Annotated in this window: 44 protein-coding genes and 2 tRNA genes (2 of these 46 cut by a window edge); 18 read left to right on the top strand and 28 right to left on the bottom strand. The window is 62.4% G+C overall.

Going from position 1 to position 57671, the window contains the following annotated elements; all coding sequences use genetic code 11:
* Positions 1–1745 carry the 5' portion of a DNA topoisomerase IV subunit A gene (gene parC / locus NKJ40_RS07270; RefSeq protein WP_352465507.1) on the bottom strand. It extends 508 nt beyond the left edge of the window, so 1745 of the gene's 2253 nt are visible here — the first part of the coding sequence; its start codon is at positions 1743–1745; the stop codon falls past the left edge of the window.
* Between the two features lie 368 nt (positions 1746–2113).
* Here parC and NKJ40_RS07265 point away from each other — a divergent pair, with 368 nt between their 5' ends.
* Positions 2114–3307, top strand: coding sequence for an aq_1923 C-terminal domain (locus NKJ40_RS07265; RefSeq protein WP_352465506.1), 1194 nt, complete (start codon positions 2114–2116; stop codon positions 3305–3307).
* Positions 3308–3379: 72 nt separating this feature from the next.
* Here NKJ40_RS07265 and aspS read toward each other — a convergent pair whose 3' ends face one another.
* From aspS to NKJ40_RS07245, 4 genes are all read right to left on the bottom strand, one after another.
* Positions 3380–5170 (bottom strand): aspartate--tRNA ligase, encoded by a 1791-nt coding sequence (gene aspS / locus NKJ40_RS07260; RefSeq protein ID WP_292656234.1) that lies wholly within the window; start codon positions 5168–5170, stop codon positions 3380–3382.
* A gap of 215 nt (positions 5171–5385) precedes the next feature.
* Positions 5386–6210, bottom strand: a complete 825-nt coding sequence (locus NKJ40_RS07255) for a carbohydrate ABC transporter permease (protein WP_352465505.1) — start codon at positions 6208–6210, stop codon at positions 5386–5388.
* Positions 6211–6212: 2 nt separating this feature from the next.
* Positions 6213–7085, bottom strand: coding sequence for a carbohydrate ABC transporter permease (locus NKJ40_RS07250; RefSeq protein ID WP_352465594.1), 873 nt, complete (start codon positions 7083–7085; stop codon positions 6213–6215).
* Positions 7086–7153: 68 nt separating this feature from the next.
* Complete coding sequence (locus tag NKJ40_RS07245) at positions 7154–8422, bottom strand: ABC transporter substrate-binding protein (RefSeq protein ID WP_352465504.1); 1269 nt, start codon at positions 8420–8422, stop codon at positions 7154–7156.
* A 257-nt stretch (positions 8423–8679) separates the two neighbouring features.
* On the opposite strand from NKJ40_RS07245, the gene NKJ40_RS07240 reads away from it, so the two are divergent.
* A complete protein-coding gene (locus tag NKJ40_RS07240) occupies positions 8680–9927 on the top strand; it encodes an MFS transporter (protein WP_352465593.1) in 1248 nt (415 codons plus the stop codon).
* 74 nt (positions 9928–10001) lie between these two features.
* Positions 10002–11159 (top strand): ribonuclease D, encoded by a 1158-nt coding sequence (gene rnd, locus NKJ40_RS07235; RefSeq protein ID WP_352465503.1) that lies wholly within the window; start codon positions 10002–10004, stop codon positions 11157–11159.
* A gap of 5 nt (positions 11160–11164) precedes the next feature.
* On the opposite strand, the gene NKJ40_RS07230 is transcribed toward rnd, so the two are convergent.
* From NKJ40_RS07230 to guaB, 3 genes are read right to left on the bottom strand one after another with little or no spacing between them, the layout of a single operon-like run.
* Positions 11165–11584: an MAPEG family protein gene (locus tag NKJ40_RS07230; protein ID WP_352465502.1), complete on the bottom strand. Its 420-nt coding sequence runs from the start codon at positions 11582–11584 to the stop codon at positions 11165–11167.
* A 28-nt stretch (positions 11585–11612) separates the two neighbouring features.
* Entirely contained in the window at positions 11613–12152 is a 540-nt protein-coding gene (locus NKJ40_RS07225) for a hypothetical protein (RefSeq protein ID WP_352465501.1), read from the bottom strand.
* 31 nt (positions 12153–12183) lie between these two features.
* A complete protein-coding gene (guaB, locus tag NKJ40_RS07220) occupies positions 12184–13686 on the bottom strand; it encodes an IMP dehydrogenase (protein WP_352465500.1) in 1503 nt (500 codons plus the stop codon).
* A gap of 294 nt (positions 13687–13980) precedes the next feature.
* Between guaB and NKJ40_RS07215 the strand changes: the two genes are divergently transcribed.
* Complete coding sequence (locus tag NKJ40_RS07215) at positions 13981–15402, top strand: MFS transporter (RefSeq protein WP_352465499.1); 1422 nt, start codon at positions 13981–13983, stop codon at positions 15400–15402.
* Positions 15403–15618: 216 nt separating this feature from the next.
* Here the strand turns inward: NKJ40_RS07215 and NKJ40_RS07210 are convergent, their stop codons facing one another.
* Positions 15619–16329, bottom strand: a complete 711-nt coding sequence (locus NKJ40_RS07210) for an RlmE family RNA methyltransferase (RefSeq protein WP_352465498.1) — start codon at positions 16327–16329, stop codon at positions 15619–15621.
* Complete coding sequence (locus NKJ40_RS07205; RefSeq protein WP_352465497.1) at positions 16326–17717, bottom strand: Ppx/GppA phosphatase family protein; 1392 nt, start codon at positions 17715–17717, stop codon at positions 16326–16328. The genes NKJ40_RS07210 and NKJ40_RS07205 overlap by 4 nt, the downstream gene beginning before the upstream one ends.
* Positions 17718–18204: 487 nt before the next feature.
* On the opposite strand from NKJ40_RS07205, the gene NKJ40_RS07200 reads away from it, so the two are divergent.
* Both NKJ40_RS07200 and NKJ40_RS07195 read left to right on the top strand, forming a co-directional pair.
* On the top strand, positions 18205–19137 hold the full coding sequence (locus NKJ40_RS07200) for a lysylphosphatidylglycerol synthase domain-containing protein (protein WP_352465496.1): 933 nt from the start codon (positions 18205–18207) through the stop codon (positions 19135–19137).
* 110 nt (positions 19138–19247) lie between these two features.
* Positions 19248–19321: transfer RNA gene (locus NKJ40_RS07195), tRNA-Gln, on the top strand.
* A gap of 149 nt (positions 19322–19470) precedes the next feature.
* On the opposite strand, the gene NKJ40_RS07190 is transcribed toward NKJ40_RS07195, so the two are convergent.
* Positions 19471–20523: a DUF4062 domain-containing protein gene (locus NKJ40_RS07190; protein WP_352465495.1), complete on the bottom strand. Its 1053-nt coding sequence runs from the start codon at positions 20521–20523 to the stop codon at positions 19471–19473.
* Between the two features lie 446 nt (positions 20524–20969).
* A complete protein-coding gene (locus tag NKJ40_RS07185; protein ID WP_352465494.1) occupies positions 20970–21401 on the bottom strand; it encodes a YybH family protein in 432 nt (143 codons plus the stop codon).
* Positions 21402–21849: 448 nt separating this feature from the next.
* Here NKJ40_RS07185 and NKJ40_RS07180 point away from each other — a divergent pair.
* A tRNA-Gln gene (locus NKJ40_RS07180) sits at positions 21850–21923 on the top strand.
* Positions 21924–22341: 418 nt separating this feature from the next.
* On the opposite strand, the gene NKJ40_RS07175 is transcribed toward NKJ40_RS07180, so the two are convergent.
* The 6 genes from NKJ40_RS07175 to NKJ40_RS07150 form a co-directional block, all read right to left on the bottom strand.
* Complete coding sequence (locus NKJ40_RS07175; protein ID WP_352465493.1) at positions 22342–23601, bottom strand: hypothetical protein; 1260 nt, start codon at positions 23599–23601, stop codon at positions 22342–22344.
* Entirely contained in the window at positions 23598–24140 is a 543-nt protein-coding gene (locus tag NKJ40_RS07170) for a hypothetical protein (RefSeq protein ID WP_352465492.1), read from the bottom strand. The genes NKJ40_RS07175 and NKJ40_RS07170 overlap by 4 nt, the downstream gene beginning before the upstream one ends.
* 110 nt (positions 24141–24250) lie before the next feature.
* Positions 24251–25717, bottom strand: coding sequence for a DUF2272 domain-containing protein (locus NKJ40_RS07165; protein WP_352465491.1), 1467 nt, complete (start codon positions 25715–25717; stop codon positions 24251–24253).
* 17 nt (positions 25718–25734) lie between these two features.
* Positions 25735–26367 carry a hypothetical protein gene (locus NKJ40_RS07160; RefSeq protein ID WP_352465490.1) on the bottom strand — a complete coding sequence of 211 codons (633 nt, stop codon included), beginning with the start codon at positions 26365–26367 and terminating at the stop codon, positions 25735–25737.
* Positions 26368–26729: 362 nt separating this feature from the next.
* A complete protein-coding gene (locus tag NKJ40_RS07155; protein ID WP_352465489.1) occupies positions 26730–27386 on the bottom strand; it encodes an acyl-homoserine-lactone synthase in 657 nt (218 codons plus the stop codon).
* 83 nt (positions 27387–27469) lie between these two features.
* The gene (locus tag NKJ40_RS07150) at positions 27470–28192 is read right to left on the bottom strand and encodes a helix-turn-helix transcriptional regulator (protein ID WP_352465488.1); all 723 of its coding nucleotides are present in this window, start codon (positions 28190–28192) and stop codon (positions 27470–27472) included.
* A 150-nt stretch (positions 28193–28342) separates the two neighbouring features.
* Between NKJ40_RS07150 and NKJ40_RS07145 the strand changes: the two genes are divergently transcribed.
* Genes NKJ40_RS07145 through NKJ40_RS07135 form a run of 3 tightly spaced genes read left to right on the top strand, consistent with a single transcriptional unit; the run spans position 28343 to position 31076 of the window.
* The gene (locus tag NKJ40_RS07145) at positions 28343–28990 is read left to right on the top strand and encodes a cysteine hydrolase family protein (RefSeq protein ID WP_352465487.1); all 648 of its coding nucleotides are present in this window, start codon (positions 28343–28345) and stop codon (positions 28988–28990) included.
* Entirely contained in the window at positions 28987–30300 is a 1314-nt protein-coding gene (locus NKJ40_RS07140) for a type I glutamate--ammonia ligase (RefSeq protein ID WP_352465486.1), read from the top strand. The genes NKJ40_RS07145 and NKJ40_RS07140 overlap by 4 nt, the downstream gene beginning before the upstream one ends.
* Positions 30300–31076 (top strand): N-formylglutamate amidohydrolase, encoded by a 777-nt coding sequence (locus NKJ40_RS07135; RefSeq protein WP_352465485.1) that lies wholly within the window; start codon positions 30300–30302, stop codon positions 31074–31076. Before NKJ40_RS07140 ends, NKJ40_RS07135 begins: the two co-directional genes overlap by 1 nt.
* A gap of 62 nt (positions 31077–31138) precedes the next feature.
* Here the strand turns inward: NKJ40_RS07135 and NKJ40_RS07130 are convergent, their stop codons facing one another.
* Positions 31139–31903: a hypothetical protein gene (locus tag NKJ40_RS07130; RefSeq protein WP_352465484.1), complete on the bottom strand. Its 765-nt coding sequence runs from the start codon at positions 31901–31903 to the stop codon at positions 31139–31141.
* Between the two features lie 142 nt (positions 31904–32045).
* Here NKJ40_RS07130 and NKJ40_RS07125 point away from each other — a divergent pair, with 142 nt between their 5' ends.
* The 7 genes from NKJ40_RS07125 to NKJ40_RS07095 are packed head-to-tail and all read left to right on the top strand — an operon-like array spanning position 32046 to position 38298.
* A complete protein-coding gene (locus NKJ40_RS07125) occupies positions 32046–32678 on the top strand; it encodes a DUF4129 domain-containing protein (protein WP_352465483.1) in 633 nt (210 codons plus the stop codon).
* The gene (locus NKJ40_RS07120; protein ID WP_352465482.1) at positions 32675–33874 is read left to right on the top strand and encodes a DUF4350 domain-containing protein; all 1200 of its coding nucleotides are present in this window, start codon (positions 32675–32677) and stop codon (positions 33872–33874) included. Before NKJ40_RS07125 ends, NKJ40_RS07120 begins: the two co-directional genes overlap by 4 nt.
* Complete coding sequence (locus NKJ40_RS07115; RefSeq protein ID WP_292661489.1) at positions 33861–34817, top strand: AAA family ATPase; 957 nt, start codon at positions 33861–33863, stop codon at positions 34815–34817. The genes NKJ40_RS07120 and NKJ40_RS07115 overlap by 14 nt, the downstream gene beginning before the upstream one ends.
* A complete protein-coding gene (locus tag NKJ40_RS07110; RefSeq protein WP_352465481.1) occupies positions 34814–36121 on the top strand; it encodes a DUF58 domain-containing protein in 1308 nt (435 codons plus the stop codon). The genes NKJ40_RS07115 and NKJ40_RS07110 overlap by 4 nt, the downstream gene beginning before the upstream one ends.
* Positions 36118–37149, top strand: coding sequence for a stage II sporulation protein M (locus NKJ40_RS07105; protein ID WP_352465480.1), 1032 nt, complete (start codon positions 36118–36120; stop codon positions 37147–37149). Before NKJ40_RS07110 ends, NKJ40_RS07105 begins: the two co-directional genes overlap by 4 nt.
* A complete protein-coding gene (locus NKJ40_RS07100; protein ID WP_352465479.1) occupies positions 37136–38002 on the top strand; it encodes an RDD family protein in 867 nt (288 codons plus the stop codon). Before NKJ40_RS07105 ends, NKJ40_RS07100 begins: the two co-directional genes overlap by 14 nt.
* Before the next feature lie 20 nt (positions 38003–38022).
* The gene (locus tag NKJ40_RS07095; protein ID WP_352449242.1) at positions 38023–38298 is read left to right on the top strand and encodes a hypothetical protein; all 276 of its coding nucleotides are present in this window, start codon (positions 38023–38025) and stop codon (positions 38296–38298) included.
* Positions 38299–38339: 41 nt separating this feature from the next.
* On the opposite strand, the gene NKJ40_RS07090 is transcribed toward NKJ40_RS07095, so the two are convergent.
* Entirely contained in the window at positions 38340–39026 is a 687-nt protein-coding gene (locus NKJ40_RS07090) for a D-lyxose/D-mannose family sugar isomerase (RefSeq protein WP_352465478.1), read from the bottom strand.
* Between the two features lie 248 nt (positions 39027–39274).
* Between NKJ40_RS07090 and NKJ40_RS07085 the strand changes: the two genes are divergently transcribed.
* Positions 39275–40333 (top strand): D-TA family PLP-dependent enzyme, encoded by a 1059-nt coding sequence (locus tag NKJ40_RS07085; RefSeq protein ID WP_352465477.1) that lies wholly within the window; start codon positions 39275–39277, stop codon positions 40331–40333.
* Positions 40334–40567: 234 nt separating this feature from the next.
* Here the strand turns inward: NKJ40_RS07085 and NKJ40_RS07080 are convergent, their stop codons facing one another.
* The 8 genes from NKJ40_RS07080 to hutI all read right to left on the bottom strand — a co-directional run.
* Entirely contained in the window at positions 40568–41320 is a 753-nt protein-coding gene (locus NKJ40_RS07080; protein WP_352465476.1) for a heme ABC transporter permease, read from the bottom strand.
* A gap of 258 nt (positions 41321–41578) precedes the next feature.
* Positions 41579–43348: a glucan ABC transporter ATP-binding protein/ permease gene (locus tag NKJ40_RS07075; RefSeq protein ID WP_352465475.1), complete on the bottom strand. Its 1770-nt coding sequence runs from the start codon at positions 43346–43348 to the stop codon at positions 41579–41581.
* A gap of 363 nt (positions 43349–43711) precedes the next feature.
* Positions 43712–52282, bottom strand: coding sequence for a glycoside hydrolase family 94 protein (locus NKJ40_RS07070; RefSeq protein ID WP_352465474.1), 8571 nt, complete (start codon positions 52280–52282; stop codon positions 43712–43714).
* A 267-nt stretch (positions 52283–52549) separates the two neighbouring features.
* Positions 52550–53137, bottom strand: a complete 588-nt coding sequence (locus NKJ40_RS07065) for a HutD/Ves family protein (RefSeq protein WP_352465473.1) — start codon at positions 53135–53137, stop codon at positions 52550–52552.
* 8 nt (positions 53138–53145) lie between these two features.
* Positions 53146–54816: a urocanate hydratase gene (hutU, locus tag NKJ40_RS07060; protein WP_352465472.1), complete on the bottom strand. Its 1671-nt coding sequence runs from the start codon at positions 54814–54816 to the stop codon at positions 53146–53148.
* A 32-nt stretch (positions 54817–54848) separates the two neighbouring features.
* Positions 54849–55667 (bottom strand): N-formylglutamate deformylase, encoded by an 819-nt coding sequence (gene hutG, locus NKJ40_RS07055; RefSeq protein WP_352465471.1) that lies wholly within the window; start codon positions 55665–55667, stop codon positions 54849–54851.
* 421 nt (positions 55668–56088) lie between these two features.
* Positions 56089–57624: a histidine ammonia-lyase gene (gene hutH / locus NKJ40_RS07050; protein ID WP_352465470.1), complete on the bottom strand. Its 1536-nt coding sequence runs from the start codon at positions 57622–57624 to the stop codon at positions 56089–56091.
* A protein-coding gene (gene hutI, locus NKJ40_RS07045) for an imidazolonepropionase (RefSeq protein ID WP_352465469.1) crosses the window boundary here: on the bottom strand, positions 57621–57671 show its 3' portion. The gene runs 1185 nt beyond the window's last position; the window shows 51 of its 1236 coding nt (coding positions 1186–1236); its start codon lies beyond the right edge, outside the window — the gene reads right to left on this strand; the stop codon is at positions 57621–57623. Before hutI ends, hutH begins: the two co-directional genes overlap by 4 nt.

The raw sequence follows: 57671 nt of genomic DNA, 5'->3' as shown, positions 1-57671 counted from the left end.
CCACCCGGAAGCCGGTCGGCGCCGATCGTGTAGAACTTGCCGCCGGTGGTGAACACCAACACCTTGTCGGTCGTCTGGGCGTGGAAGGCGAGCTTGAGGCTGTCGCCTTCCTTGAAGGTCAGGGCCGAGTGGTCGGTCAGATGACCTTTCATGGCCCTCAGCCAGCCCTTTTCCGACACGACGACGGTGACCGGCTCGCGCTCGATCATGGCGTGGGCGATATCGGTCAGGTCATGCTCGGGTGCGTCGGCGAACTCGGTGCGGCGCTTGCCGATCTCGGTCTCGGGCCCGTATTTCTGGCGAACGTTGGCGACTTCCCACTTGATCGTCGCCCATTGCTTGGCGTCGGACGCAAGCAGTGCCTCGATCTGCTTCTTCTCGCCGGTCAGGCCATTGAATTCCTCGCGGATTTCGAATTCCTCGAGCTTGCGCAGCGCTCTCAGCCGCATGTTGAGGATGGCTTCAGCCTGGGTGTCGGTGAGTGACCAGCGCGCCATCATCACTTGCTTGGGCTCGTCCTCCTCGCGGATGATCCTGATCACCTCGTCGATGTTGAGGTAGGCGATCAAATAGCCGGCGAGGATCTCCAGCCGCCTTTCGATCTCGCCGAGACGGTGCTTGGAGCGGCGGATCAGGACGTCGCGGCGGTGCTCCAGCCATTCCTTGAGCACGCCTTTCAGCGACAGCACGTTCGGCACCTTGCCGCGCGACAACACGTTCATGTTGAGCGGAAAGCGGCTTTCGAGCTCGGTCAGCTTGAACAGCGATTCCATCATGATGCCGGGATCGACCGAGCGGCTCTTCGGCACCAGCACAACGCGGATGTCCTCGGCGCTCTCGTCGCGGATATCCTCGAGCAGCGGCAGCTTGCGCGCCATCAAGAGCTCGGCGATCTTTTCGATCAGCCTGGCTTTCTGGACGCCGTAGGGGATTTCGGTGACGACTATGTTCCAGGTGCCCCTGCCCTGGTCCTCCTGGCTCCATTTCGCCCTGACGCGGAAACCACCGCGGCCGCTCTCATAGGCTTCGAGGATCGAGGCGCGGCTGTCGACGATGATGCCGCCGGTCGGAAAGTCCGGCCCCTGGACGAAATCCATCAGCTTGGTGACGGGCGCATCCGGGTGATCGATCAGGTGAAGCGCGGCGTCGCAGAGCTCGGCCGCATTGTGCGGCGGGATCGAGGTCGCCATGCCGACGGCGATGCCGGACGAGCCGTTGGCGAGCAGGTTCGGGAAGGCGCCGGGCAGCACCGCCGGCTCCTCGTCTTCCTCGTTGTAGGTCGGGCGGAAATCGACCGCGTCCTCGGTGATGCCTTCCAAAAGCAGCGTCGACACTTCGGTCATGCGCGCTTCGGTGTAGCGCATGGCGGCGGCGTTATCGCCGTCGATATTGCCGAAATTGCCCTGCCCGTCGACCAGCGGGTAACGCATCGAAAAATCCTGCGCCAACCGCACCAATGCGTCGTAGATCGACTGGTCGCCATGTGGATGGAACTTGCCCATCACCTCGCCGACGATGCGGGCGCATTTGGCAAAGCCCTGGTCGGGGTTAAGCCGCAGCAGGCGCATGGCATGCATGATGCGACGATGCACCGGCTTCAGCCCGTCGCGCACGTCCGGCAGTGCCCGGTGCATGATGGTCGACAGCGCGTAAGCGAGATAGCGCTCTTCCAGCGCCTTCTTCAGATCGACCGGCTCGATATTGTCGCCGCCGCCACTCTCGGGCGGCAAAAGCCTTTTTCCCATGGGCTGGCACTAGCCGAGCGGGTGATTCGCGGCAAGAGGCACCGGTATGCGTCCTCCTAAAGCGCGTCGCGTTCGACCGGCCTCATGCGACGCTTTAGGTTTGTTTTGATGCATGTCGTTATCGCAAAACTGCTGCACATTTTTGCGCGACATCCATTATGAAACAGGAATTGGAAGCGTCACGACGCCGGCCAACATCAACCCGTTACATCCTGCTTCTATCGCAAGCCTGATGGATCGGGTTTGCCTTTGGCCGCGATTTTCGATCATTGTGCCGAGGCCCGCCTTTTTCCGGTCCAGTTCGTCACCGAATGGTGACGACGCGACGATTTGAAAAGAATTTCAGGACACTCTCAGGGGAGCTCTCGATGACGATCAGACACTCGACACTTATTAAGAGACTGGCTTTTTCGACCTTTTTGCTGACGCTGCCACTGAATGCGGCATTCGCGCAGGATACCGCGGTCGCCGACCGGCTGAAGGCTGCCCTCGCCGCCCAAGGCGTCGACCTCTCCTGGACCGGAGTAACCGGCGATACTTCCAGCATGGTTCTGCAAGGCGTAGCGGTCAAACCGGCGGCCGAAAAGGAGGCGCTGAAGATCGGCGACGTCAAGCTCGAAGGTGTGACCGAAGCCAACGGCGGCTATCAAATCGCGACCGTATCGACGTCGCCGTTCGAACACAGCGAGGATGGCGTCACGCTCAATCTCAGCCCCTTCGTCATTCACGACATGACGGTTCCGGCCGAAGGCGCAACCGGTCCGCTGGGCTCGCTGATGATGTACAAATCGGCCGAGCTCGACAACATGACAGTCAAGGTCGCCGACAAGACTGCCTTCTCGATGGACGGGCTTGCCATCGCAATCACGCCGCCGGCCGACGGCAAGGCCATGGCGTTTTCCGGCACCACGGAAAAATTCGCTGCCGACCTGACACTGGTCGAAGATCCGAAGTCCAAGGAAGTCATCAACGCGCTCGGCTACCAGAACATATCAGGCAATCTTGAGATGGAAGGCACCTGGCAGCCTACCGACGGCAGGATGGACTTGTCGAAATACGAAATATCCGTCGACAATGCCGGCACGCTCGGCATGACCTTCGATCTCGGCGGCTACACGCTGGATGTCATCAAATCGATGCAGGAGATGCAGAAGAAGATGGCGTCGCAGCCGGAAGGCGCCGACAATTCGGCGCAAGGCATGGCCATGCTCGGGCTGCTGCAGCAGCTTTCGTTCAACGGCGCCTCGATCCGCTTCGACGACGATTCGCTGACCAAAAAGGTGCTCGATTATGCCGGCAAGCAGCAAGGCATGTCCGGCAAGGACATCGCCAACCAGGCCAAGGCGATCGTGCCATTCGGCATGGCGCAGCTCAACAATCCGGAACTGACGGCGCAGGTTTCGGCGGCGGTCAACAAGTTCCTCGACGATCCGCAAAGCATCGAGGTCTCGGCCGAGCCGTCGGCAGCGGTGCCGTTCGCGCTGATCATGGCGGGCGCTATGTCCAACCCGCTCGACCTGCCGAAAACGCTCGGCGTGACGGTTACGGCGAACGAAGACTGATAGAGCTTCCAAGCAAAAGCCCGGCAGCGATGCCGGGCTTTTTTATGAATCAACATCGGTTCGGAGTGTTTCCTAAACCTCTTTCTTCGTTGCCACGACGCGCAGCGACAATTCGCGAAGCTGCTGCGGGCTGGCTTCCGACGGCGCGTTCATCAATAGGTCGTAGGCCTGCTGGTTCATCGGAAACATGGTCACTTCGCGCAGGTTCCTTGCGCCGACCAGAAGCATGACGACACGGTCGATGCCGGCCGCCATGCCGCCATGCGGCGGGGCGCCATACTGGAAGGCGCGGTAAAGGCCGCCGAAGCGCTCCTCGACCGTTGCGCGGTCCAGCCCGACGGTTTCGAACGCCTTGACCATGGTTTCGGGCAGATGGTTGCGGATGCCGCCTGAGGCGATCTCGAAACCATTGCAGACCATGTCGTACTGGAACGCCTTGATGCCGAGCAGATCCTCGCCGTTAAGCGCATCGATGCCACCTTGCGGCATCGAGAACGGATTGTGCGCGAAGTCGATCTTCTTCTCCTCCTCGTTCCATTCGAAGAACGGGAAGTCGACGATCCAGCACAATTCGAAGCGGTCGCGGTCGACAAGATTGAGCTCCTCGCCGGCGCGGCTGCGCGCCGCTCCCGCGAAGGAGACGAATTTCTTCGGATCGCCGGCGACGAAGAAAGCGGCATCGCCATCGGCAAGGCCGAGTTGTTGGCGGATCGCCTCGGTGCGCTCCTCGCCGATGTTCTTGGCCAGCGGCCCGGCGCCTTCGAGCTTCTCGCCCTCCTTGCGCCAGAAGATGTAGCCCAGCCCTGGCTGGCCCTCGCCTTGCGCCCATGAGTTCATGCGGTCGCAAAAGGCGCGAGACCCGCCGGTTTTCGCTGGAATAGCCCAGACCTCGGCCTTCGGATCGTTGGCAAGGATGTTGGCGAACACCTTGAAGCCGGAATCGCGAAAATGATCCGACACGGCCTGCATTTCGATCGGGTTGCGCAGGTCCGGCTTGTCGGTGCCGTATTTGCGCATGGCGACATCATATGCGATACGCGGAAACTTCTGCGTCACCGGCTTGCCGGCGGCAAAGGTCTCGAACACCCCCCGCATCACCGGCTCCATGGTGGTGAACACGTCCTCCTGCTCGACGAAGCTCATCTCAACGTCGAGCTGGTAGAATTCACCCGGCAGACGGTCGGCGCGCGGATCCTCGTCGCGGAAGCACGGCGCAATCTGGAAGTAGCGGTCGAAGCCGGACACCATGATCAGCTGCTTGTACTGCTGCGGTGCCTGCGGCAGCGCGTAGAAAGTGCCGGGGTGAATGCGCGACGGCACCAGAAAGTCGCGCGCCCCCTCCGGCGACGAGGCGGTCAGGATCGGCGTCGAGAATTCGGTGAAGCCGACCTCGCCCATCAGCTTGCGCATCTCGGCGATGATTTTCGTCCGCGCCACGATATTCTTGTGCAGCGTGTCGCGGCGCAGATCGAGGAAGCGGTATTTGAGGCGGATGTCCTCCGGGTAATCCGGCTCGCCGAAGACAGGCAGCGGCAATTCCCTGGCGGCCGACAGCACCTCGATCTCGCGCGCGAAAATCTCGATCTCGCCGGTCGGCAAATTAGGGTTCACGGTGTCGGCGAGGCGTGCCTTGACCTCGCCGTCGACGCGGACGACCCATTCGCCGCGCAGCGTCTCGGCAATCTTGAAGGCCGGCGAATCCGGATCGGCGACGATCTGCGTCAGGCCGTAATGGTCGCGCAAATCGATGAACAGCAGGCCGCCATGGTCGCGCACGCGATGCACCCAGCCCGACAGGCGAACGGAGGAACCGACGTCGGCCTTCCTCAACTGGGCACAGGTATGGCTGCGGTAACGATGCATTGTCATTCTTAAAGTCCGGATGTTGGGTTGCGGCCGAGGCATGATGGCCCAGCCTGAAAATTTGCGCGAAAAGCACATGAGAGGGTGCATTTGTCAAGGCAAGCGGCGCACGGGTCGATTTCGCGTTTCTTCCCGCCCCTGCCCCACCAGCATCAATTTATCCCAGAGGCCTCAATCCTAATTCGCTGCTCTGTGCGCCAGTTCAACTATCCACCTTATCCCTTGACCCCGCCCGCCGTGAGGCCGGAGACGATCTTGCGCTGGAAGATCAGGACGAGGATGACGAGCGGCACGGTGACGATCACCGATGCGGCCATGATGTTGCCCCACGGGATCTCGAACTGCGAGTTGCCGGAGAGCAGCGCGATCGCGACCGGCACGGTTCGCTGCTCGTTGCTGGAGGTAAACGTCAGAGCGAACAGGAACTCGTTCCACGCACCGATGAAGGCGAGAAGCCCGGTGGTCGCCAGCGCCGGCCACATCAGCGGCAGGAAGACGCGGCTGATGATGATCCAGGGCGTGGCGCCATCGAGGATCGCCGCTTCCTCCAGCTCGATCGGCAGGTCGCGAACGAAGGCGGTGAGCACCCAGACGGTGAACGGCAAGGTGAAGATCATGTAGGACAAGATCAGCGCGAACGGCGAATTGTAGAGGCCGAAGGTGCGGATCAACTCGAAAAGACCGGCAAGCACCGCCAATTGCGGGAACATCGAAACGGACAGGATAGTGAGGAGCAGAGCCGAGCGGCCGCGGAAGCGGATGCGCGCCAGCGCATAAGCGGCGGTAACGCCGAGAAACAGCGAAATGACGACAACGGCGCTCGAGATGAACAGCGAGTTCACGAGGTTGCGCAGGAAGGTCCCCTCGGTGAATACGGTCCTGTAGTTGCTGAAGGTAATCGTCGTCGGCCAATAGTCGATCTGGAAGAGTGCCGTCCCGGATTTCAGGCTGGTGATGATGGCGTAGTAGAACGGGAACACCGCGACGACGACGATGACGGCGACGAGGAGGTAGAAAGCCGTGCGCTTGACGATCCACATGATCAATAGTCCTTGTCCAGTCTTATCCGGCCGAGCCACAGAACGAGCATGGTCAGCAAAGCGAGGACGAGGAAGAGCAGCGTCGAGGCGGCGGAGCCGTAAGCAAACTTGTCGAACTCAAACAGGCTCTCGCGGGCAAACACCGACATCGACTTGGTATGTATGTTGTTTGGCGTGAGCACGTAGATCAGATCGAAGATACGCAAGGCATCGAGACCGCGAAAGATCATGGCCACCATCAACGCCGGCCGGATGAGCGGCAAGGTGATCTTCCAGAAAATTCTCCATGCGCCGACGCCGTCGAGCTTGGCGACCTCGTAGATTTCTTGTGGAAGCATCTGGAGGCCGGCGAGGATGAGAAGCGCCATGAAAGGGGTCGCTTTCCAGATGTCGACGACAAGGACGGCGACCATCGCCGTGTCGGCGCTGGCCGTCCAGGCGATTTTTGTGCTGATCAGGCCGAGCTTGAGCAGGACGTCGTTGATGATGCCGAACTGGTCGTTGAGCATCCACTGCCACATCTTAGCCGACACGATCGTCGGGATGGCCCAAGGGATGAGAATCGCGGCGCGTACGATGCCGCGGCCGCGAAACTTGGTGTTGAGCACCAGCGCGACGATCATGCCGAGCACCGTCTCGCAGGTCACCGAAATCACCGCGAAGCGCACCGTGTTCCAGACAGCGCGCCACCAGAGCGGATCGGCGAGCAGCCCGTCATAGATGACGCGGCCGCTCGGCATTTGCAGGACGGAGAAATAGTTGGCGAAGCCAACCCAGCGGCGGGCCTCCAGATCGGCGAGGGAGGCATCGGTGAAGCCGAAATAGATCGTGCGCGTCAACGGCCAGCCGGCAACGGCGGCGAGCACGATGAGCATCGGGGCAAGCAGAAGCCATGCCGAGCGCGCACGCTGACGCGCCAGCAGCGAGCCTGAGCGCGGCGAGGTCACCAGGCGGTGCCCTTGAGCCTGGTCAAGGAGAACTCCAGATCGGCAAGGTTGTCGGCGGCCGTGCCCTCGCCGGACATGATGTTGTGGACGGCGGTCCAGAACTCGCTCGATGCTTCATTATACCTGGTCTTGGCCTGGGCCGAGGGACGCGGCACCGCGTTGAGGACGACTTCCTTCCAGCGCGGGATAACCGGCTGGGCGCTGGCGATGTCGGCATCGTCATAGAGCGCCTGAATGGTCGGCAGATATGCCCCCTTCAAGGCGCGGTACTTCTGCATCTGAGGCGAGGCGATCCATTTGACCAGCTCGACCGCTGCATCCGGGTTCTTCGAATATTTGGAAACCGCGAGATTCCAGCCGCCAAGCGTTGCTGCTGGGCGCGCGCCCTCACCCGACCCCGGCGGCAGCGTGGTCACCTCGAACTTGCCTTTGATGGGGGAGCTTTCGCTGTTGCCAAGCGCGTAGGCGTAGGGCCAGTTGCGCATGAAGACGGCGTTGCCGGTCTGCCAGACTCCGCGCGACTCTTCTTCCTGGTAGGCTAGAACGCCGGGCGGCGAGATGGTTCCCACCCAGCTCCTCGCCATTTCCAGCGCTGCAGCTGCTTGCGGATTGTTGATGGAGATCGTGCCGTCCGGCTCGATAATCTGGCCGCCGCCGTTCGACTTCACCCATTCGAGTGCATCGCAGGTCAGCCCCTCATAGGCGTTGCCCTGGAAAACGAAGCCCCACATGTCCTTGTTGCCGGCGTCGCGCTCCTTGTCCATGACAAGCTTGGCGGTATCGGCAAGCTCGGCCCAACTGGCCGGCACCCTGGCGCCGTATTTGTCGAGGAGGTCCTTGCGGTAGTAGAGCGCCGGAGCGTCGGTGAATATCGGCAAGGCGACGAGCTTGCCGTCCACGGTCTGCGATTTGATGATCGATGGAAAATGGGCGCCAACGACATCCTTGGTCGCTTCGGTCAGGTCGATGAACTGCCTTGCAAGCTGGGGGGCCCAGATGATGTCCGTTTGATAGACGTCGACGTCGCTGCTTCCGGCGGCGAGCCAGAGCCGGTATTGGCCAAACTGGTCCGTCGCCGAGGGAGGCAGCGGAACGACGCTAACCTTGTTGCCGGTCTTCTTCTCGTATTGATCGAGGATCTCGCGAAGGATTCTCTGGCCGTTGCCGGTATCGCCGGACACCATGGCGAGGTCGACAGCCCGCGCCGGCCCGGCCGCCAGAACTGCGGCCACGGCAAATGCAGCAAATGCGGGACGAAATTTCATGGATGGCGGACCTCCCTTTGGAGCTTCAGGCCGGGCAGCAGAAACGACGTCGATGCCCGACACCGTCTCCGCACACCGGCAGCTCACAAGACGCGTATTCGCCCACCAGCACTGAACTACAAAGATACGCCTTGGTTCCCAACACGAGGGTCCGGCGCCACGCGGTGGCCCCCGGCTGACCCCAACGCCACAGGGAATTGCCGCTGGCATTGGCGAAGGCGATGGTTCAAGAAGGGATCAACGACAGGCTTTCCTTCATGTCCTCCATCCGCCCGCTGATCCCGCTCCTGATCGCCGCCGGCATCCTGCTCGGCGGCAACGGCCTGCAGAGCACCTTGATTGCGCTGCGTGGTGCGCAGGAGGGTTTTCCCGCTTCCTCGATCGGCCTGATGGGCACGTTCTATTTCGCCGGCTTCCTGCTCGGCTGCCTTGCCGTTACCCGCATCATGAAGTCCGTTGGCCATGTGCGCGCCTTTTCGGCACTCGCGGCGATCGCCTCGGCGGGAACGCTGCTTCTGGTGCTGGTCATCGATCCGGTGATGTGGTGCGCCGTGCGCTTTGCCGGCGGGTTCTGCTTTGCCGGCCTGTTCACCATCATGGAAGCCTGGCTGAATTCCGGCGTCACCAACACCGACCGGGCGCGGGTGCTTGCCATCTACCGCATGGTCGATATCGGCTCGGTGACGGGCGCCCAGTTCCTGATCCCGATCTTCGGCGCCGGCGGCTTTGCCATCTTCGCCATCATGTCGATGATGATCACCGTTTCGCTGGTGCCGGTTTCGCTCGGCGACCGCTCCAATCCGACGCCGCCGGAAGACGTCAAGCTCGATTTGGCGCGCGTCTGGCGGATTTCACCGCTCGGCTGCTTCGGCTGCATCGCCGTCGGCGTCACAAACAGCGCCTTCCGCACCCTATCGCCGGTCTATGCCGAGCAGATCGGCATGTCGGTCGCCGACGTCGTCACCTTCGTCAGCGTCGGCATTTTCGGCGGCGCCATCATCCAATACCCGCTCGGCTATCTCTCCGACCGCTGGGACCGGCGCTCGGTCCTGCTGATGACGACGTGCTGTGCGATGGTGGCGGCACTGGCGCTGGCCTTCGTGGCAGGCGGCAGTCCGTTCCTCAACTTCCTGCTCGTCTTCATCTTCGGCTGCTTCGCCATGCCGCTCTATTCGCTGTCGGCGGCGCATTCCAACGACCGCGCCGACAAGGGCGAGTTCGTGCTGATCAATGCAGCCTTGATGCTGTTTTATTCCTTTGGCGCCATCGGCGGGCCGTTCGCCGCCTCGACGGTGATGCAATTTTTCGGGCCGAGCGCGCTGTTCGTGTTCAGCGCCACCGTCTATGCGATCTTCGTGGCCGTTATTCTCTACCGGATGCAGGCGCGCTCCGCCGTGCCGGCCACCCATCGCAGCCGTTTTACGGCGCTGTTGCGCACGTCGACGGTTTTTGCCCGGTTGGCGAAGCGGAATGCCGATTCCGATGAACCCGCAAAGCCTGGATAGAGGTGCTTGCGCTTGACGAAAGCGCGTGCGGCTGAAATTGAAGGAGACCCTAGTCCCTTGCCAAAAGCGATTTGATGCACGTCATCACCACCCAGAAAGAACTCGAGACCGTTATTGCCGCTTTCGAAAAGGCGGAGTTCGTCACCGTCGATACCGAATTCATTCGCGAAACGACCTTCTGGCCGATCCTGTGCCTGATCCAGATGGCAGCGCCCGGGGTAACGGCACTGATTGATCCGCTGTCGCCCGACATCGACCTGAAACCGTTCTTCAGGCTGATGGCCAACGAGGCGATCGTCAAAGTCTTCCATGCGGCGCGGCAGGACATCGAAATCATTGTGCATCTCGGCGATCTGGTGCCGCATCCGGTGTTCGACACCCAGGTCGCGGCGATGGTCTGCGGCTTCGGCGACAGCGTCTCCTACGACCAGCTGGTGCAGCGCATCACCGGCGCGAGGCTCGACAAGTCCTCGCGCTTCACCGACTGGCGCCACCGTCCGCTGTCCGAAAAGCAGCTCGACTACGCGCTCGCCGACGTCACCCACCTGATCGAGGTCTACAAGCATCTCAGCGCCGAGCTGGTGCGGGAAAACCGCGCCCACTGGCTGAACGAGGAGATGGACGTGCTGACCTCGCGCGAGACCTACGATCCGCATCCCGAGGATGCCTGGAAGCGGCTCAAGATGCGGCTGCGCAAGCCGCAGGAACTGGCGATCGTTCAGGCGGTGGCCGCCTGGCGCGAACGCGAAGCGCGCGAGCGCGACGTGCCGCGCGGCCGTGTGCTCAAGGACGATGCGATCTACGAAGTGGCGCAGCAGGCGCCGCGCGACGCCGCGGCGCTGAGCAAGCTGCGCACCACGCCGAAGGGCTGGGAACGCTCTTCGACGGCGACGGCATTGCTTGGCGCAGTCAACGCTGCCCTTGCCCTGCCCAGGGAAGAGATGCCGAAGCTGCCGAAGAGCTTCCAGCCGCCGGAGGGGTCGAGCGCCGCTGCGGAGTTGCTGAAGGTGCTGCTGCGGATCGTTGCCGAAAAGGAGGGCGTCGCATCGAAGGTACTCGCCTCCAGTGACGACATCGACCGCATCGCTGCCGAGGGCGAGGAAGCCGACGTGCCTGCATTGCAAGGTTGGCGGCGTGCCGTTTTCGGCGAGGCCGCGCTCAAGCTGGTGCGCGGTGAACTCGCCATCAGGTTCGACAAACGCAAGATCGCTGTGTTCGACGTGCAGCCTTGATCTGCTCAGACCAGGCCGAGCAGATGCAGCGCCAGCCATATCCAGCCAAGTGCGAGAACTACCGCGCCCAGGTAGAATGCCCTGCTGCGCAGAATTAGCCGATTGCTGGTCAAGTGGACCGATGCGTGAAGAAAGCGGGAGACGACAAAGATCCACATCAGGGCCAAGGTCAGATAATTGACGCCATTGGTCACGTGCAGCGTCAAGCATAGGACGTAGAAGAGCACCGGCAGTTCGAACTGGTTACTCAGATTGTTGGCGACGCTGATGCTGGAACCAGGCTCCGTCGAGCGCGTCTTGAACTGGCCGGTCTTGGCTTCGCCCGATCTGACCGCATCATAGCGGCGCCGGCCCATTACTACATAGACGATATAGACCAGCAGCACCTGCGCCAGCATCGGCCAGAAGATCGCGGTCTGGTTCAAGACGCCCCCTGTCGTTGTCACCGAGCCTTCAAGGCCGTTTCTGAGCCATCAGAGTGAAAGCCGCAATGACGGTCACCGGCACCGCCAGAAGCGCGAATTTGGTGACGATCAGCGCCGAGGCGAAGGATAGCGAATCCGGATTGGCCGACAGGAAATCGGACAAAAGACGAGCCACGGCGATGTTCTGGGCATAGTCGGCAAGCGTGTAGGGCAGCACCAACACGGCTGCGAATATCGGCTGGGTTTGCGCAGGCAGTGCACGGAAGTTTTTCAGCCGCCGGCCCGTGGCCAGGATCAGGCTGACCATCGTCAGCGACAGCAGCGCCGGAAACAGCAAGTCGAAGGTCAGGTAATGCCAGACGAGAATAATCTCGCTGCCGCGCCGGCCGAGGGCCGTTAGCCAGGCCATGCCCTCATCCGGAGTGAAACCGGCATAGCGGATGTCGAGCGACGGCAGACCGCCGCTCAATTGACGAAAATAGAGGAACTCCATCGCCGTCATGATGATGAAAACCGCCAAGGTGGCGACACAGAGTGCGGCCGCGTGGCGCGACAGCCGCAGGATCATTGCCGCCAGATTGCGCCAAGACGCATGACGGTCAGGCTCCGCCAGGATAATTCGGGCTTTCGCGGGTAATCGTGACGTCATGGGCGTGGCTTTCGCGAAGTCCGGCATTGGATATCCGCACAAAAGTGGCGCGCTCGCGGAAATCGGCAAGGTCGCGGCCACCGACATAACCCATAGCGGCTTTCAGGCCGCCTGCAAGCTGGTGCAGCACGCCAGACACAGGTCCTTTGTACGGCACCTGCCCTTCGATGCCTTCCGGGACCAGTTTCAACGTGTCGCGCACCTCGGCCTGGAAGTAACGATCGGCGGAGCCGCGCGCCATCGCGCCGACCGAGCCCATGCCGCGATAGGCTTTGAAGGAGCGGCCCTGATGCAGATAGACCTCGCCCGGGCTCTCGTCGGTTCCGGCCAGCAGCGAACCGATCATCGCCGCGCTGGCGCCGGCGGCCAGCGCCTTGGCGAGATCGCCCGAATATTTGATGCCGCCATCGGCAATGACCGAGACGCCCGATTTCTGCGCCGTCTCGACGGCCGACATGATTGCCGAGAGCTGCGGCACGCCGACGCCGGCGACGATGCGGGTGGTGCAGATGGAGCCTGGTCCGATGCCGACCTTGACCGCGTCGGCGCCGGCATCGATCAGCGCCAGCGTGCCTTCTGACGTGGCGACGTTGCCGGCCAGGATGCGAACCGAGTTGGAGAGTTTTTTGGCCCGCGTCACCGCATCCAGGACGCGCTGCGAATGACCGTGCGCGGTGTCGATCACCAGAAGGTCGACGCCGGCGTCGATGAGGCGCTCGGCCCGTTCGAAACCGTCATCGCCGACGCTGGTGGCGGCGGCGGCGCGCAAGCGTCCCTGCGCATCCTTGGTGGCGTGCGGGTTGAGCTGCGACTTCTCGATGTCCTTGACCGTGATCAGCCCGACGCAATTGCCGTCGCGGTCGACCACAACAAGCTTCTCGATGCGGTGCTGGTGGAGCAGTCGCTTGGCCTCGTCCTGATCGACGTTCTCCTTGACCGTGATCAGGTTCTCGCGGGTCATCAGCTCATAGACCTTTTGCGCCGGATCGGACGCGAAGCGGACGTCGCGGTTGGTCAGGATGCCGACGAGCCGGCCGACCGTGTGGCCGCCGGTGCCGCCGTTCTCGACAACCGGAATGCCTGAGATGCTGTAAGTGCGCATCAGACCCAGCGCATCGGCAAGCGTTGCCTCGGGACCGATGGTGACAGGGTTGACCACCATGCCGGATTCGAATTTCTTCACCTGCCGCACCTGCTCGGCCTGTTCGGCCGGCGAGAAATTGCGGTGGATGACGCCTATGCCGCCGGCCTGGGCCATGGCGATGGCGAGCCGCGCCTCGGTGACCGTGTCCATGGCGGCCGACAGGATCGGCACGTTGAGGTCGATGTCGCCAGCGATGCGGGTGCGGATGTCGGTCTCGCCGGGCATGACCTCGGAATGACCGGGCTGCAACAGCACGTCGTCAAAGGTCAGCGCCAATGCGCCGGTGGACGTCTCGATGATTTTTGCCATGGCCAGCCCTCGGAATGCAGGAAAGGCGCTCGCCCTGATGGACAGCGCCGACTCGTCTTCTTCCCTTTCAGGATTGGCGCTGGCTCGTAACACGTCCCGTCGCCGTTGAAAAGCCGATGGTTGTGTAGTGGCAAAGCTGCATTTGCCGCAGGTGCTGCAAGACTTGCGGTTCGCAAAAACGTGACAGCAAATTAATGCGACATCCGGGCCAAGCCATGATAACCGCCCTATGTTCCGGTTTGGCCCCAAGGCCGGCAAGCAATCGCGACGCACATTTTCAAGGCCGGATCCATCGTGAACCGCACCATTCCGCTTATCCTGGCGGTCGCTCTATTCATGGAAAACATGGATTCGACCGTCATTGCGACATCGTTGCCGGCGATCGCCATCGACATCCACACCAGCCCGATCGCGCTCAAGCTGGCGCTGACCGCCTATCTGGTATCGCTGGCGATCTTCATTCCGATCAGCGGCTGGATGGCCGACCGCTTCGGCGCCAAGAATGTCTTCCGCGCCGCGATCGCCGTGTTCATCGTCGGTTCGGTCGCTTGCGCGATTTCCAATTCGCTGCCGGCTTTCGTGGTCTCACGCTTCCTGCAAGGCATTGGCGGAGCCATGATGACGCCGGTCGGACGCCTGGTGCTGGTACGCGCGACACCGAAAAGCGAACTCGTCGCCGCTATGTCGTGGCTAACCGTCCCGGCTCTGGTCGGCCCGCTGGTCGGCCCGCCGGTAGGCGGCTTCATCACGACCTATTTTTCCTGGCACTGGATTTTTCTGATCAACGTGCCGATCGGGCTGATCGGGATCTGGCTGGCCACGCGTTTCCTGCCGAAGACCGACGCCGCGGAGACGCCGCCGCTCGATTTCATCGGTTTTGTGCTGAGCGGGCTGGCGGCATCGGGCATTGTGTTCGGCCTGTCGGTGGTCAGCCTGCCGGCTCTGCCGCCCGCTGCCGGCTTTTTCACCGTAGCCGTCGGGCTGGCGTCGGCGGTGCTTTACCTGCTGCACGCGCGCCGCGCCAAGAATCCGCTGCTGGCGCTCGAGCTGTTTCGCAATCGGGTGTTCCGCTCGTCGGTGCTCGGCGGCGGACTGTTCCGTATTGGCATCGGTGCCGTACCATTCCTGTTGCCGCTGATGTTCCAGATCGGTTTCGGGCTGACGCCGTTCCAGTCCGGCATGATCACCTTCGTCTCGGCAATCGGCGCGATAGGCATGAAATTCGTCACCGCCCTGATCTTCAGGGTCGCCGGCTTCCGCCGTGTGCTGATTTCAGGCTCGCTCATAGCTGCCGCGTCCATCGCCATCAACGGCCTGTTCACACCCGACACGCCCTATGGGCTGATCCTCGCCATGCTGCTCGCCGGGGGCTTCATCCGTTCGATGTTCTTCACCGGCATCAACGCGCTTGCCTATGCCGAGATTTCGGCCGCCGACACCAGCAAGGCGACGCCGATCACCGCTGTGTTCCAGCAGTTGGCGATCGCGCTCGGCGTGGCGCTGGCCGGCGGCATCCTGGAAGTGTCGACCAAGATCCATGGCGGCCCGCTGACGCTGGCCGACTTCCACACCGCCTTCTTCATCGTGGCGGCGGTATCGGCGGCAGCCTCGCTGTCGTTCATGCGGCTGGCGCCGGACGCCGGCAATGCCGTGTCGGGACATGGCAGGTTGACGCCGCCGAAGACGCTGGAGCCGGTGAGCCCGCCGGGGAGTTGACCTTTGCTCGTGCTTACGGACGCCGGAGGGACAGCGCCCCCCTCTGTCCTGCCGGACATCTCCCCCACTTGGGGGGAGATCGGACGTGACATCGGCTTTCGCCAATGTTCAACGTTGCAGGATTAGACGGCGCGCCGAAGCTGCCAATCTCCCCCCTCGTGGGGGAGATGTCCGGCAGGACAGAGGGGGGCGCGAAGGATCACCACAGAGCGATTTTCACGCCGCGCCGTTTCCGCCCTTAAAATCCTTCGCCAACAAATAGAGCTCCACCGACTCATCGCGCGAGGCCGGCGGCTTGACGTGATGGACGGAGCGGAAATTCCGCTTCAGCCTGGCCAGCAATTCGTTCTCGGCGCCGCCCTGAAACGTCTTGGCGAGGAAATGTCCCCCCGGCTTCAGTACCGACAGCGCGAAATCGGCCGCCACCTCGCACAAATGCATGGTGCGGATGTGGTCGGTCCGCTTGTGGCCGGTGGTGGGTGCGGCCATGTCGGAGAGCACGATGTCCGGCGGCCCGCCCAGCGTCTCGGCCAGCTTCTCGGGTGCCTGGGGATCGAGGAAATCCATCAGCAGCACCGGCGCGCCCGGCACCGCGTCCATCTCCAGATAGTCGATGCCGACGACGTTCGGGTGTTCCGCGGTAGATTTCGTACGTGCGGCGGCGACCTGGCACCAGCCGCCGGGTGCCGCACCAAGGTCAATCACCTTCATGCCGGGCTTGAGCAAATGGTGCTTGTCGTCGATCTCGATCAACTTGTACGCCGCGCGCGAGCGATAGCCATCGGCCTTCGAGCGCTGGACATAGGGATCGTTGATGTGGCGCTGCAGCCAGCGGCGCGACGATTCCTTCAGGCCGCTTTTCTTCTTGATCTTCGTCTTCAGCACGCGAATGCCGGCCGAACTCGGCTTTTCAGGTTTCTTGGTCATTGCCGGCCTCGCCGCCAGACGCCGTCATCGGCCATCAATTCGCTCAATATGCCCTCGCGCAGGCCACGGTCGGCGACACGCAGCCGCTCCGACGGCCAGACGGCACGGATCGCCTCCAATATGGCGCAGCCGGCCAGAACCAGGTCGGCGCGGTCGGCGCCGATGCAAGGGTTGGCGACGCGCTGCTGGAAATCCCAGCCGACCAGTCTTTCGACCATGCGGTCGACGCTGTCGCGATCCATCCACAGCCCGTCGACACGGCGGCGGTCGTAGCGTTCGAGATCGAGATGGACGCCGGCCAGCGTCGTCACCGTGCCCGACGTGCCGAGCAGATGGAATTTCGGGCTGGACAGGAGGTGGCTCAGCCGGTCGCGCCCATCGAAGGCGCGCAGCCGCATTGCGACGTCCTCGACCATGGCGCCAAAGATCTCGCGCGTGACCGTGCGGCCGCCAAAACGCTCGGCCAGCGAGACGACGCCGACCGGCAGCGAGGTCCACGAGACGATATGGTTGGCAAGCCTTGGCGAGCGCTGACCGGTGAGGTCGATCAGCGCGATTTCGGACGAGCCGCCGCCGATGTCGAACAGCACGACGCCTTGCGTGTCGCGCTCGACCAGCGAGCCGCAGCCCGACACTGCCAGCCGCGCCTCGGTCTGGCGGTCGATGATCTCGAGCTTCAGGCCAGCCTCGCGCTCGACGCGCTCGAGGAACTCGACGCCGTTGGCGGCGGTTCGGCAGGCCTCGGTGGCGATCAGCCTGGCCTTCCTGACCTTGCGGTTGCGCAATTTGTCACCGCAGATCTTCAGCGCCTCGACCGCGCGGTCCATTGCGGCGTTGCCAAGCCGGCCATTGGCGGTAAGCCCCTCGCCCAGCCTGACGATGCGCGAGAAGGCATCGATGACGCGGAACTGGCCATGACGCGTCGGCACCGCGACCAGCAGGCGGCAATTGTTGGTGCCGAGGTCGAGCGCGGCAAACACCGGCAATTCCTGCAGCGGTGGCGGCGTGCGGGCACCTTGCCCCAGCCTTGGCGACGTTGCCGGGGCTGAGGGCGGAGGCACGTAAGCCGCTGGCTGGGGCGGACGCGCGGCCGGGGTCTCGTTGGCGGCGGGCACCGAAGCGCCGGCCGCCAGCGGACGAGCCTCGTCGCGTGCGAAAACCTTGCGCCCGCGCCGGCGCTTGCGCCGCTTCTTGGGTTTGCCGTTCTGATGCGGGCCGTTCTGACCCTTGTGATCGTGGGACGTGTCGCCAGCCTGTCCATTGCCGGACCGGGGCTGCACCTGACGGCCGTAGCGTCCGGTGGATGGGCTTGCCTGGCCGGACGGCGTCGGCGAACCCCTGGACACGCCCACTTCCGGCGCGCCAGCGCCGGCGTCGTGGTCTTCCACTGTCGTTCCTTCCGGCGCCGCGCGAACCGAGATCGGACGCAGCAGGCGCTTTTACATGTTCAAGTTGCCGCCAGACTATCAGCGCCGGGCCGGATCACCAAGAGTGCCCGCAGCGAATTTTGCCGGCGGCGTGAAGGCGGCGACGTCGGTGACCCCTTCTCCCCTTGTGGGAGAAGGTGGCCGAGCGAAGCTCGGTCGGATGAGGGGTGCTGGACGGATCGCGGCATTGAAGATGTAACCCCTTCAAATCATTTTATTTTTTCGAGCTGAGTTCCTTCCGGCACCCTTTATCCGGCTCGGCGCTGCGCGCCGATCCACCTTCTCCCACAAGGGGAGAAGGGAAGGCGCGAGCGCCACAACGTGCCTTCCCGGTTGAATAGCCGGCTTCAATGAGGCATTTCTGAAATGGAGGGTAAATCATTCGGGACCGCGGGCGGTTTGCCTGCTGCGAAAACGGGTACGGGCTGCAACGCATGATCGTCATGCCATGAACTGGAGGCGCTATTTTTGGCCCGTCATCGGCATCGCCGCTGTGGTGTTCTCGCTGTGGCTGCTGCTGCACGAATTGCGCGGCATCTCGCTCGACGATGTCTGGGCCGGCATAATCGCCATCCCGGCGCGCGGCTGGGTGCTGGCGGCGCTGAGTTCGGTCATCGCCTATGCCTCGCTCGCCGGCTACGACCACATCGCGCTGCTGCACATCGGCAAGAAAGTCTCGTGGCTGTTCGTCACCTTCTGCTCGTTCACCACCTACGCGCTGTCGCACAATATCGGCGGCTCGGTGTTTTCCGGTGCGGTGATCCGCTACCGCGCCTACGGCACCAGGGGCCTGACCGGCCAGGACGTCGGCATTCTGGTGGCGATCTGCTGGATCACCTTCGTGCTGTCGACGCTGTTCGTCTCGGGCATCGTCCTGCTGCTCGAGCCCGAGGTGATCGACCGGTTTTCCGGCATACCGCATCACCGGCTGGCGCAGGCGGGAGGGCTCGCCATGCTGCTCGTGGTGGCGGCCTATATATTCGGCAGTTGGCTGCATCTGAGGCCGCTGAGGATCGGCAGCTTTCAGCTGCATTATCCGGCGCTGCCGATCGTGGCGCGGCAATTGCTGGTCGGCCCGATCGAGCTGCTGGCGGCGGCGGCGATCATCTTCTTCGCCCTGCCCGCCACCGGCAATCCCGGCTATTTCATCGTGCTCGGCGTCTTCTTGGTGTCGTTCTCGATCGCGCAGATCTCGCATGCGCCAGGCGGGCTCGGCGTGTTCGAGGTGGTGTTCCTCGCCGGCTTGTCGCATATGGACCAGGTCGGCGTGCTGGCGGCGCTGCTGGTATTCCGGCTGTTCTACCTGATCATCCCGCTGCTGATCGCGCTCGGCGTGGTGCTGTTCTTCGAGCACTCGCAATATAGCCGCAGCGAGAGTTGAAGCGCCGGAAGCCGACGATTGAACCCAGACACAGGGTTGACTATTTTCCGGCGGCGGCTACAAGGGCCGCGCGGCTGCCTGGCGGCCCACCCTGCGCGACAAGCGCCTGCTGGGGAATAGGTTAACGGTAGACCCACGGACTCTGACTCCGTTAGTCCTGGTTCGAATCCAGGTTCCCCAGCCATCTTCCGCAAGCGCGTGAGTGCGAGACAAGCGGCTCGGCCGAAAGCCCCGGAGAATCGGTGTGGAAAGGCCGAGGGGAACCCCGGCGTTTAGCACGCGTTGCGGGCACTGCTGATTAGCAGACCTAATTAACCTGCCAAGCCAACCTTTTCACGTATCGAGGGATTCTTCCCATTCCGAGCCCATTACCCATGACAGAGCGGACATCCGGCCGCTCAACAGCCCCCACTCAAAATCGGCCCAGCCGAGATTCTTCTTGCCGTATTTTCGTTCAATGCGACGGGCCGCCTTATAACCTGACTCAGGGATTGTCACATCTTCCCCCTGCCTTATGCGGTAGAGCAGATTTTGGTGTCTGTTCCACCAAACCTTGTCCCAAAACTCGTTGTAGGCAGCCAAGATGGCGGAATCATTCCGTCGTAAGATCATTGGCCAGACCCCACCCTCGTTCTCGTCGTCGGGAATCCACTCCACCTTATCCCCGTCAGCCGTGTAGCCGATGGGATGGCCATTCGGTCCCTTTTCGTTTGGAGCTACTGGGTCAGTGGTTTGCGCCTTGGTGCGCGTCATCCCCATAATGCTGTTTCGGAACTCATCAGCTTCAGCGGGCGTAATGCCTGCCGTCTTCAGCGAAATCATCATTTCAGTGACCTCCCGCTGTCGCGTCAGCCTTGCCGATGGGCGCGTATGCTTCGCTGTCACGGTGCGAACCAAACCAGTCAAATGTCGAAACAAAAGGTGCCGAAATTCCGTGGGGCTTTGGAACTCTCCAGTGAGCGCTTTGCCATACGTTTGGGCCTGGAAATCCTTCAGGGACGCGAGCTGAGTCACGTTGATCGTCGCGGGATTTACCGGGCGTTGGGAGAAGTAAATCATCGAAGGCCGTCCTGTGGCGACAAACCTGTCAATCTCCTCCACCGTTCCGGATATTGCGACACCCGTGTTGCTGCCAATTCTCGTCCAGAACAGGCCGACCAGCGTATCGGCACCGTCGACGATCTGGGCATTGATGCTGGCTTGTGGCCTGTTACCTGCCTGCGGAAAAACGTGCGTCTCCCAACGCACGGGCAACAGCACTATACCCTGGGCCTCAGCGTTCAAAGCGTTCCAATCGTGAATCGCTGCTTCTGCGGCATCGCGTTCCTCGGTCAGGTCGGAAGGCGATGCGATCAGAACCTTCAAAGTTGTGGCATTGAAAGACATTTTGCCTCCGGTATTCCCTTGCAACCAGGCAAGCCTTTGCCCTGATACGACCAGCTAAATCGTGCCGATGAAAATCGAATTCATCCGGATACGGCAACCGCATCACTAGATCGGCGATGAATACCAGGTAGGAAATACGGTGACAGTGCACTTTTTACCATGTCGCCCCCGCCTCATGGTGCACCTCACCGCGTTCCCGGTCTGCCGCATCCCCCAGCACCGTACGGGCGAGCCAAAGTGTTTTCACGTCCGAAGACTATGTGTTCCACAAGAACTGCTCATAGAATATCGCCGCGTCGCCGATGTCGCGGTTTTTCGATACACCCGTGGGCCGAGAGTATCGCCGGGCAAATCGGCAAAGCGGTAAGCCCCGGAAAACGAGGCAGGCGACGAAAAGAAATTAGTGCACTGTCACCGCAATTCCTAAAACCTCTCCGGCAACCCTTCTACTCCCCGACAATGGACGTCGGCGGGCGTGCCGAGGTTATCGGATCGGCATGACGAAGGACGATCCTCCACGCGCCTTCCTCGCGCCGGAATATGGTGGTGACCCGAAGCGCAATCGGCACCAGTTTGTTGCCACCGCCGACCTTGGATTGGAACCGCTCGACCTCGATGATGTATCCCAAATCGGCTGTCGCATACTCCGAGATGCGCTCAAAGCCGATGGCCTTGCCGTGCCGGTAATTGGTGGCGGCCCGTTCCATGATCTCAGCGGCCTTTCTCCATCCCTTCGCCGGCGGGCCAAAGGGATTGGCAATAATGACGTCGTCCTGTCGCGAGTAGAGGTTTTTTAACGGCTCAGGATCGCCCTTTACGAAGGCATCCAGAGCCAGATGATCCTGCTCGATAAATTTCGTTAGGTCGGAGGCTAACATCTTAACATCGCCACGTGACTAAAAAGAGAGCTCTATCAAGCGCTTCATCCGCCCTTCGCCTTGCCGTAGCGTTTGGGCTGGTGTCCGGAGTATAGATCAGAATTACGGTGTGAGTGCACTTTTTCAATGTCGCCCCCGCCGCATGGTGCACCTTGCCGGCGTTCCCGGTCTGCCGCATCCCCAGCACCGTGCGGGCGAGCCAAAGTGTTTTCACGTCCGAAGACTATGTGTTCGACAAGAATTGCTCATCGAGTATTGCCGCGTCGCCGATGTCGCGGTTATCGATGCACCCGTGGACGGAGCATCGCCGGGCAAATCGGCAAAGCCGTGAAACCCGGAAAACGAGGCAGGCGGCGAAAAGAAAATAGTGCACTGTCACCGTAATCCTACGAGGCACGCGCGGCGACATCGCCGCCCTGCCCGCGCGGTTTTCAACAGCCGCGCCTGCTGGGGAATAGGTTAACGGTAGACCCACGGACTCTGACTCCGTTAGTCCTGGTTCGAATCCAGGTTCCCCAGCCAACCACCCGGCTCTTTTTCGAAGCTCTCATGGCGTCGCAATATCCTCGTTATTTCAAAATACTAGGTCATTATTTCGCATCACAAACGTCGTACAGAGCCCGTGTTTGCGCCTCTCTGCCCGGACTTCTCGCCTCAGTCTCTGCTGGCGTTACGCGACTAACGCCCATGGAAAATGCGATGCGGTGGTCGATGCAATAACGATTGATCTGGGCCTGTTGCCGGTTAGGTGCTGGCTGGACGCCGCGGCATGAAATCCGCCCACCGGAGCGTCGAATGCTTTTGCAGCATACTAGATGATCAGTCGCAACTTTGAGAACGGCGACCGCTGCAGATGCCAGTCCTCTTTTCTTGGGTCCTCGTTCAGATCGCCGCTGAGACAACTTTCGGAGGACATAATCCCCCTGGTCACTACGCGCAGCTAACGATCTTCATCGCGAACTCCTAACGCCGCCTTGATAGCATCAAGTATGTTGAACAAGACCTCAATCGAGTAACCCACCACAAACGCAAGAGCGGTCTTAGATAGGGTAGCAAACGTGTTTGAAACACCAGTCGTTAGAACGGTTGTCCCATCGTGAGTTGCTATTGTGGAGAGTTGCTCGACTGATGGAGTTAGCCAGCCAATAGTGAGGCCAGCGATTAGACCGAGAATTATTCTTGGCCAATAGCCGTCCTCGGCCATCGGAGACAATGACACACTCTCGAGGCGCATCGTCGTGTCCCGTATAATGAAAACAGCAACTCCCAAAAAGGACGCGATCATTGGAATAAAGTAATCAAGTATGAATTTATTTATACTCTTTTGAACAGATATCACCATAGAGTTATAAACCGTGTATGTTTCTCCATCAGCTCCGTCAATTGTACCTTCAGAAATATTCTGACCAGTTGCCCAGAAGATCGGACTTAGAAGTGCATATGCGCCTTGGATCTCCTGCTGAATGCCAAGCTTGGCTGCTTTGAGAGCCACTGAATCCGGTCCATCTCGGTTCGATGGGCTGTCTTCGACATTTCGGACGAAATCCTCGTCAGGGGAGTTGGGACTGGGATTTAACGCGGTGGACGAGTTGGGATGTGCCATGACGGGCGAGTCGGGATGTGTAGCGGCGGGCGAATTGGTTTCTTCCGCACTGGTTGGCGTGCCTGTCTTTGTCATACCTGCAAGGCGAGTACCGTCGTACTCACCTCGTATTACCTTGTCTCTTTCGGTGGTCGCAACGACCAGATTATCTAATGCATCATTGGTAAGTTGAACATATGCGCCAAGCATAAACGTGATTACAAAAAGCACTACCGCGGCAACACGTATCCATACTAAAAGAGTGGATTTAGATCGTCTGCCGAATTCTCCGAATATTACTTTGTAGTATCGACTTTCCCTGATTGACTCTGGCGTCGCTGGCGCCGCCACTGCGGAGAGATGGGCGAGCTGATTCCAAAGCTTTATTTCATCCGCGCGATCGAATTTTCCTGCTATTAAATTATCAGATACCGCGGTGTCCAAATGTTCTGTTAATTCGAGTATCTTATCCCCATGGCGTCTAGAGATATATGAAATTAGAATTCGGACGTCATTCGCTGCGTTTAGAACGATGGTTCGACTTTCCTTGGAAAGGTTGCTGATTTCACTTGCAGCCCGTTCACTGTCACTTTCACTAAGGTCGACGTACGTGCTCATTCTGTCGCCACTCTAAACGCGACAGAACAGGGCGGACCTGATGATAGACATATTAGTCGATCTCCTTGCGATAAAACCAGCGTGTATAAACCAGGACGCATTCTTGTTAGGAACTGGACATGAAATCGCCAGTCAAAATTGTTCGGAGTATTGCCTTCAGCTTCTGATTTCACTGTGGAAATATTGAGACGATCGCTGTCGATCCTTAAGAAGCCATTGCTCGACGAGTCATCACCTTCTCGCCACAGCTGCACTTTGAACTGGGCTTTGGCGGCTGCCGTATCCAGGTAAGACAGGTCCCCTTCCAGTCTGAACCAAACAAATAGCGGAGCATTCAGTGGCAGCGAAAACTCGCCTCCAAGGTAGTCGCTTTGCTGCGGACAGTTGCGCCGTCCAAGGTTTCTGACAGCTGCAAATTGAGTGATTTCTAATTTGCCAGCAGCAGTGCCTGATATGTGATTGGGGAGACAGACGTCGGCGGCGCTTATTTCGGTTACACTACCCAATAAGCATGTCGACACCGCTATCGATGCGCGCACAAAATTTCCTAAGTACCAGAAGCGAGCCGATGGTACATGCTGCCCCCGGTTCCGAGACCTATTCGGCTTTTTATCGACAGACAGTAATTTCACAGTTACCTCCGAAACCTTCACCCTATGTAACCGACACGAAGGCCCTTATCTAACCTCGCTTGAACCATGGAAACAGCCTCTCCCTTTGTGACAACTCCGTCGGAATTCACATCTAACCCTGCGTTTTGTTCATAATATATTGTCCCTTTTGAAAAAATTATGGTCGCATCTGCAACTCCGACGGCCTTCGGCCATAGTATTGCCATATATACGTCGGACATCGTCTTGAATCTGTTCTTATACGGTGAGAAATACTTTGAGACGTAATGCATTTGTTGAACCGCGGTCATAGCAAGTAGCGCTTCAATGGAAGTACCGAGCGATGTTGCCGTCTGTGGCATGAACTGTATCAGGCCAGTTGCTTTGCTCGTCGGGTTTTGCTTTCTTGGGTCGAATGTCTCGCCGGTTTCAAATGCCATACAGGAGCTTAAGTGACTCGGGTCGCACCCAAGATCAATCGCAAGTGCGATGACGCTGGACTTAAGTGCTGGTTCTAAGATCTTTCCCCATGCAATCGGCTGGTTGGGCATTAGCGACGCAGAAGTTAGGGGCGCCGGGAGATGGGATGTTGAGCTAACTGCCGGCGGCGGAGAGGCGACTGTTCGACGCGTTGGAAGAACCTGAGGTTGTCCGATACGACAGCGCATGATGCCGAATAGGTTCTCGCCGTTCACGACGATAGGGAGGAGATAGCCGTTTGGGCTGCGCCGGATCGGGCGTTTCGTCACAGAGTTCCCGATATTTCCTCCAATGATCCAAACCGACTCAGGCGTGACATCAACCACAACGTCGCAATGACCATCATACGCGCCCTCTTTCTGATGATCGTAGTCCACATCTGGCTCCCGACCCCAGCACACGATGTCGCCGATGGTGGGCTGATACTCGTTCAGCCGCTCGCACCAGTAGCCGGCCTCCACCCTGTTTGAAATTCGGTCTCTTATAGCCTGCGAAATGTACACAGAGTGCTTCGTCGAGTAACGGAAACGATCGCTCGCGCCGGCTTGTTTCACAACCCAGGATATGAATGCCGCAGACCACGGCCATCCTGCGCTAGTTCCGTCGACTCCCTGAGTTGACGTTCCTTCCTTCCAGTAGACACCAATCCTCGCAGCGTAACCGACCTCTTGTTCTTTGTGACCCACGGACACTGCAGCGCCATTTTCGTCGTAAACCTGGCCGCCGAAGTATTCCCATTCGGCCACGCATTGCCTTACCAGCTCATCCACAAATGCAGGTGTAGGAGAAGAGGCAGCCGGTACAACGCTAGAGAGGGGCTCGGCCTGCACTGGCGGTGTGGCAGTGACCGTATTCGGATTGCTCGGCGGCAGTCCGGCGCCGGATTCTTGAGAATATACAGCTATCAGGGTAAACGTTCCCGAGCCGTCAGCCTGAACGGTAACGTTCGCACTCACTTGGAATATGAGCTTAAGCTGCTCGGCTTCTGCTGCAGTCAAACTAGGGATTACAATTGGCGGCTTCATACGCAACTCCCGGTCGGTTAGATGTACCCTAATTCCCGAGCGATCCTATCTGCGGTCGCACCAAGCTTTGGGTCTGAAATCAACGTTTCGACGCTTTGATCGGAGGCTAGCTTCGCTTGGATCTTCCTATAGAGAACTGGGTCTAGCTTCCCCCCAACGGTCAGGGCGTTTCGCAATGCGATTTGACCAGACCCCCTCCCAAGATTGTATACAATAACACTCTGCTTTACTTGCTCTGCGATCAGCTCGTTGTCACTAACGACGCTTTGCGCTTTTAGCATCGCTGCAGTAATTGTTCCTGCCCGATAGTATTCTTCTAGATCCGACAGCGCCAATGGCAGAGGGTAGTTGATGTCATCTTGGCCCAATCGTTGAATCAGGCGACTTGCAACCATTTCCCTATTAGCTCGCATCTGAGTTTGCAGCAATTGAATCGAATTTCTCAACAAAACCTTCTCGTTGTAGACTGCCTTGGTGCCCGAAAGTGCAGAGGCAACGCCTGACAAAATGTTCTTGGTTGAGACAGGGGAGATCAGGCTCGACGTAGTGGTCAGGGCTATGTTGGTTGCCGCAGCTACGAGGTCGGACGATTGTTCGTTCGTGGTAAGCGACGTCTCGTATTTCGTGTAGGCAAGGTCGATCGCATACATTCTAGTTAGGATGTAGTCGTTTCGATAAATTCGACGTTCCCCACTCGCTAGGCTAAGATACCTATGAAAATCAGGCGCGCCAATTTGCGCCCTAATGGTCGAGACCTCTGCGTTGTAACTGTAAAGTCTGTCTGGCCCTTCGGAGAGTGACGTACATGATGCAAGCGCAACGCAAGACAAAAGCAATGCCGATATTGAATCCGCCAAAACAAGAGAATCCTTGGCAGCCAGAACCCGGATCGCCCCAAGGAGAACTTTCGGTAGCATAAAGAATGCGCTCCCCTATAAGACGCTGCGCCGCGGCCTACCGTGCCCTTTTGGGTCGGTTTCGTTTCCTGCTCGCGGTCCCGACAGAAGGTACGTCAAGCGACCTCCAAGCGCTTCTTGGGCGACCGGAGAAATGGAGGCTGAGTTCCAAGCCGAACCAGCAAGGAATGCCCAATCCCCAGTATCTTCCGCACGCTCGCCAGCGCCGCCTCGTTCACTTCGATATAGGCGACGATGTACCATTCGCCGTTTTCTTCCCTGGCCATGCCCATCGGCTCGGCACGCCACTTCAGCGCGCCATGGTGGGGCATGAAGTAGGTTTCCTGGATGCCGCCGACGGCGCTGAGGCCTTCGTCGAGAGCGTATTCCATCACCGCGCAGCACAGCTGCGTCAGCGTGCCCCTCAGTCCGGCAGTTCGTTTGTCGGGAACGACGAATGTGCGGGTCCATTCGGCCCAGTCGGGGCGCCTCGGGACGCCCGATCTTTCGCACATGTGAGAAAAAACCTCCGAGACCATATGCGGCTCGCTCGTTGGGATCAATCGAGCCGAGGTCACCACGCGACCATCTTCAATACCAAGCAGGTAAGTCGCCGCGTCGGTATCGAATTGGTCCAGCTCGCGACCGTCCGGGCTCGGAGGGCGCCAATGTTTCTGGTGCACGAAGAAGTCGTGCCGGCGGCGCAGAAACTCGTCGAATTCATTTTCGTAGAGATGCTTGTTATGCGCGTTGACTACGTGGGCCGTTATCATGGCGCGATCCCCCGATCGTTCTCGCAGGGATACTCGCAGTCGCGCTAATATACGTCACCTGTCCGATGGGACAGTTGACGCATTTAGGGATGGATCAGACGCCGGCGCACCGCCTCGACGACCGCTTGCGTGGTCGTTGCGACGCCAAAAGCCTCGCGAGCGCGCGTTGAGTGCCATTTGACCGTACGCTCGGTAAGGCCGAGGATCTGCGAGGTTTCCGATGAGGTCTTGCCGGCCGCGGCCCACAAGAGCACTTCTTTTTCGCGGTCGGTCAGCAGGCCTTCATCATCGTCATTGTCATTCGACAACGCCTGGATCGACATGCCGGCGTAGACCGCCATGGTCACCAGTTGCACCTGATGGCGCGGCGACAGGGTGCAGGACTTCATGGAAGACGCAAACGACAGCACGGATTGCCAATGATGAACGCTGAGCATCGGCACGGCGAAGCCGCTCCAGATGCCAAACTCCGTCGCCTCGCCGGCGACGCGTCGTGAGCCCTCCGTATCCGACCACTTTGCCGGGACTTCGGACCAGAGGAATGGCTTCAAAGTCTTTGCCGAATAGATGCAAACACCATCAGCCGCGGCATGCTCGGCCTCGACATAGCGGTCGAACCAGCCGGCCGGCCAGCCATTCAGTTCAACCATGGGTGCAAGCTTCTGGCCACCGAGCGGCACCCCGCTCAGGATCAGGTGCTCGAAGCCGAGATTTCGCACGGTTTCGAGCAGGTCGCCCAGCAGCGGCCCGGTAGCTGTGTGCTTCCTGCAGCGTTCGACAAAGTCGAACACGTCTGAATCGATCATGACAGAGACCCCCCGTCTCCACGCCCGAAAACAAAGCTTACCTTAAATTAGTGACTTCGAATATCCCAATAAGTGCGTCCGCGACGCAGGACGCCTGAACCAAAATCAGCTAAATCAGCCAGACTTGATCAGCGAAGCAGGCCCCCAAGCATGACGCGAGCACTGCCAAAACGAAACGAGCCGTTCCGGGCCGGCGAAACCGCGCTGCTGCTGGTCGACATGCAGCGCGTCTGGCTGGAACCCGGGGCCGATCCGGCGCATCCGGAGCGCGGTCCCGACCACTATTTCTACCGGCAGACGGCGTCGCAAACGATCCCCAACCAGGAGCGCCTGCTGGCGGCGGCGCGGACCAACGGCGTCGAGGTGGTCCACACCATCATCCAAAGCCTGACCGAGGACGGCCGCGACCGCTCGCTCGACCACAAGCTGACGCCGATCCACATCGCGCCGAGCCGGCCCGAGGGCCTGCCGGTGCCGTCGCTGGCGCCGGTCGGCGACGAGATCATGCTGCCGAAGACATCGTCGGGCGTCTTCAACTCGACCAACATCGATTATGTCCTGAAAAACCTCGGCGTGCGTTACCTCATCGTCGCCGGCATCATGACCGACCAGTGCGTCGACATGGCGGTGCGCGATGCCGCCGATCGCGGCTATCTCGTCACCTGCGTATCGGATGCCTGCGCCGCGGCCACGCGGGAGCGCCATGACGGCGCGCTCGAGGCTTTCGGCGGCTATTGCTGGGTCGCAGATACCGCCATCGTTACTGCCCGTTTCGAAGCCTTGGGAAAAGCTGCATGACCGTCGAACCGCTGGTTGCCGTCGTCACCACCGATCTTTCGGCGATCACGCGCGGCCGCTCCGTCGTCGAAAGCAGGCTGCAGAAGATCGCCGCGACCGGCGTCGGCTGGCTGCAGGCCAATCTGTCGCTGACGCCGTTCAACTCGATCGTCGATCCCAATCCCTGGGGTTCGTCCGGCGATGTGCGGCTCGTTCCCGATCTCAACGCGCGGTTCCGCACGGCGCTGACCGGATCGGCGACGCCCTTCGACATGGTCGCCGCCAACATCGTCGAACTCGACGGCAGCCCGTGGGTCGGCTGCACGCGGACCATGCTCAAGGATGCGCTTACTGAGTTGAAGGCGGCGGCCGGACTTTCCGTCATCGCGGCGTTCGAGCATGAATTCCATATCGAGGGCGACTTCGGGCCGGCTCATTCGATGTCGTTGGCAGCACTGCGCCGCGCCGACCCGTTTGCCGCCAATCTGATGACGGCCCTGGCGGAAGCCGGCGTCGCGCCCGAAGTGGTGATCGCCGAATTCGGCACCGACCAGTTCGAGGTGACGTGCGAGCCGGCCGATGCGCTTGCCGCGGCCGATCGCGCCGTCGCCATCCGCGAGATCACGCGCGAAATCGCGCGATGCGCCGGCTGGCGGGCGAGCTTCGCGCCGAAGATCGCGCCGGATGCCGTCGGCAACGGCGTCCATATCCATTTCAGTTTCGTCGACGACGCCGGCCAGCCGGCGACCTACGATCCGGCCCAGCCCGGCGGCCTTTCCAGCCAGGCTGCTTCCTTCTGCGCCGGCGTGCTGCGCCACCTGCCCGCGATTACCGCCATGACGGCGGCGAGTGTGTCGTCCTACTACCGGCTGAAGCCGCATAGGTGGAGCTCGTCCTACACCTGGCTTGCCGATCGCGACCGCGAGGCGAGCCTGCGCATCTGCCCGACGGTGACGATCGGCGGGCGCGATCCGGCGCGGCAGTACAATATCGAATACCGGGCAGCCGACGCCACCGGCAATCCCTATTTGTCGCTGGCGGCGATCGTGCGCGCCGGGCTGGAAGGGCTGAAGGCCAAGCTGCCGGCGCCGCCGCTTGTCTCGGGCGACCCGACGCTGATGAGCGTTGCCGAGCGCAAGAAGCTTGGCCTCGTGCGGCTGCCGGAAACGCTGCCGGCGGCACTCGACGCGCTCGTCGCCGACAAGACCGTGACAGGATGGTTCGCGCCGGTGTTCGTCGAGACTTTTGTCGGCCTTAAGCGGCATGAGACCGAGCGCCTCGCCGGTCTGGACCCAGTGGCTGTCTGCGACCTCTACCGGACGCTGTATTGATGGCTGAGCCGCTTGCCAACGCCATCCTACCTCAGGGTTGGCCACCCGCGGTCGACGCAATCAACGAAACGGGGCGTTCCGATATCGTTCTGATATGCGAGCACGCGTCCAATCACATCCCGGCCGAATATGCACGGCTCGGTCTAGACGGCAGCCATTTGCAGCGCCACATCGCCTGGGATATCGGCGCCGCCGAAGTGACCCGCGCTCTGTCGAAGCTGCTCGATGCTCCGGCCTTCCTCAGCTCCTATTCGCGGCTTTTGATCGATCTAAACCGGCCGCTGGGTTCCAGCGGCAGCATTCCGGTGGTGTCGGAGGACACCGGCATTCCTGGCAATGTCGGCCTCGATCCGGAGGAGCGAAGCCGGCGTGCCGAAATCATGTTCACGCCGTTTCATGACCGCGTGGCCGCCCATCTCGACGACCGGGCGAAGCAGGGCAGACCGACGCGGATCGCGACGATCCACTCCTTCACGCCGGTCTTCCTCGGTGTCGGCAGGCCCTGGCATGCCGGCGTGCTTTACGATCGGGCAATCGATTTCGGCCAGGCAGTGCTTGCCGGCCTGCGTGCCGACAGTGCGGTCAACGCCGCGGCAAACGAGCCCTACGTGATCAGCCGCGACGGCGACTACGCCATACCGGTCCATGGCGACGATCGCGGCATTGCCGCGGTCCTCATCGAAATCCGGCAGGACCTGCTGGCGAGCCGCTCCGGCATCGAGGGATGGGCGAACCGCCTGGCGGCCGCGCTGCCGGCGCAGACAAAGGCTTTGTGAACAAGCTCGGCTCAGTAGCGCAACGCGAGAGCCGAGCCGTCGGCGAAAAGCCTCCACCGTCCTCAGGAGAAGATTTGCGACAGTTCTTCGACGCTGGTGCCTTCCTTGACCTGACGCAGCTCGACATAGCTGACCGCCGTGGCGATCGACGTCACAATGGATACGATCGCTGTCACCAAGGCGCCAAGAAATATGCCAGTGGTTATGCCAAAGACCATGATCGCACGGCTAAGCACGGCCTGGATCAGCACCACAGCTATGAACAGAACAATCCAGAATCCGAACAGAGCCCAGCGGCTTCCTTTGGTAAGTTCCCGGCTGCGTTTCATGCTGCCGAAGACCCCCAGTCTTTCCTGAACCAAAACAGGCACCGCGACAGACCAACGAAGCCACAATATGATGCCAGGAACGAGCAGAAGCATCGCGCCGGCGGCGGCGCCGAGGCTCACCAGCAGCGCGATGCCTATCACCGGCAGCAGGAGGGAGATTGCCGTCTTGAGGCAATCGCCAATCAATGTTCGCTTGCCGTTCAGATCCTCGATCGCCGCACGCACCAGCGCCGCCTGCAGGATTGCCGACAGTGTCATCGAAACCAACACGGCAACGATCGTGGCAATGATTCGTTGGGCTGAGAACTCCGGAACGCCAGCCTCGACGTTGGTCGCCCATTTCCAAATCCAAAGCTGGTAAAGGAGCGTAGGCAAGCCTGAGAACAGCATTGCCAATCCGAGGCAAAGCACTGGATTGCGGCTGATGACAGCGAAGCTGTCGTTGAAAACCCTGCCGATGCGAAATTTGTTCGGCCGTTCCAGTGTCACTGACGTCATGATGCTTCCCCTGCCTCACCGCCGCATGGCTGGCGGCCCCGGCTGTAAATCTGCCAAGATTGACGGTCGCCGTCCAGCCCACTTGCAATTGTTCCGCTGCATTGTCAGTGTCGGCTGGGAACCACAGGTTGCAGGGGAGCGGGTGGCGTTGGCACAGCCAGGCACAGCGGAAGCCGAACGGCTGACCAATCTGCACAAGCAGCTGATCGCCGATGAGTCGGTCCAGTTCGACCTGCCGGACTATGTGCCGCCGAAGCCGCCCGAGTGGTTGAAGCCGCTGCAGGATTTTTTGTCGTGGCTCGGCCCCTACATGATCTATCTGTTCTGGGGGGCAGTGATATCGGGCGTCGCAATCATCCTGCTTTTGGTCTTCCTCGAGGTGAAAGGCATCGCCTGGCGGCTGCCATGGCAGCGCGCTCGGCCCGAAGTCGAAGACGAAGAAACCTGGCGCCCAGACGCCGGCGCCGCGCAGATCCTGCTGTCGCAAGCGGATGCGCTGGCCGCACGCGGCGACTATGACGAGGCGGTTCACCTTTTGCTTCGGCGCAGCGTCGCCGATATTGCCGGCCGGCTGCCGGACTTTCTGCGCCCGTCGCTCACCGCGCGCGACATCGCCAATGCCCCTTCCCTGCCGGGAAGGGCACGCCATGCGTTTACCGAGATCGCCCGCATTGTCGAGGCGGCGCTGTTCGCGCGCCGGCCGGTCGGCGCGGAAGGCTGGCGGCAAGCACGCGGCGCCTATGAACGTTTCGCGTTCCGGGATGCCTGGACGTGAGCGCACCGGCGGTCGAGGCGCAGGAGCCGTTCAATCGAAAGACACTGTTTTGGGGAATTTTCGCCAGCCTGCTTGCGGCAGCCGGTTTCTTTCTGCTGTCCACCTATGCTCCCGACTTCCGGCAGCCCGGCAATGGTGGCGCCACGCCGCTGTCGAAAAGCGGCGTCGGCTACGCCGGCCTGGCGGAATGGCTGCGGCTCACCGGCGAGACGCCGGCCATGGCGCGGACCGAGGACGATCTCGGCACCGACATGCTGCTGATCGTCACCATTTCGCCCGATAGCGATCCGGGAGCGCTCGACCACATCCTCAACCTTCGCCGGGACCAGAACACGCTCTTCGTGCTGCCCAAATGGCAGATCCTGCCGCTGCAGGAGCATGAAGGCTGGAACATGAAATTCGGGCGATTGCCCGATTCGGTGGTGAACGAATGGCTTGGCCGCATTGCCGATGCAAAGATCGGTGTCGGCCAGAGCACGGCAAAGCAACTCGACATCGAAGGCAACATGGTTGCCGCACCCGAAGAATTGCAGTGGGTGGCCGACAAGTACCCTCTCATTGCAGCCGGCAATGACAAGGCTGTGCTTACCGAGCTAGACGACAAGCCGTTCTATATCCTGACTGACCCCGACCTGATCAACAACGCCGCCCTCAAGGATCCCGAAAAGGCAGCAGCCGCGCTCGCGCTGATCGCCTTGCTCCAGCCGGACGACGGGCCGGTCATGTTCGATCTGACGCTGCACGGCGCGGGGCGAAAGTATGATCTGGCCAAGCTTCTGGTCGAGCCGCCGTTTCTGGCGCTGACACTGACGATCCTGGTCGCCGCGGCGCTGGCGTTCCTGCATGGCCTTGGCCGGTTCGGCCCGCCGCGTGCCGACCAGCGCGCGATTGCCTTCGGCAAGCGTGCGCTGGTCGATACCACGGCGATGCTCATGCGGCGTGCCGGCCGGCTGGACGAGCTGGGAGGCCGCTATGCGGCCTTGATGCGGGTGCGCGCCGGCGCGCTGCTCGGGGCACCGCAAGGGTTGCAAGGCAAAGCGCTCGACCACTGGCTCGACTCTCGCGATAAGGAGCAAGCTGGCGGATTCACGACGCGTTCGCAAGCCGCCGGCGAGGCGAAGAACCTGACGCAGATGCAACAGGCAGCAGAGCGGCTGCACGACTGGACGGCAAGGAGGCTCGGTGAACGTCGATGATGTGAAGGCCCTGGCGACACGAATCAGGGAAGAAGTGGCCAAGGCGATCACCGGGCAGCACGATACGGTCGACCTGATGCTGACCGCCTTGTTTGCAGGCGGGCATATCCTGCTCGAAGGTCCTCCCGGCACCGCCAAGACGATGACCGCACGCTGCTTCGCCCAGGCGCTTGGGATCGCCTACGGGCGCATCCAGTTCACGCCGGACCTGATGCCGGGCGATATCGTCGGCTCGAACATCTATAATTTCCAGACCGGGCAGTTCACGCTGACGCGAGGCCCGATCTTCTGCGATCTCCTGCTTGCCGACGAAATCAACCGCACGCCGCCCAAGACGCAAGCCGCATTGCTCGAGGCGATGCAGGAACATGCGGTCACGTTCGACGGCACCACGCATTCGCTCGGCCGCAATTTCATGGTCGTCGCGACCCAGAATCCGATCGAGCACCAAGGTGTTTATCCGCTGCCGGAGGCGCAGCTCGACCGCTTCCTGTTCAAGCACCGCGTCAGCTATCCCGGCCCCGAGGAAGAACGAGCCATCATCGTCCATCACGGCGGCGGCTCCGCCTCGCACGACATCGCGCAATATGGCATCGAGGCACAGACGGACCGCGAGACGCTGCAGGAGGCACTCGCAACCGTCGGCTCCGTCACCCTCGTCGACGATGTCGTCGGCTACATAGCGGCGCTGGTTCGGGCTACGCGCGAAAATGCCGATCTGGAAGTGGGGGCCAGCCCGCGCGCGGGCGCCATGCTGGCGCGAGCGGCGCGTGCCCGGGCGGCGCTAGACGGACGCGCCTATGTGATCCCCGACGACGTCAAGGCGCTGGCAGTGCCGGCGCTGCGCCATCGCGTCATCCTTTCGCCTGCGGCACAGATCGATGGCCGGCTGGTCGAGCAGATCGTCTCCGACCTGGTCGACCAGACGGAAGCACCACGTTGATCTATCCCAGCGGCCGAGCGGTATGGGCAGCTGCGGCCGGCGCGGTCCCGGCCTTCCTGGTCGCGCTGGCATTGCCGTCGTTCTGGTATCTGGGATTGCTGTGGAGTTGCCTGCTGCTTGCCTTCCTGGCGGTGGATGCCGCGGCCGGACGCGGACGGGCATCGCTGAGTGCCAGCATCGATGCGCCGCAGCAGGTCGGTGTTGGTGGGGAATTCGGCGTGCAAATCACCGCCCGTCACTCGGGGCCGCGCGCCGCGGAGGCTCGCGTCGGCCACGATGGGCGTCTGGCGCCGGTGGACAGCAGCGGCGGCGCCTTGCTGCCAACCGCCGGAGGCGGGTCGCTCTTCCTCCGCTTCCAGGCGCTGCGGCGCGGCGTCGCCAGCTTCGACCGTCTCTGGGTGCGCTGGCGCGGGCCATTCGGGCTGGTCTGGAACCAGGTCGTCCTGCCGGTGGAAAGCAAGGTTGCGGTGCTGCCCGACGTCAGCAGCGCTCGCGGCGAGGCGATCACGCTGCTGCAACATGCGGCGCTTGCCGAAGGCCATGCGCAGCGCCGCGCCGGTCAAGGCCGCGAGTTCGACGCGCTCAAGGATTACCAGCCGGGCATGGGCCGGCGGATGATCGACTGGAAGCGCAGCGCCCGCCACGGCAAGCTGTTGGCGCGCGAGTTCCGCATCGAGGAGAACAACAACATCGCGCTGGCCATCGACAGCGGACGCCTGATGTGCGAACCGGTTGACGGTGTGCCGAAGGTGGACCGGGCGGTGACGGCCGCCTTGCTGTCGGCATTCATCGCGCTGAAGGGCGGTGACATGGTCAGCTTGTTCGGCTTCGATGCAAGGCCGCGCGTTTCGAGCGGCGCGGTGCGCGGCCCCGCCAGCTTTGCGATGATCCAGAAACGAGCCGCCGAGATCGACTACTCCAGCGAGGAGACCAATTTCACGCTGGCATTGACGACGCTGGCGGCGCGGCTCGACCGCCGCTCGCTGGTCATCATCTTCACCGATTTCGTCGATCCGATCAGTGCGGAATTGATGCTGCGCACCGTGGGCCGGCTCACCGAACGGCATCTCGTGCTGTTCATGATGATGAAGGACACCGAACTGGAGGGCCTGGCCGACCTGCCGCCACGCTCCGGCGAGGATGTTGCCCGCGCGGTCGTCGCCGGAGGTCTCTTGCGCGAAAGGCAGGTCGTCATCGGCCGGCTGCGCCTGCTCGGGGCGCATGTGATCGAAGCCGACCACAACCGGCTCGGTCCGGCGCTGGTCGAGCGCTATCTGCAGTTCAAGCAGGAGGATTTGCTGTGACGGCGCCGGTACGCGGCAATGCGGTGCGCGGCGACGGGGTACGCCAGTCGTTGGCCAGCTTCCGCCGCGAGCGCGAGGCCGACTGGAAGACATTCGAGGCGCTGCTGGCGCGTGTCGAGAAGCGTGCGCCGCGGACGCTTTCCGAAGAGGAGCTGCTGTCGCTGCCGCTGCTCTATCGATCGGCGCTGTCTTCCCTTTCCGTGGCACGGGCGACCTCGCTCGACAACGCGCTGGTCGCCTATCTCGAAGCCCTGTCGCTGCGCGGTTATTTCTATCTCTATGGCGCACGCCGCGGGCTGCGGCAGCGCCTCGCCGATTTCTTCCTGCATGACTGGCCCGAAGCCATTCGCGACCTGTGGCGCGAGACATTGGTTTCGGTTGCGCTGATGGTGATCGGCATTGGTGCAGGCGCCTGGCTGGTGGCATCCGACAAGAGCTGGTTCGACGCGATCATCCCGCCCGGCCTGGCAGGAGGCCGCGGCCCCGACACCTCGGCCGAACTGCTGCGAGGCATGCTTTATGATGGCGACAATGGCTTTCTCTCGGGCTTTGCCGCCTATCTGTTCACGCACAACGTCCAGGTCGCAATCCTGGCCTTCGCCCTTGGCTTCGCCTTCGCGGTGCCGACGGTGCTGCTGATGCTGTACAACGGCTGCATGATCGGGGCGTTGTTCCAAGTCTATTGGTCCAAGGGGCTTGGCATGGAGCTCGGCGGCTGGCTGGCCATCCACGGCACCACCGAATTGTTCGCAATCTCTTTGGCCGGCGCGGCGGGCATGCGCATCGGCACCAGCATCGCCTTTCCCGGCGAATTGACACGCATGGCGGCAGCGGCTCGCGCCGGACGCATCGCCGCGAACGCCATGGTCGGGGTCTCGGTCATGCTGCTGTTTGCCGGGCTGCTCGAGGGCATTGGCAGGCAGACCATCACCAGCGACGTCACGCGCTACGGCATTGGCGGTGGCATGCTGGTGCTGTGGATCGGTTATTTCTACCTGTTCCGGGCGGTGCGGCATGGCGATCGTTAAACGCGCCGCCTTCGCGGCTATACGGCCGCTGATCACGCCCGAAGGCGTCGATCTCCGGATAAAGTTGGCCGACGCCGGCACGCGGGCCTCCGCCTTCCTGCTCGACATCGTGTTCATCGCCGTGGCTGCAATCGTGATCACGATCGTCGCGCTATTCGGGGTGGGAGGCCTTGGCAGCGAGGGATTTCAGCCGCTCTTCGTCGTCTGGATCATCCTGATCTTCTTTCTGCGCAACGCCTACTTCATCGTCTTCGAAGCGGGCCGGCGCGCGGCTACGCCCGGCAAGCGGATCGTCGGCATCCGGGTCGCGTCGCGCAGCGGAGACGGCCTGTCGATCGACCAGGTGATCGCCCGCAACCTGATGCGCGAGATCGAGGTGTTCCTGCCGCTGTCGATCATCGTTGGACGCAGCGGGACCGACCTTGCCGACACGCTGACGACGGTGTTCGGACTGGTGTGGACGCTGCTGTTTGCCTTGTTCCCGCTGTTCAATCGAGACCGCATGCGGATCGGCGACCTGTTGGCGGGAACCTGGGTGGTCGAGGCGCCGAAGCGCGCCTTGCTTGAAGACCTGTCGGCACGGCAGGATCCGGCGGCCGGCGCCTTCCGGTTCAGCCACGACCAACTCGATGCCTACGGGATTGCCGAACTCCACAAGCTGGAGGAGGTGCTGCGCCGCGACGACTATTTCGCCCTGCGGACGGTTGCCGAAACGATCGCACGCAAGATCGGCGCAGCACCCCAAGCCCATGACGCACGCGCATTCCTGACGGCTTACTACGGCGAGCTACGGGCGCATCTCGAACGCAAGCTGCTGCTGGGCAACCGCAGGGCCGACAAGCATGCGCGGTAACAACGCTCCACAAGGCTGTCATGAACACATCTCTATCCGAGCTTGAACTTCAAGAGATGGAAGCCCGAGTTGCCGCGGCCCAGACCGGCCCGTGGAAATCGTGGGTCGAGGGCCGGGATTTTTCCGGAGGATCGAATTTCATCCAAACCGGCCAAGGACCGGATAGAGGTGAAGACATCGAAATGACTGGTGCGACGATTGCCGACCAGGATTTCATTGCCGCCGCTCGCCAGGACATCCCTCGCCTGATCGCCGAAGTCCGCAGGCTACGTGGAATTGCTAATCGCACGAATTGAATTCGTGGTCGTTTTTCGACAATCCTGCCGACTCTTCTGCCCTACCCCACCCACTTCTCATAATCGGACACCAGCAGATGCAGCGGTGCTGTGTCCTCGTCGATGTCCGCGAAGCGGCCGATCGGCTCGCGGAAGACGTTGTCGGTGAGATCGTCGTTGACGGTCGAGACCTCGCCGATCAGCACGTCCTTGCCCTCGGCCCAGAAGGCGTGCCAGACGCCCGGCAGCAAAGTGACGCTCTGGCCTGGGTCGAGCATCAGCAGCCCGCCCGCGGGCAGCCTGTGGATGGTTCCGTCGACAGGCACCGATACTTCGGCCTTCGGATCGATGCCGCCATCGCGATCATGCATGAACAGCTCCAGCACCAGCTTGCCGCCGCCACGGTTGATGATGTCCTCGGCCTTGATGTTGTGGCGGTGCATCGGCGACAGCTGATCCTTGCGCGAGATCATGATCTTTTCGGCATAGAGCATGCCCATGCCCTTCTTCATGTCCTCGTAGCGGCCGTTGCGAACGGTGAACAGGAATAGGCCGAGCTCGTCGAATTTCTCCTGGCCGTAATCGGTGATGTCCCAGCCGAGCCGCGACGAGAAGATTGCCGACGAATCCTGCCGGCGCGCCTTCATCTCTTCCGGCGACCAGTAGGCGAAGGGCGGCATGATGTAGCCGAACGAGCGGATGAAGGCGTCGGCGTCGCGGATGATGTCGTTGATGGCGGAGCGTTTCATGATCGTGGTTCCTTCCCGTCGCTTTGCGAGCGCTAGAACGGTTCATCGTTTCACGGAAACGCCGAACCGCTCTATCTTTTTTTTGGACGCAATTCCGGACGGAAAACCGTTTCACACTTTTCCTGGAATTGCTCAAACCGCAATAGCCGAACGTCCATCCGGTGTCGATGCAAACTGCTGTCGCTGGCCCCATGACATGCGGTCCGATCAGGGCCATAAGGTCAACCAATTTTCCGATGGGTGAGACCATGCGCAGCATAGACGACCTCGATACGCCGGCGATCCTGATCGATGCCGGCCGCGCCGAAGCCAATATCGCGCGGGCGCAGGCCCATGCCGACCGGCACGGGCTGAAGCTCAGGCCGCACATCAAGACCCACAAGCTGCCCTACTGGGCAAAGAAGCAGGTCGCTGCCGGCGCCGTCGGCATCACCTGCCAGAAGATCGGCGAGGCCGAGGTCATGGCCGATGCCGGACTGACCGACATCTTTCTGCCCTACAACATCGTCGGGCGGGCCAAGCTGGAGCGCCTCAAGGCGCTGCACGGCCGCGTAACCCTGTCGGTGACAACGGACAGCATGGACACGCTGATGGGACTTGCCGCCACCTTTACCGATCCCGGCCACCGCCTGCCGGTGCTGGTCGAATGCGACACCGGCATGGGCCGCTGCGGTGTGCAGTCGGCCGGCGAGGCAGTCGCGCTGGCGAGCGAGATCGACAAGGTCCGGGGGCTCGTCTTCGGCGGCTTGATGACCTACCCGGGGGCTGGCCGCGCCGCCGAGACCGAGGCGTGGCTCGCCGATGCGCAGCAAGCACTTGCCACAGCCGGCCTTGCTTGCGAGCGCATCTCCAGCGGCGGCACACCCGATATGTGGCGTTCCGGCGAGCATAGCGTCGTTACCGAATACCGGCCCGGCACCTACATCTATCTCGACCGCTACCAGGTCGCCAAAGGCGTCGGCAGCCTCGACGATTGCGCACTGACGGTGCTGTCGACGGTGGTCAGCCGTCCAACGCCGACACGCGCCATCCTCGACGCCGGCAGCAAGGCCCTGTCGAGCGACAGGCTGGGGCTCGCCGATTTCGGCGAGCTGCTGGGCATTTCAGGCGCAAGGGTGACCAGCCTCAGCGAAGAGCACGGCAATGTCACGCTGTCAGGCGGCGCCGAGCTTCGCATCGGCGAGCGCGTGCGCGTCGTGCCCGACCATTGCTGCGTCGTCACCAACCTGTTCGACGAGGTGCATCTGATCGAAGGCGACAAGGTGATCGAGACGCTCCCGGTCAAGGCGCGAGGACGGATGGGATGAGTCCAGCTGGAGCGCGTGCGCTTCAGGTACAAAATCCTTCAAACGCTGGAGGGACAGCGCCCCCCTCTGGCCTGCCGGCCATCTCCCCCTCAAGGGGGGAGATCGGTACCTTCGCCGGTAGCGCCTCTCTTTCAACATTCGCGATTGGCGAAACGATAGGTGACATTCAATCTCCCCCCTTGAGGGGGAGATGTCCGGCAGGACAGAGGGGGGCGCGAAGGAACTCGACGAAGATCAGCTAGCCTGTCTCGCGGCAACCCGGCGCATCGAAATGACGCGGCGGCGGCGGATTTCGGTGCGCATCGCCATCAGATGCAGCGCAAAGAACAGCACTGTGAAGCCGAGTGCCATCACCAGCAATGGCCACAACAGGCTTGGATCGATGGTCGGGCCGCCGAGCCGGAACACCGACGCCGGCTGATGCAGCGTGTTCCACCAGTCGACCGAAAATTTGATGATCGGAATGTTGATGAAGCCGACCAGGGTGATGATGGCGGCGGCCCAGGCGGCGCGCCCGGCATCGTCGAGCGCGCGGGTCAGCGCGATGATGCCGAGATACATCAGGAACAGGATGAAGACCGAGGTCAGCCGCGCGTCCCACACCCACCAGGTGCCCCACATCGGCTTGCCCCAGATCGAACCGGTGATCAGTGCAAGGGCGGTGAAGACGGCGCCGATAGGTGCCGCCGATTTCAGCGCCACGTCGGCCAGCGGATGGCGCCAGACCAGCGTGCCCAGTGCCGAGACCGCCATCAGCGTGTAGCACATCATGGCAAGCCAGGCGAAAGGCACGTGGATATACATGATGCGAACGGTGATGCCCTGCTGGAAGTCCTCGGGCGCCGTGAAGCTCATGTAGAGGCCGACAGCGAGGATGATGGCGGCAACGCTCGCCAGCCACGGCACGACCTTGTCGGCCAGCCCGACGAACCGCGTCGGGTTGGCAAGGTCCATCCAGCCGGAGAGGCGTGAAGTCGTATCGCTCATGCCGCCTTACATAGACCGCCGGCGGAGTTGCGGCAACCGCAGCGGCGGTACGTCTTCCCTTCTCCCCTTGCGGGAGAAGGTGGATCGGCGCGTAGCGTCGAGCCGGATGAGGGGTCTGGACGGAGTGAGGCGCCAATGATCGCCGTGCGCCGAAGTCTGGATTTTGGATGAAGATTTGCGCCAAGCTGGAGCACCCTCATCCGACCTCGCTTCGCGAGGCCACCTTCTCCCGCAAGGGGAGAAGGCAAGCCGCGCTGCTCAAGCGGCTTCGTTCACCGGCCGGCTGAGGCGGCGGACCTCCTCGTCGTTGAGCAGGCCGCCGGCGCGCAGCAGGCTGGCGAAGCGACCGTTGCGCAGCGACAGTTCGGTGAACCCGCCCATCTCGACCACCCGGCCCTTGTCCATGAACACGACCAGATCGGCGTCGCGAACGGTGGTCAGGCGGTGGGCGATGATGAAGGTGGTGCGGCCGCGCCGCAATTCGTCGATGGCGTCCTTGACGCGGTCTTCCGTCTCGACGTCGAGCGCGCTGGTCGCCTCGTCGAGAACCAGGATGGGCGCGTCCTTCAGCACGGCGCGGGCGATCGCGATGCGCTGGCGCTCGCCACCGGACAGCTGTCCGCCGCGTTCGCCGACGACCGTGTCGTAGCCCTCGCACTTTGACAGGATGAAATCCTGCGCGGCGGCGGCATTGGCCGCGGCATGGACCTCGTCATAGGTCGCCTCCGCACGGCCGACGCGGATGTTGTCCTCGATCGAGCGGTTGAGCAGGCCAGCGTCCTGGAACACGGTGGCGATCGAATGGCGCAGCGACTTGCGGGTCACCGTGCGGGTATCGATGCCGTCGATCAGGATGCGTCCGCCGGACGGCGTGAAGACGCGCTGCAGAAGGTTGATGAGCGTGGTCTTGCCGGCGCCCGTCGGGCCGACGATGGCGACGGTCTGGCCGGCCTGGACCTCGAACGACGCGTCGTCGACGCCCTGCCCGGAATTGCCGAACTCGAAGCAGACATTCTCGAAACGCACATGACCCGTGACGTTGACGAGATCGCGCAGCCCATCGGGCTCGGCGGCGTCGGATGCAGAGTCCTCGAGATGATAGAATTCCTCGAGCTTGGCGCGCGCCTCGGAAATCTGGTTGGCGAAGGCGGACATCTGGTCGAGCCGGGCAATCAGCAGCGTGGCAAAGCCGGTAAAGGCGATGACGTCGCCGATGCGCAACTGGCCGTGCGTCACCAGATAGGCGCCAATCAAGAGCACCACCATCATCGAAATCGTCGACGACAGGCGGTGCAGCGCGTTGGCCATTGCCCACCAGTCGAGCACGGGGTTCTGCACATCGAGCAGATTCTTGACGTAGTGCTTCAGCGCCTCGGTCTCGTGGCCGATGCGGTTGTAGCTCTGCAGGACGGCGACGTTGCTGACCGAGTCGGTCACATGCGCAAACACCTTGTGGTAGTGACGCTCCACGGCCGCCTGGCCTTCCTTGGTGCGCCGCATCACCAGCCGTCCGATGCCGACATAGAGCGCGCCAAGCGCCAGCAGTACCATCGACATGCGGATATCCATGCTGAGCGCCGTGGGCACCAGCAGAACCAACGCGACCGCTGTCGACAGGTGCTGCCTCATGAATTCGAGCCAGAGGCTGAACAGGGTCTCGACCGCCCGCAGAAGCGTGTGCAGGGAATTGGAGGTGCCGCGCTGATGATGCCAGGCAAGCGGCATGGTGATGACGCGCTCGAACGACTGGCAAAGAACCTCGCTGCGCCGCTGGTGGGCAAAGCGGTCGGCGCCGCGCGCCACCAGAACGAAGGCGACGATATTGAAAGCGCCGATGCCGGCCCACATTGCGAGCGTCGAGAACACCGAGCCGCGGTCCGAAATGGCATCGATCACCCGGCCGAACATGATCGGCTCGAGGATGGCGATAATGGCAAGCGTGACATTCGCCCCGCAGATAAACGCAACGCGTTTCCTGTCGGCAGCGAGATAACCGAGCGCTCGCCAGTAGATTTGCAGAAGTGACACTTCAGCTACTCCGCCAATTATTTATGGTGCAGTGCGTCATTTTTTGACTCGTACCGGTTGACGCGTCGCAAAACAATGCTCGTCTAGCTCTTCCGTTCCCATTCCGCGAACAAAAGATGACGACGCTTCGAAATTTGCCGTGATCGTCTAACAGTTTGAGATAAAAGGTGAAATGTCAGCGTTGCGGCAAAATCATGGCAGCTGGAAAGCACTGCCACAATTTTAATCAGCAAGACCCTGGGCACGACGTCTAAAGTCGTGTGCAGGCATTCAGCAAGGTCAACCGCAAATATAACCGGTAGCGGCACTTGGAGCGCCCGTGCGTGCCCTGGGAACGCTAAGCGACGCTCCAAGCCCTTGAATCTAGGCCGGTATTCTGACGACCACCTCGGCACTATCTCCGGCTTTTGGCTCGAAGGACGAAGATTTGGTCTTCGTGCCATTCACTTCAAGTGAGATGGCCCGGGCCTTTTTGTCGCGGACGACGCGTACCTTGATCTCGGCGCCCAGCATCTTCAGAGTTGCCGAATAGCCGTCCCAATGGCTAGGAAGTCTCGGCGTGAACTGGAGGCGCTGTCCGCGGCGCTCTATGCCGAGAATGCTCTCGACCGCGGCGCGATAAAGCCAGCCCGCCGACCCGGTATACCAGGTCCAGCCGCCGCGGCCGCCCTTGTCTTGCCCGGAATAAACGTCGGCCGCGACGACATAAGGTTCCACCCGGTAGCGCTCTGCCGCGGCTTCGTCGAGCGCATGGTTGACCGGATTGAGCATTGAAAGGCAACGGTAGGCATCGTCGGTGCGACCCATCTCGGCGAGCGCAATGACGAACCATGTTGCCGCGTGCGTGTATTGGCCGCCGTTTTCACGGACCCCCGGCGGATAGCTCTTGATGTAGCCCGGGTCCTTTTCCGTCTTCGAGAAGGGCGGGGTGAACAGTTTGGCGATCTTGAGGTCGTCGTCGACGAGCGCTTTCATCGCCTGCGCCATTGCCGTGGTCGACCGCGCCGGGTCGCCATCGCCCGAAAGCACGCTCCAGGACTGGGCGATCGAGTCGATCTTGCACTCGTCCGACTTGCGCGAGCCGAGCGGCGTGCCGTCGTCGAAGCTGCCGCGCCGATACCACTCGCCATCCCAGGCGGTGCTTTCCAGCGCCCGCTTCAGCACCTCGGCGTGCTTCGTCCAGGCCTGCACGCGCTTGGCATCGCGCTCCGCCTTGGCGACAGCGGCAAAGTCGCCCAGCGTCTTCAGCAGGAACCAGCCCAGCCACACGCTCTCGCCCTTGCCGTGCTCGCCGACGCGGTTCATGCCGTCGTTCCAATCGCCGCCGAGGATCAGCGGCAGCCCGGCCGGGCTGCTGCGCTTGACGGCAAGATCGAGCGCCCGCGCGCAATGGTCGTAGAGCGAGGCTGTCTTCTTCGAGATTTCCGGGATGAAGAAAGCATCGTGCTCGCCTTCGCCCAGCGCCTGCCCTTCGATGAAGGGCAGTTGCTCCTTCAGGATCGCGGTGTCGCCGGTCACCAGCAGGTAACGGGCCGTGGCGTGGGCCAGCCAGACGACGTCGTCCGAGATCATGGTGCGGACGCCGGCCTCAGTGCGCGGCAGCCACCAATGCTGCACGTCGCCTTCGGGGAATTGCCGCCGCGCCGCATTGAGTATCTGATCACGCGCCAGCTTGGGGTCATGCGCCAGCAAAGCCAAGGTATCCTGCAACTGATCGCGGAAGCCGAAGGCACCGCTCGCCTGATAGAACGCAGAGCGGGCACGGATGCGGCAGGCCAGGCTCTGATAGGGCAGCCAGTGATTGACCATAGCGTCGAGTGCCTTGTCCGGCGTCTCGACCTGGATTGTGTCGAGAAAGCCGCGCCATGTGCGCTCGTTGTCGGCCAGCCGCTGATCGAAATCCCTTGAGCGATGGGTCTGCACCAGCGCGCTGGCCGCCTCGGGCGAGGCCGCGTCGCCGAGCAGCCAGAGCAGCGTGACGTCGCCGCCGGCAGCGATGTCGATGTCGCGTGCGATGGCCGCGCAGGGATCGTCGCCGGCCTCGACACGGCCGGACAGGCCGGCGCCGCTCAGCACGGCATGCGGAAACTCGCTCGTGCCTTGCCTGCCGATGAACTCGCCGCGATCGGCGGTGACCGAATGCACAGCACCGTCGGCGGCCAGAAAGGCGATCCGCTCGCCGAAATCGAGCCCATAGGGATTTTGCGCCAGCAATGCGCCGGTTGCGGCATCCCTCGACGGAACGATGCTTGCAGCGGTGCGCGAGCGATGGCCGCCAAGAACCCATTCCGCATAGGCGTAGACGCGCAGCCGCATCGGCACCGAACCCGAATTCTGGATGCGCAGCCGCGATATCTTCACCGGATCGACGGGATCGACAACATGGGTCAGGTCCATCGACAGCGGCCCGCGTTTTGAGCGGAACGTCGAAAAACCCTGCCCGTGCCAGGTTTCGTAGGTCATTGTCGGATCACGCACCACGGCAGCCATTGGCGAGAACGCCCTGCCATTGGCATGATCGTAGATATAGATGCCCTCGCCCGGCCGGTTGGTGACCGGATCGTTCGACCATGGCGTCAACTGATAGTCGCGGCTGTTGCGGCTCCAGGTGAAGGCAGCGCCTTCAGCCGAAATGTGGAACCCGAACGATGGGTTGGAGATGACGTTGATCCACGGCTGCGGCGTCGTGCGCCGGCCGGCAAGACGCACGACGTAGTGGCGTCCGCCGCCGTCGAAGCCGCCGAAACCGTTCCATTGGTCGAGCCCGCTGCCGTCGACGCGGCCCTCGATTAGTGCCTGGGCGGCAGATGCTTGCGACGTCGGCACCGGCAAGGACGGCTCGCGAAGCGCTGCAAGGTCTGCCGGCTGGAGGGGTGCGTCCCGCGCCTGCAGTGCCGCGGCCTCGGCGCGCTCGATCTGGTCGAAGATGGTGCCGTTGCGCGTATGCAGCACCACCCGAGCGACGGCGAGCAAGGTCCTGTAGGTCATTTCCTCCATCAGATCGCGGCGCACTGCGAAGATGTGCTGGCGGGGTCCGAGTTCCTTGCCGCGCAACCGGCTGTTTTCGCACAGCGTCTCCACCGCGCGCTGCAGGTCCTGCACGTAGGATGACGCCTGCTCGTTGACGACGACAAAATCGATCATCATGCCGCGAGCGCGCATGTATTCCTGGAAGCGAAGCGCCTGGGCGACGATCTCCAGATCGGCGACATCGGCGATCCTGACCAGGAAAATCGGAAAATCGCCGGATATGCTGGTCGGCCACAGGCTGGACTGCCTGCCGAGCCCGGAGACGATGGATTCGCCCGGAAGGCGCAGGAACGGATCGGGATAGATCAGATAGCGCGCCAGCTTCTGCACATTGGCGGCGTCGGACAGGCTGAGGCCAAGGTGCCGGGTCTGCACCTGCGAGCGCGTCCAGGCGAGCATCGCCTGGCGGGCGAAGCTTTCGGGATGGTCGAGCCGTGCGATGGCGGCATCCAATTCGGCGCGATGGGTACCGACGACGGTCCAGAACGTCAGCGAAATCTTCTTGTTGGCCGGCACACGCACCTGCCGGCGAAGCGATGCGATCGGATCCAGGGTGAAGCCGGAATGGCCGCCAAGCTTGGCGCCGGGATCAAAGGCAGCCGCTTCGGTGATGGTGCGGCCGCGGCCGATGAAGGCGCGCCTGTCGGTTTCCGCCTCGGCGTCTCGCGCCGATCCAGACGGGTCGGTGACGAAATGCACCATGGTGACGTCGGGTTCGTCCTTTTCGCGCTTGCCCCTGGTGGCGAAGATCGCGCCGTTGTTCGGCGCGATCTCGGTTTCCACGAACATCTTCGAAAAAGCCGGATGGGCATTATCCGAGGGCTCGGAGCCCAGCACCAGTTCGGCAAACGAGGTTACTTCGATATGCCGGTCGGCGGGGCCATCATTGTGGAGCGTCACCCGTCGGCCCTCACCATTGCCTTCCGAGATGACGATGCACTCGACTTCCGAACGCAGCGATCCAATCGATTTGACGAAGCTCGCCTTGTCGTCGGAGAACAGCGTCTGCGCACGCTCGCCGGCGGCGCGCTTCGGCTCGGCGGTGGCCGACCACCAGTCGCCGTTGCTGGCGTCGCGCAGGAAAATATAGGAACCAAGGCGGTCCTCGGTCGGATCCGGCTGCCAGCGCGTGACGGCAAGTTCGCCCCAGCGGCTGTACCCGGAGCCGGTGGCGGTCACCATGACCGAATAGCGGCCATTGGACATGACACTGGTCGAGCGGAGCGCCCTGAGCGGATCGAGCACGATGCGGGTATCCGGGCTTTCCAGCTCGGTCTCGTCCTTCGAGCGCTCGTCGGCCTCGGTCCTGACGGTCGCAGTCGGGATGTCGCGCGGCGCCCTTTCCTGCAGCAGCAATTCGGCCGACTCGATCACCGGATCGCTGTGGAAGCGGTCGCGCAGGCGCCCTTCGAAGATCGCATCGGCAACTGCGGCAATCGACATGCCGGAGTGGTGGGCCATGTAGTTGAGCACGACGGCGTGGTCGGTGCCCTCGGGAACGCGTTGCGGCGTGAAATCCACCGCGTCGTAAAAACCGTGCCGGCCCAGTGCGCCCAGCCGCCTGAGCTTGGCCAGGTTCTGGACGGATTCATGCGGCGTGAACTGCGCTGCCAGCACGGTCGCGTAAGGCGCGATCACCGTGTTTTGGCCAAGGCCGCGCTTCAGGCCGAGCCCGGGCACGCCGAAATTGGTGTACTGATAGGTCAGCTCGCGGTCGCGGGCGTTGTAGGCCGCTTCCGAAATCCCCCAGGGAACGTTCTTCGAACGGCCATACTGGATCTGGCGCTTGATGATGAGCTTGCTGGTCTGGTTGAGAATGCTGCCTTGCGGCTCCTTCATCACCAGTGGCGGCATCAGATATTCGAACATCGAGCCGGACCAGGACATCAGTGCGCCCTGGAAGCCGATCTCGACGATCGGCCGGCCGAGCCGGAACCAGTGCTCGGTCGGCAAATCGCCCTTGGCGATGGCGAACAGGCTGGTCAGCCGCGCCTCGGAGGCCAAAAGATCGTAGCAGCTTTCGTCGAGCTGATGCTCCTCGACCCGGTAACCGATCGACAAGAGCTTGCGTTCGGGCCGCATCAGGAACGAGAAATCCATCTCGAAGGCGAAACGGCGCGTGCGCTCGCGCAACGTCAGAAGCTTGGCCCGCAATGCCGCGACGGCGTTTTCGTCGCTGTGCGCGTCGTGCACATGCGCCTCGCAGGTGGCTTCGAGCCTGGCCGCCCAATCGGCGATGGTGTCGCTCTGGGTCGACGCTGCCTCGGTATGGATGGCTGTCGCGAGCTTGCGTATCTCGCCGGCCAGGACGGCCAGGTTGATGGTGCGGATCGACGCCATCTCCGGCTGCGCCTTGATCAATTCCACCGCCCGCCGCATGCCGTCGAGACGGTCGGCGAGCCGCTGGCGCAAGGGCCGCAATTGACGCCGGTCGTCGGGCAGTTCCTCAAGGCTTTCGTCGAGGATGGTGACGGTGTCGAGGATGCCTTCGAAGTCGCCCTGCACATGCACCGACGGCGCTTCGGCCCATTCGGCGCAGGCAGCGGCCACGGCCACCAGATGGCCGGCGAGATTGCCGCTGTCGACCGCCGAAATGTACAGCGGGTAGAGCGGCTTCAGGGTCGTCGTGTCATACCAGTTGAAGAGATGGCCGCGGTCGCGCGGCATGCTCTCGATGGTCGACATGGTCGCGTCGATGCGGTTGACGGCGTCGGAGAGGCTGATCCAGCCGAAATCGCGTGCCGAAATCACCGACAGCAGGTAGACGCCGATATTGGTCGGCGAGGTGCGGGGCGCCACCACGGGGGCCGGGCTTTCCTGGAAATTATCCGGCGGCAGATGGTGATGCTCGGCCGTCACGAAGGTCTCGAAATAGTGCCATGTACGTCGCGCCACGGTGCGCAGCGCGTGGATGTCGGCGGCCGATATGCGCAGGCGGTCCTCGGTTTCGGCCGAACGGCTGATCCAGCAGGCGATGGCGGGCGAGCCGATCCAGAACAAGGCAAAGAAGAAGGCGACGAAGGCGCCGGTGGAATCGGCCAGCACCGGGACAGCGAGGCCGACGACGCCGATGATCACCGCGCCGTACATGATGCTGTAATAGGAGCCGAGATCGTTGTCGCCGCCCTTGTGTGCCTGCGAGGCGGTGCGCCATTCGAGCAGGTTCTGGCGGCTGACGAACAGGCGGTAGAGCGTGCGGATGATCGCGTCGCCCATCATCCAGGCAAGATGCGCCATCAGCACGATCTTCAGCGCCACCAGGGCGGTGCCGAAGGCAACGTCGCGTGCCAGTGCCGAGAAATGGCCGCGCGGCGTCTGGTCGCCGCTCTTCGGCAGGATGGCGTCGACAATGTCGAAAGTGGGCGCCATGAACAGCGTGAGGATCAGCAGCGCCTGCCATTGGGCGGCCTGCGTGAAGGGCAGCAGCGTCCAGCCGGCGATCGCGGCCATCACCCAGAAGATCGGCGTCACCGAGCGGCGCAGATTGTCCACCATCTTCCAGCGCGACAGCGCCGGCACGTTTGAGCGCGGGCCAAGAATGAAGCCCAGAAGCTGCCAGTCGCCGCGTGCCCAGCGATGGTGGCGCGACGCGTCGACCGAATAGCGGGTCGGATAGTCCTCGACCAGTTCGACGTCGGTGACCAAGGCCGAGCGCGCCAGGGCGCCTTCGAGCAGATCATGGCTGAGGATGGTGTTTTCCTCGATGCGGCCCTTCAACGCCGCCTCGAAGGCGTCGACATGGTAAAGACCCTTGCCGGTGAAGGAACCGTCGCCGAAGATGTCCTGGTAGAGGTCCGACACGGCAAAGACGTACGGATCGAGCCCGCGATTGGCGGAAAAGACACGCTGAAAGAACGATGCCTCGTCGCCACTGGTCAGCGACGCGGTGATACGCGGCTGCAGGATGGAATAACCTGCCGTAACCTCGCGCCGTGCGACATCGAAATGCGGACGGTTGAGCGGGTGGCAAAGCTTGCCGGCCAGCGCAGCGACGGCGTCGCGGGTGGTGCGGGTGTCGGCGTCCAGCGTCATCACGTGGACGACGCTCTCCGGCAATGGCACTTCCAACGGCAGGAAGGTGGTGTCGCTGTCGCCGCGCAGCAGAAGGTTCAATTCGTGCAGCTTGCCGCGCTTGCGCTCCCAGCCCATCCAGACGCCTTGCGATGCGTTGTAGAGCCGGCGCCGATGCAGCAGATAAAAGCGCGGCGCCCCTTCCGAGGGATAGCGGGCGTTCAGCCTGGCGATTTCGGCGCGGGCGAATTCGAGGATTTCGACATCCGCCGTATCGATCTCGGTCTTCGAGTCCGGCCAGTCGGAAAGCAGCGCGAAATAGACTTCGCCCGCCGTGTTGGCGAGGTGATGCACCTCGATGTTGCGGATGTTCTCCTCGACATCGTCGCGCGAGCCGATCAGCGACGGCACCACCACCAGCGTGCGCGCCTCGGGCGGCACACCGTGCCTGAAATCATAGCCGATGAGACGCGTCGGCTTCAAAAACAGCGAGACGACGGTGTTGAAGAATGCAAGCGCGCCTTCGCTGGCCGGCACCGCGAACAGGGCCAGCATCAGGACGATCGACGGCACCGACAGGCCGAGATTGGCAAGCGCATTGCCGGAAACGACCAGAAGCAGGACCGTCAGCGCAAACACCGGCACGACGATGCCCAGCCATCCGGTCTTGCGGAAGGTCCGGTTGAGCGTCTTGCCGATGGTCGGCCGGTAGCCGATCGACCGCTCGAGCTCCTGCCGGCGCGGGCCGACCAGAAAGAAGCCGACGTCGGTGTGAGCGATCGGACCGCTTTCGGAGCCCGGTGCATCGGCAGCATGGCCGGCGAGCTCGATCGCCCTTTCGGCAACGCGAAATTCGGAGAGATCGGAACGGCGCGCCAGCTCCTCGATCGCAGTCCGGTATTGGTCGCGCGAAAAGAAATCGAGCGCGGCGAAATCGGTGCGTTCGCGCAGCAAGGTGTCGATGCGGCTGACGCCCTCGAACCACACCGTCCAGTCGATGTCGTTGATCAGGCGCAGGCCGCGGATGATGTTGCCGGTGGTCACGTTGCCGCTGGACAGCGTGTGGTGCTCGCTGAGGATGATCTCCTCGGCGTCGGAGCCGGTCCTTTCCAGCTCGCCCTCCAGCCATTCCAGCGCCCTGCCGGCATTTTGCGAGCCGTCACGCAGCCGGTAGAGCAACTGGGTGGCGAAGGTGGTGTCCTGCGCATGGGCGCTGTAGTGGGAAAGTATCGCCTGCCGGTCGGCGCTGTCGTCCGTCGCCAGCACACGGTCGGCGACCTCGTTGGCGATCTGGCGCAGTTCCCGCGTGCGATTGACGCGGACCGCGATGCGGCGAAGGTTCTCGATCAGGACGAAGCGCAGCAGCGACGGCAGCGCCCATAATTCGCCGATCTTCAGCGGCTCGACGGACTGGAAGCCTTCGACGATCGCCTTGAACATGGCCGACGAGACGGAACTGTCGGAATGCGCGACATAGGTCCACGCGACCGCCAGTGCGCGCGGCACGCTGGATCCGTCGGACAGTTTCAGCGTCGGCAACTGGCGATAGAAGCGGCGCGGCAGGTCGCGCTTGACCTGGAAAATGGTCTCCTCGACCAGGTAATTGTTGTCGAGCAGCCACTGCGCCGCGGGCGTGATCGTTTCGCCCCTCGCCTGGGCAGCGTTGGTGGAACGGTAGACATCGAGAATCTTCCTGGCGCTGTCGCGGATGCGCGCCTGAAAATCGAAAGGCGTCAGACCGAACAAATCCTTGGCATCGCCGTTGGCAAGGGCTGCGCCCAACGCTCGCAGCCGATCTTCCGGCAGGAAATGGGAGCGTATCGGCTCGTCGGTGACAGCCGGGAAGCTGGCGCTCGTCTTTTCGATCTGTGCGAGATTGGTCTGGATATTCATCTAAGGTTCCGTGTTGGGGACGCAGTGCGGCGTCACCGCCACGGCAATGTCCCTAAAACCGGTCCAAATGCAATTGGTTGCATCGCAACACTTGGCCGAATGTTTGTTTCCGCACCACGACAAGGTGTCGTCTTTCGACAACGTCCAGGCGAGCGCTCCGAGCATCGTTTCGGCCTCTGATCGGCGGAAGATTCAGGCTTTTTCGTGATGCAGCGACCAGCTTACGCGATATTTGGCCGGCATCGCGATCATGTTTGGAAACAGGCGTTAATCGTTGCCGGCAATGAGGTCGATGCGGATCACGAACAGCATCGCCGGCCGGACGGGATCCAGGTGCAGTTCAGGTGCTTGCGGCCCGAGCAACAGCGCATCGAGCGGCCTAAGTTGCATGGGCGCTGCGCCGGCCACCCCGAGCTCGCCGTAGACGCACAGGATGAGCGTTGCGTCGGCTTTGGCCCGGATTTCCGTCGGAGCCGAAATCAGCAGGCGCTCGACCGCGTGGGCCGCCCGGGCGCGGCGGGTCATGACGTTGAGGTCGGTGATGGGACCGGCGATCAGCGTGGCTTGCGTCGGCACGTCGGCTGGAAAGGCAAGCGGTGCGGAAGCGTTGGTGATTTCGACCGGCAGCCGGCCGGCGATGTCGAGGACCATGCCCGCGCCTTCCAGCAAGGCCAAAGTCCGGTCGACGCCGGGAAACCCGGAAAACGGGCCGCCGCCCTCGACCAGCGCCATCGAGACGCGCCAGTCGAAATCGTCGAGCCCAGCGCCTGGCGGCGAGACGGCGATCTCCGTCGTCACCCCGCCGCCATTCTTCCATGGCATCGACCGGTATTCCAAGGCCCGAAGAATGCGCAAGGTACGGCTCAGCCCAAAATGCCGGGCAGGTTGAGCTGGTTCTCCCTGGCGCACTCGATCGCGATGTCGTAGCCGGCATCGGCGTGGCGCATGACGCCGGTCGCCGGATCGTTCCACAATACCCGCTCCAGGCGCTTCGCCGTCTCGGGCGTACCGTCGGCGACGATGACCATGCCGGCATGCTGGGAAAAGCCCATGCCGACGCCGCCGCCATGGTGCAGCGACACCCAGGTGGCGCCGGACGCGGTGTTGAGCAGCGCATTGAGCAGCGGCCAGTCGGATACCGCATCCGAGCCGTCCTTCATCGCTTCCGTCTCGCGGTTCGGCGAGGCGACCGAGCCGGAGTCGAGATGGTCGCGGCCGATGACGACCGGTGCCTTCAGTTCGCCCCTGGCGACCATCTCGTTGAAGGCGAGGCCGAGCCGGTGGCGGTCGCCTAGCCCAACCCAGCAGATGCGCGCCGGCAGGCCCTGGAAGGCAATGCGCTCGCGCGCCATGTCGAGCCAATTGTGCAGATGGGTGTTACCGGGCGTGAGTTCGCGCACCTTGGCGTCGGTCCTGTAGATGTCCTCGGGATCGCCGGAAAGTGCCGCCCAGCGGAACGGCCCGATGCCGCGGCAAAACAGCGGACGGATATAGGCCGGCACGAAACCCGGGAAGGCAAAGGCATTCTCGAAGCCCTCCTCTTTTGCCACCTGGCGGATGTTGTTGCCGTAATCGAGCGTCGGCACGCCGGCGTTCCAGAACGCCACCATCGCCTCGACATGCTCGCGCATTGACGCGCGGGCAGCCTTTTCCACCGCCTTCGGGTCGCTGGTGCGCTTCTCGCGCCACTCGGCCAGCGACCAGCCCTTGGGCAGATAGCCGTTGAGCGGGTCATGCGCCGAGGTCTGGTCGGTGACGATGTCGGGGCGCACGCCGCGCCGCACCAGTTCCGGCACGATGTCGGCGGTGTTGCCGACCAGGCCGACCGATTTCGCCTCACCGGCTTTGGTCCAGCGCTCGATCTTCTCGAGAGCCTCGTCGAGCGTGTCGGCGCGCTCATCGACATAGCGGGTGCGCAGCCGGAAATCGATGCGGTCGGGATCGCATTCGACGGCCAGGCAGCAGGCGCCGGCCATGACCGCGGCGAGCGGCTGGGCGCCGCCCATGCCGCCGAGACCGCCGGTCAGTATCCATTTGCCCCTGAGATTGCCGCCATAGTGCTGGCGGCCGGCCTCGACGAAGGTCTCGTAAGTGCCCTGCACGATGCCTTGCGTACCGATGTATATCCACGAGCCGGCCGTCATCTGGCCGTACATCATCAGGCCCTTTCTATCGAGCTCGTTGAATTTCTCCCATGTCGCCCAGTGCGGCACGAGGTTCGAATTGGCGATCAGCACGCGCGGCGCATCAGGATGGGTGCGGAACACGCCGACCGGCTTGCCCGATTGCACCAACAGCGTCTCGTCGTCGCCGAGCGTCTTCAGCGAGGCGACGATGCGGTCGAAATCGTTCCAGGTGCGCGCCGCCCGGCCGATGCCGCCATAGACGACCAGTTCGTTCGGATTTTCGGCGACGTCCGGATCGAGATTGTTCATCAGCATGCGCAACGGCGCTTCCGTCAGCCAGGTGCGGGCGTTGAGCTCGCTGCCGCGCGGGCTGCGCACTTCGCGGATGTTGTGGCGAGGATCGGTCATGATTGTCCCTTTCGAATGAGGTGCGCCGCGCGTCAGCGTTCGGCCCAGGCGATCGCGGTTTCCAGGATCTTTCTCAGCGTGACGCGGATCGGCGCCGCGAATTCGGCATCGTAAGGCACCGGCCAATTGCCGGGCATGCCCTTGCCTTCGGGCTCGCGCAGATAGCCGCGGTTGGAGAGTTCCATCTGCAGCGCGTGGACGCCGGCTTGCGGCTGGCCGAAATGGCGCGTGATCCAGCCGCCTTTGAAGCGGCCGCTGACGACGAAGCTCTCGCCGGTTTCGGCGAGGATCTGGCCAACCGTCGCTTGCAGCGCCGGATCGGCGCTCTTGCCGTCATTGGTGCCGAGATTGAAGACCGGCAATTTGCCTTCGAACAGCCGCGGCAGCACCGAGCGGATCGAATGGCAGTCATAGACGACGATCTTCCCATGCAAAGCGCGCAGCCTGTCGATCTCGGCCTGCAGAGCGGCATGATAGGGTACGAAGAATTTTTCGCGGCGTTCGTCGATCTCCGACGGTCCCGGCTCTTCGCCCTCACGGTAGAGCGGATCGCCGTCAAAGGTCTCGGTCGGGCAGAGACCGGTCGTCGTCTGGCCGGGATAGAGCGAAACGCCCGACGGATCGCGGTTGACGTCGATGACGGTGCGCGAAATCGCCGTATGCACCACCGTCGCGCCAAGGCTCTCGGCAAAGTCATAGAGCTTGTCGATCCACCAGTCACAGTCGCGGCGGCCGAGCCAGGGCGAGATTAGCCGGCTGTCGAGGCCGGCGAGGTCGATGCCGGTGTGCGGGATCGAGACCAGCAGCGGTGCTGTGCCTCGGGTGACGGTGAGCCAGGAGGGTGAGGTCATCGGAAGTCTCCGCGCGACAGAACGCGACCTTGCAATTGTCCGTGAACACCGACCTCGGTTTTTATCGCTCGCAACGTATTTTGTTCTTGCTTTGTGCCGGCAGCTATGCTACTAATTTGGGTATGGTGCTGATTCGGCCCGACGACCCGCCCTCGAGGCGGGTTTTTTGTTTCTGACTTTGAAAGTTTCGGTGTTGCCGGGCTGAGGTTGGCGGGACAGCGCCCCCCTCTGTCCTGCCGGACATCTCCCCCTCTAGTGGGGAGATTGGCGGTCACGACTGCTTTCGCCAATCTCCAACGTTGCAGAAATGAACGCAGGGCCGAAGCTGCCAATCTCCCCCCTGGAGGGGGAGATGTCCGGCAGGACAGAGGGGGGCGCGACGGAACACGACCCATGCCGGCGTAACGCAGCGACGACGGCCTCACGACGTCACCCCCGGCAGCCTTACCGCGCTTGCCGCTTCGACCGCCGCGCCGCTGCGTACCATGGCGATGGCCTTCTCCATGTCGGGGTGGAAGTGCCGGTCGTTGTCGAGATGCGGCACCTCTGCCCTGACCAGCCGGCGCACCGCCTCCAGTGCCGCACTCGAGGCCAGTGGCGCATGGAAATCGCAGCCTTGCGCGGCGGCCAGCAATTCGATGCCGATGACGGCCGTCGCATTCTCGACCATGCCGATAAGCCGACGCGCTCCATGCGCCGCCATCGAGACATGGTCTTCCTGGTTGGCCGAGGTTGGGATCGAATCGACGCTGGCCGGATAGGCTTTTTGCTTGTTTTCAGAAACCAGCGCTGCCGCCGTCACTTGCGGGATCATGAAACCGGAATTCAGCCCCGGCTTGGGCGTCAGAAAGGCCGGCATGCCCGACAGTGCCGGATCGACCAGCATGGCGATGCGCCGCTCCGACAGCGAGCCGATCTCGCAGACGGCGAGTGCGATCATGTCGGCGGCGAAGGCCACCGGCTCGGCGTGGAAATTGCCGCCCGAAAGTGCGGAGTCATCCTCGGCAAAGATCAGCGGATTGTCGGTGACGCCGTTGGCCTCGGTGCCGAGCGTGTCGGCGGCCTTGCGAAGCACGTCGAGCGCTGCGCCCATCACCTGCGGCTGGCAGCGCAGGCAGTATGGATCCTGCACGCGCTCGTCGCCGACGCGGTGCGATTCACGGATGGCGCTGCCGGCCATCAAATTGCGCAACGCCTCGGCCGTCTCGATCTGGCCGCAATGCTTCCGGAGCAGATGGATGCGTGGATCGAAGGGCGCGTCGGAGCCCTTGGCGGCATCGGTCGACAGCGCGCCGGCGACCAGCGCCGACTGGTAGAGCACTTCCGCCTCGAACAAAGCGGCAAGCGCATAGGCGGTCGAAAACTGGGTGCCGTTGAGCAGCGCCAGGCCTTCCTTGGCGCCCAATGTCACCGGCTCCAGGCCGTGCGAAACAAAGGCGACCTTGGCGGGAAAGCGGCCATGCGGGGTGAAACATTCGCCGACGCCGATCATCACCGCGGTCATGTGCGACAGCGGCGCGAGGTCGCCGGAAGCTCCAACCGAGCCCTGCGCCGGCACCACGGGAATGACGTCGTTGGCCAGCATCGCTTCCAACAGTTCGATCGTCCGCGGCCGCACGCCGGAGGCGCCCTGGGCCAGGCTGGCCAGCTTCAGCGCCATCATCAGCCGGCAAATTGCCAGCGGCATCGGCTCGCCGACGCCGGCGGCATGGGACAGCACGATGTTTCGCTGCAGCGTCTCGAGGTCGGCGGCGGGGATGCGAACACTGGCAAGCTTGCCGAAGCCGGTGTTGATGCCATAGACCGGCTCGCCCTTGGCAACGATCCTGGCGACGGCCTCGGCGCTGGCCTTGATCTTCGGGCGGCAGGCATCGTCGAGCCTCAGTGCGGCGCCGCGATAGATGGCGCGCCAATCGGCCAGCGCCGCATTGCCTGGCCTTAGCTTGAGTTCGGTCATTGTCCCCTCCAGATGCGGGCATGCAGCGGATTGAAGCCCATGCGGTA

It is taken from the genome of Mesorhizobium sp. M0119 (genome assembly GCF_040322615.1).
GTDB lineage: Bacteria > Pseudomonadota > Alphaproteobacteria > Rhizobiales > Rhizobiaceae > Mesorhizobium.
The sequence above is the reverse complement of the archived record's forward strand: the minus strand, read 5'-3'. Positions and strand labels throughout refer to the sequence as shown.

What these genes read in the sequence shown, in the direction of transcription:
- NKJ40_RS07265 (WP_352465506.1), top strand. Translation starts at nt 2,114, where the DNA reads ATGACGATCAGACACTCGACACTTATTAAGAGACTGGCTTTTTCGACC.
- aspS (WP_292656234.1), bottom strand. Translation starts at nt 5,170, where the DNA reads ATGCATCGTTACCGCAGCCATACCTGTGCCCAGTTGAGGAAGGCCGAC.
- NKJ40_RS07255 (WP_352465505.1), bottom strand. Translation starts at nt 6,210, where the DNA reads ATGTGGATCGTCAAGCGCACGGCTTTCTACCTCCTCGTCGCCGTCATC.
- NKJ40_RS07250 (WP_352465594.1), bottom strand. Translation starts at nt 7,085, where the DNA reads ATGCTCATCGTGCTCGCCGCCGTTGCCGGCTGGCCGTTGACGCGCACG.
- NKJ40_RS07245 (WP_352465504.1), bottom strand. Translation starts at nt 8,422, where the DNA reads ATGAAATTTCGTCCCGCATTTGCTGCATTTGCCGTGGCCGCAGTTCTG.
- NKJ40_RS07240 (WP_352465593.1), top strand. Translation starts at nt 8,680, where the DNA reads ATGTCCTCCATCCGCCCGCTGATCCCGCTCCTGATCGCCGCCGGCATC.
- rnd (WP_352465503.1), top strand. Translation starts at nt 10,002, where the DNA reads ATGCACGTCATCACCACCCAGAAAGAACTCGAGACCGTTATTGCCGCT.
- NKJ40_RS07225 (WP_352465501.1), bottom strand. Translation starts at nt 12,152, where the DNA reads ATGATCCTGCGGCTGTCGCGCCACGCGGCCGCACTCTGTGTCGCCACC.
- guaB (WP_352465500.1), bottom strand. Translation starts at nt 13,686, where the DNA reads ATGGCAAAAATCATCGAGACGTCCACCGGCGCATTGGCGCTGACCTTT.
- NKJ40_RS07210 (WP_352465498.1), bottom strand. Translation starts at nt 16,329, where the DNA reads ATGACCAAGAAACCTGAAAAGCCGAGTTCGGCCGGCATTCGCGTGCTG.
- NKJ40_RS07200 (WP_352465496.1), top strand. Translation starts at nt 18,205, where the DNA reads ATGAACTGGAGGCGCTATTTTTGGCCCGTCATCGGCATCGCCGCTGTG.
- NKJ40_RS07190 (WP_352465495.1), bottom strand. Translation starts at nt 20,523, where the DNA reads ATGTCTTTCAATGCCACAACTTTGAAGGTTCTGATCGCATCGCCTTCC.
- NKJ40_RS07185 (WP_352465494.1), bottom strand. Translation starts at nt 21,401, where the DNA reads ATGTTAGCCTCCGACCTAACGAAATTTATCGAGCAGGATCATCTGGCT.
- NKJ40_RS07175 (WP_352465493.1), bottom strand. Translation starts at nt 23,601, where the DNA reads ATGAGCACGTACGTCGACCTTAGTGAAAGTGACAGTGAACGGGCTGCA.
- NKJ40_RS07165 (WP_352465491.1), bottom strand. Translation starts at nt 25,717, where the DNA reads ATGAAGCCGCCAATTGTAATCCCTAGTTTGACTGCAGCAGAAGCCGAG.
- NKJ40_RS07160 (WP_352465490.1), bottom strand. Translation starts at nt 26,367, where the DNA reads ATGTATGCGATCGACCTTGCCTACACGAAATACGAGACGTCGCTTACC.
- NKJ40_RS07155 (WP_352465489.1), bottom strand. Translation starts at nt 27,386, where the DNA reads ATGATAACGGCCCACGTAGTCAACGCGCATAACAAGCATCTCTACGAA.
- NKJ40_RS07150 (WP_352465488.1), bottom strand. Translation starts at nt 28,192, where the DNA reads ATGATCGATTCAGACGTGTTCGACTTTGTCGAACGCTGCAGGAAGCAC.
- NKJ40_RS07145 (WP_352465487.1), top strand. Translation starts at nt 28,343, where the DNA reads ATGACGCGAGCACTGCCAAAACGAAACGAGCCGTTCCGGGCCGGCGAA.
- NKJ40_RS07140 (WP_352465486.1), top strand. Translation starts at nt 28,987, where the DNA reads ATGACCGTCGAACCGCTGGTTGCCGTCGTCACCACCGATCTTTCGGCG.
- NKJ40_RS07135 (WP_352465485.1), top strand. Translation starts at nt 30,300, where the DNA reads ATGGCTGAGCCGCTTGCCAACGCCATCCTACCTCAGGGTTGGCCACCC.
- NKJ40_RS07130 (WP_352465484.1), bottom strand. Translation starts at nt 31,903, where the DNA reads ATGACGTCAGTGACACTGGAACGGCCGAACAAATTTCGCATCGGCAGG.
- NKJ40_RS07100 (WP_352465479.1), top strand. Translation starts at nt 37,136, where the DNA reads ATGGCGATCGTTAAACGCGCCGCCTTCGCGGCTATACGGCCGCTGATC.
- NKJ40_RS07095 (WP_352449242.1), top strand. Translation starts at nt 38,023, where the DNA reads ATGAACACATCTCTATCCGAGCTTGAACTTCAAGAGATGGAAGCCCGA.
- NKJ40_RS07090 (WP_352465478.1), bottom strand. Translation starts at nt 39,026, where the DNA reads ATGAAACGCTCCGCCATCAACGACATCATCCGCGACGCCGACGCCTTC.
- NKJ40_RS07085 (WP_352465477.1), top strand. Translation starts at nt 39,275, where the DNA reads ATGCGCAGCATAGACGACCTCGATACGCCGGCGATCCTGATCGATGCC.
- NKJ40_RS07080 (WP_352465476.1), bottom strand. Translation starts at nt 41,320, where the DNA reads ATGAGCGATACGACTTCACGCCTCTCCGGCTGGATGGACCTTGCCAAC.
- NKJ40_RS07070 (WP_352465474.1), bottom strand. Translation starts at nt 52,282, where the DNA reads ATGAATATCCAGACCAATCTCGCACAGATCGAAAAGACGAGCGCCAGC.
- hutU (WP_352465472.1), bottom strand. Translation starts at nt 54,816, where the DNA reads ATGACCGATCCTCGCCACAACATCCGCGAAGTGCGCAGCCCGCGCGGC.
- hutG (WP_352465471.1), bottom strand. Translation starts at nt 55,667, where the DNA reads ATGACCTCACCCTCCTGGCTCACCGTCACCCGAGGCACAGCACCGCTG.
- hutH (WP_352465470.1), bottom strand. Translation starts at nt 57,624, where the DNA reads ATGACCGAACTCAAGCTAAGGCCAGGCAATGCGGCGCTGGCCGATTGG.